Annotated in this window: 51 protein-coding genes and 3 tRNA genes (2 of these 54 cut by a window edge); 25 read left to right on the top strand and 29 right to left on the bottom strand. The window is 71.0% G+C overall.

Translation table 11 applies throughout. The annotated features are described in order from the left end of the window. Window positions 1-1,154 carry the 5' portion of a glutamine synthetase family protein gene (locus R8Z57_RS12825; RefSeq protein WP_318354179.1) on the bottom strand. It extends 202 nt beyond the left edge of the window, so only the first 1,154 of its 1,356 coding nucleotides appear in the window; the start codon lies at window positions 1,152-1,154; its stop codon lies off the left edge, out of view. Between the two features lie 186 nt (window positions 1,155-1,340). Here R8Z57_RS12825 and R8Z57_RS12820 point away from each other — a divergent pair, with 186 nt between their 5' ends. Beyond that, complete coding sequence (locus R8Z57_RS12820) at window positions 1,341-2,909, top strand: amino acid permease (protein ID WP_318354178.1); 1,569 nt, start codon at window positions 1,341-1,343, stop codon at window positions 2,907-2,909. Between the two features lie 86 nt (window positions 2,910-2,995). Here R8Z57_RS12820 and R8Z57_RS12815 read toward each other — a convergent pair whose 3' ends face one another. The 3 genes from R8Z57_RS12815 to R8Z57_RS12805 form a co-directional block, all read right to left on the bottom strand. After that, the gene (locus tag R8Z57_RS12815; protein WP_318354177.1) at window positions 2,996-3,694 is read right to left on the bottom strand and encodes a hypothetical protein; all 699 of its coding nucleotides are present in this window, start codon (window positions 3,692-3,694) and stop codon (window positions 2,996-2,998) included. Between the two features lie 70 nt (window positions 3,695-3,764). Next, window positions 3,765-4,268 carry an amino-acid N-acetyltransferase gene (locus R8Z57_RS12810; protein WP_318354176.1) on the bottom strand — a complete coding sequence of 168 codons (504 nt, stop codon included), beginning with the start codon at window positions 4,266-4,268 and terminating at the stop codon, window positions 3,765-3,767. A 165-nt stretch (window positions 4,269-4,433) separates the two neighbouring features. Then, on the bottom strand, window positions 4,434-6,959 hold the full coding sequence (locus R8Z57_RS12805) for an ATP-dependent Clp protease ATP-binding subunit (protein ID WP_318354175.1): 2,526 nt from the start codon (window positions 6,957-6,959) through the stop codon (window positions 4,434-4,436). Window positions 6,960-7,173: 214 nt separating this feature from the next. Here R8Z57_RS12805 and R8Z57_RS12800 point away from each other — a divergent pair, with 214 nt between their 5' ends. Genes R8Z57_RS12800 through R8Z57_RS12790 form a run of 3 tightly spaced genes read left to right on the top strand, consistent with a single transcriptional unit; the run spans window position 7,174 to window position 8,635 of the window. Beyond that, window positions 7,174-7,797: a hypothetical protein gene (locus R8Z57_RS12800; protein ID WP_318354174.1), complete on the top strand. Its 624-nt coding sequence runs from the start codon at window positions 7,174-7,176 to the stop codon at window positions 7,795-7,797. Beyond that, entirely contained in the window at window positions 7,797-8,405 is a 609-nt protein-coding gene (locus R8Z57_RS12795) for a hypothetical protein (RefSeq protein ID WP_318354173.1), read from the top strand. Before R8Z57_RS12800 ends, R8Z57_RS12795 begins: the two co-directional genes overlap by 1 nt. Continuing rightward, a complete protein-coding gene (locus R8Z57_RS12790) occupies window positions 8,402-8,635 on the top strand; it encodes a helix-turn-helix domain-containing protein (protein ID WP_318354172.1) in 234 nt (77 codons plus the stop codon). The genes R8Z57_RS12795 and R8Z57_RS12790 overlap by 4 nt, the downstream gene beginning before the upstream one ends. Window positions 8,636-8,769: 134 nt before the next feature. On the opposite strand, the gene R8Z57_RS12785 is transcribed toward R8Z57_RS12790, so the two are convergent. After that, a complete protein-coding gene (locus tag R8Z57_RS12785) occupies window positions 8,770-9,495 on the bottom strand; it encodes a hypothetical protein (RefSeq protein ID WP_318354171.1) in 726 nt (241 codons plus the stop codon). On the opposite strand from R8Z57_RS12785, the gene R8Z57_RS12780 reads away from it, so the two are divergent. Next, window positions 9,494-9,625, top strand: a complete 132-nt coding sequence (locus R8Z57_RS12780) for a hypothetical protein (protein ID WP_318354170.1) — start codon at window positions 9,494-9,496, stop codon at window positions 9,623-9,625. The genes R8Z57_RS12785 and R8Z57_RS12780 overlap by 2 nt on opposite strands. A gap of 25 nt (window positions 9,626-9,650) precedes the next feature. Here R8Z57_RS12780 and cls read toward each other — a convergent pair whose 3' ends face one another. Continuing rightward, on the bottom strand, window positions 9,651-11,117 hold the full coding sequence (gene cls, locus R8Z57_RS12775; protein WP_318354169.1) for a cardiolipin synthase: 1,467 nt from the start codon (window positions 11,115-11,117) through the stop codon (window positions 9,651-9,653). Window positions 11,118-11,282: 165 nt separating this feature from the next. Further along, window positions 11,283-11,477: a hypothetical protein gene (locus R8Z57_RS12770; protein WP_318354168.1), complete on the bottom strand. Its 195-nt coding sequence runs from the start codon at window positions 11,475-11,477 to the stop codon at window positions 11,283-11,285. A 169-nt stretch (window positions 11,478-11,646) separates the two neighbouring features. On the opposite strand from R8Z57_RS12770, the gene R8Z57_RS12765 reads away from it, so the two are divergent. Then, window positions 11,647-12,957, top strand: a complete 1,311-nt coding sequence (locus R8Z57_RS12765; protein ID WP_318354167.1) for a DUF4192 family protein — start codon at window positions 11,647-11,649, stop codon at window positions 12,955-12,957. An 18-nt stretch (window positions 12,958-12,975) separates the two neighbouring features. Here R8Z57_RS12765 and lysS read toward each other — a convergent pair whose 3' ends face one another. Then, a complete protein-coding gene (gene lysS, locus R8Z57_RS12760; protein ID WP_318354166.1) occupies window positions 12,976-14,499 on the bottom strand; it encodes a lysine--tRNA ligase in 1,524 nt (507 codons plus the stop codon). 221 nt (window positions 14,500-14,720) lie between these two features. On the opposite strand from lysS, the gene R8Z57_RS12755 reads away from it, so the two are divergent. Beyond that, on the top strand, window positions 14,721-15,980 hold the full coding sequence (locus tag R8Z57_RS12755) for an MFS transporter (protein ID WP_318354165.1): 1,260 nt from the start codon (window positions 14,721-14,723) through the stop codon (window positions 15,978-15,980). On the opposite strand, the gene panC is transcribed toward R8Z57_RS12755, so the two are convergent. From panC to ftsH, 10 genes are read right to left on the bottom strand one after another with little or no spacing between them, the layout of a single operon-like run. Next, window positions 15,968-16,813, bottom strand: coding sequence for a pantoate--beta-alanine ligase (gene panC / locus R8Z57_RS12750; protein WP_318354164.1), 846 nt, complete (start codon window positions 16,811-16,813; stop codon window positions 15,968-15,970). The two genes, R8Z57_RS12755 and panC, sit on opposite strands and share 13 nt — an antisense overlap. Further along, the gene (locus tag R8Z57_RS12745) at window positions 16,810-17,523 is read right to left on the bottom strand and encodes a Rossmann-like and DUF2520 domain-containing protein (RefSeq protein WP_318354163.1); all 714 of its coding nucleotides are present in this window, start codon (window positions 17,521-17,523) and stop codon (window positions 16,810-16,812) included. Before R8Z57_RS12745 ends, panC begins: the two co-directional genes overlap by 4 nt. Next, window positions 17,520-19,379, bottom strand: coding sequence for a PH domain-containing protein (locus tag R8Z57_RS12740; protein ID WP_318354162.1), 1,860 nt, complete (start codon window positions 19,377-19,379; stop codon window positions 17,520-17,522). Before R8Z57_RS12740 ends, R8Z57_RS12745 begins: the two co-directional genes overlap by 4 nt. Next, complete coding sequence (locus R8Z57_RS12735; protein WP_318354161.1) at window positions 19,376-20,017, bottom strand: PH domain-containing protein; 642 nt, start codon at window positions 20,015-20,017, stop codon at window positions 19,376-19,378. Before R8Z57_RS12735 ends, R8Z57_RS12740 begins: the two co-directional genes overlap by 4 nt. Continuing rightward, on the bottom strand, window positions 19,965-20,456 hold the full coding sequence (locus tag R8Z57_RS12730) for a DUF3180 domain-containing protein (protein WP_318354160.1): 492 nt from the start codon (window positions 20,454-20,456) through the stop codon (window positions 19,965-19,967). The genes R8Z57_RS12735 and R8Z57_RS12730 overlap by 53 nt, the downstream gene beginning before the upstream one ends. Beyond that, complete coding sequence (gene folK / locus R8Z57_RS12725; protein WP_318354159.1) at window positions 20,453-21,010, bottom strand: 2-amino-4-hydroxy-6-hydroxymethyldihydropteridine diphosphokinase; 558 nt, start codon at window positions 21,008-21,010, stop codon at window positions 20,453-20,455. The genes R8Z57_RS12730 and folK overlap by 4 nt, the downstream gene beginning before the upstream one ends. After that, a complete protein-coding gene (folB, locus tag R8Z57_RS12720) occupies window positions 21,007-21,402 on the bottom strand; it encodes a dihydroneopterin aldolase (RefSeq protein ID WP_318354158.1) in 396 nt (131 codons plus the stop codon). The genes folK and folB overlap by 4 nt, the downstream gene beginning before the upstream one ends. Beyond that, window positions 21,375-22,208 carry a dihydropteroate synthase gene (folP, locus tag R8Z57_RS12715; protein ID WP_318354157.1) on the bottom strand — a complete coding sequence of 278 codons (834 nt, stop codon included), beginning with the start codon at window positions 22,206-22,208 and terminating at the stop codon, window positions 21,375-21,377. The genes folB and folP overlap by 28 nt, the downstream gene beginning before the upstream one ends. Window positions 22,209-22,266: 58 nt before the next feature. Continuing rightward, on the bottom strand, window positions 22,267-22,854 hold the full coding sequence (gene folE / locus R8Z57_RS12710; RefSeq protein ID WP_318354156.1) for a GTP cyclohydrolase I: 588 nt from the start codon (window positions 22,852-22,854) through the stop codon (window positions 22,267-22,269). Window positions 22,855-22,863: 9 nt separating this feature from the next. Continuing rightward, window positions 22,864-24,870: an ATP-dependent zinc metalloprotease FtsH gene (ftsH, locus tag R8Z57_RS12705; RefSeq protein WP_318354155.1), complete on the bottom strand. Its 2,007-nt coding sequence runs from the start codon at window positions 24,868-24,870 to the stop codon at window positions 22,864-22,866. Window positions 24,871-25,065: 195 nt separating this feature from the next. Here ftsH and R8Z57_RS12700 point away from each other — a divergent pair, with 195 nt between their 5' ends. Further along, a complete protein-coding gene (locus R8Z57_RS12700; RefSeq protein ID WP_318354154.1) occupies window positions 25,066-26,115 on the top strand; it encodes a hypothetical protein in 1,050 nt (349 codons plus the stop codon). Between the two features lie 96 nt (window positions 26,116-26,211). On the opposite strand, the gene hpt is transcribed toward R8Z57_RS12700, so the two are convergent. Both hpt and tilS read right to left on the bottom strand, forming a co-directional pair. Then, window positions 26,212-26,763, bottom strand: a complete 552-nt coding sequence (gene hpt / locus R8Z57_RS12695) for a hypoxanthine phosphoribosyltransferase (protein ID WP_318354153.1) — start codon at window positions 26,761-26,763, stop codon at window positions 26,212-26,214. Window positions 26,764-26,776: 13 nt separating this feature from the next. Continuing rightward, on the bottom strand, window positions 26,777-27,775 hold the full coding sequence (tilS, locus tag R8Z57_RS12690) for a tRNA lysidine(34) synthetase TilS (protein ID WP_318354152.1): 999 nt from the start codon (window positions 27,773-27,775) through the stop codon (window positions 26,777-26,779). Window positions 27,776-28,071: 296 nt separating this feature from the next. Here tilS and ppa point away from each other — a divergent pair, with 296 nt between their 5' ends. Next, window positions 28,072-28,608 (top strand): inorganic diphosphatase, encoded by a 537-nt coding sequence (gene ppa / locus R8Z57_RS12685; protein ID WP_318354151.1) that lies wholly within the window; start codon window positions 28,072-28,074, stop codon window positions 28,606-28,608. A 76-nt stretch (window positions 28,609-28,684) separates the two neighbouring features. Here the strand turns inward: ppa and R8Z57_RS12680 are convergent, their stop codons facing one another. Then, entirely contained in the window at window positions 28,685-30,004 is a 1,320-nt protein-coding gene (locus R8Z57_RS12680) for a M23 family metallopeptidase (RefSeq protein WP_318354150.1), read from the bottom strand. 318 nt (window positions 30,005-30,322) lie between these two features. On the opposite strand from R8Z57_RS12680, the gene R8Z57_RS12675 reads away from it, so the two are divergent. The 3 genes from R8Z57_RS12675 to R8Z57_RS12665 all read left to right on the top strand — a co-directional run bounded on the left by R8Z57_RS12675 (window position 30,323) and on the right by R8Z57_RS12665 (window position 30,642). After that, a tRNA-Glu gene (locus R8Z57_RS12675) sits at window positions 30,323-30,395 on the top strand. Window positions 30,396-30,416: 21 nt separating this feature from the next. After that, window positions 30,417-30,490 (top strand) — tRNA-Asp (locus R8Z57_RS12670). A 79-nt stretch (window positions 30,491-30,569) separates the two neighbouring features. Then, window positions 30,570-30,642: transfer RNA gene (locus R8Z57_RS12665), tRNA-Phe, on the top strand. A 96-nt stretch (window positions 30,643-30,738) separates the two neighbouring features. Here the strand turns inward: R8Z57_RS12665 and R8Z57_RS12660 are convergent. From R8Z57_RS12660 to R8Z57_RS12645, 4 genes are read right to left on the bottom strand one after another with little or no spacing between them, the layout of a single operon-like run. Next, window positions 30,739-31,053, bottom strand: coding sequence for a metal-sensitive transcriptional regulator (locus R8Z57_RS12660; protein WP_318354149.1), 315 nt, complete (start codon window positions 31,051-31,053; stop codon window positions 30,739-30,741). Between the two features lie 27 nt (window positions 31,054-31,080). Continuing rightward, window positions 31,081-33,357 carry a heavy metal translocating P-type ATPase gene (locus tag R8Z57_RS12655; RefSeq protein ID WP_318354148.1) on the bottom strand — a complete coding sequence of 759 codons (2,277 nt, stop codon included), beginning with the start codon at window positions 33,355-33,357 and terminating at the stop codon, window positions 31,081-31,083. 39 nt (window positions 33,358-33,396) lie between these two features. Beyond that, window positions 33,397-34,299 (bottom strand): hypothetical protein, encoded by a 903-nt coding sequence (locus R8Z57_RS12650; RefSeq protein ID WP_318354147.1) that lies wholly within the window; start codon window positions 34,297-34,299, stop codon window positions 33,397-33,399. Between the two features lie 44 nt (window positions 34,300-34,343). Then, window positions 34,344-34,553 (bottom strand): heavy metal-associated domain-containing protein, encoded by a 210-nt coding sequence (locus R8Z57_RS12645; RefSeq protein WP_318354146.1) that lies wholly within the window; start codon window positions 34,551-34,553, stop codon window positions 34,344-34,346. Window positions 34,554-34,764: 211 nt separating this feature from the next. On the opposite strand from R8Z57_RS12645, the gene R8Z57_RS12640 reads away from it, so the two are divergent. From R8Z57_RS12640 to R8Z57_RS12625, 4 genes are all read left to right on the top strand, one after another. After that, window positions 34,765-37,821, top strand: a complete 3,057-nt coding sequence (locus R8Z57_RS12640) for an alpha-mannosidase (protein WP_318354145.1) — start codon at window positions 34,765-34,767, stop codon at window positions 37,819-37,821. 266 nt (window positions 37,822-38,087) lie between these two features. Next, entirely contained in the window at window positions 38,088-38,564 is a 477-nt protein-coding gene (locus R8Z57_RS12635) for a DUF2975 domain-containing protein (RefSeq protein ID WP_318354144.1), read from the top strand. Further along, entirely contained in the window at window positions 38,564-38,809 is a 246-nt protein-coding gene (locus R8Z57_RS12630; protein ID WP_318354143.1) for a helix-turn-helix transcriptional regulator, read from the top strand. The genes R8Z57_RS12635 and R8Z57_RS12630 overlap by 1 nt, the downstream gene beginning before the upstream one ends. Further along, window positions 38,806-42,756 (top strand): SCO7613 C-terminal domain-containing membrane protein, encoded by a 3,951-nt coding sequence (locus R8Z57_RS12625; RefSeq protein ID WP_318354142.1) that lies wholly within the window; start codon window positions 38,806-38,808, stop codon window positions 42,754-42,756. Before R8Z57_RS12630 ends, R8Z57_RS12625 begins: the two co-directional genes overlap by 4 nt. Window positions 42,757-42,790: 34 nt before the next feature. Here the strand turns inward: R8Z57_RS12625 and R8Z57_RS12620 are convergent, their stop codons facing one another. Both R8Z57_RS12620 and R8Z57_RS12615 read right to left on the bottom strand, forming a co-directional pair. Then, window positions 42,791-43,306, bottom strand: a complete 516-nt coding sequence (locus R8Z57_RS12620) for a glycine cleavage system protein R (protein ID WP_318354141.1) — start codon at window positions 43,304-43,306, stop codon at window positions 42,791-42,793. Window positions 43,307-43,348: 42 nt separating this feature from the next. Further along, complete coding sequence (locus tag R8Z57_RS12615; protein WP_318354140.1) at window positions 43,349-43,714, bottom strand: hypothetical protein; 366 nt, start codon at window positions 43,712-43,714, stop codon at window positions 43,349-43,351. 150 nt (window positions 43,715-43,864) lie between these two features. Here R8Z57_RS12615 and R8Z57_RS12610 point away from each other — a divergent pair, with 150 nt between their 5' ends. The 5 genes from R8Z57_RS12610 (at window position 43,865) to R8Z57_RS12590 (ending at window position 50,834) form a co-directional block, all read left to right on the top strand. Next, a complete protein-coding gene (locus R8Z57_RS12610) occupies window positions 43,865-45,034 on the top strand; it encodes a polysaccharide deacetylase family protein (RefSeq protein ID WP_318354139.1) in 1,170 nt (389 codons plus the stop codon). A gap of 366 nt (window positions 45,035-45,400) precedes the next feature. After that, window positions 45,401-46,855, top strand: coding sequence for a sugar transferase (locus R8Z57_RS12605; RefSeq protein ID WP_318354138.1), 1,455 nt, complete (start codon window positions 45,401-45,403; stop codon window positions 46,853-46,855). Window positions 46,856-47,039: 184 nt separating this feature from the next. Beyond that, window positions 47,040-48,206 carry a Gfo/Idh/MocA family oxidoreductase gene (locus R8Z57_RS12600; RefSeq protein ID WP_318354137.1) on the top strand — a complete coding sequence of 389 codons (1,167 nt, stop codon included), beginning with the start codon at window positions 47,040-47,042 and terminating at the stop codon, window positions 48,204-48,206. Then, window positions 48,203-49,132, top strand: coding sequence for a hypothetical protein (locus R8Z57_RS12595; protein ID WP_318354136.1), 930 nt, complete (start codon window positions 48,203-48,205; stop codon window positions 49,130-49,132). The genes R8Z57_RS12600 and R8Z57_RS12595 overlap by 4 nt, the downstream gene beginning before the upstream one ends. A gap of 175 nt (window positions 49,133-49,307) precedes the next feature. Next, window positions 49,308-50,834, top strand: a complete 1,527-nt coding sequence (locus tag R8Z57_RS12590; protein ID WP_318354135.1) for a glycoside hydrolase family 16 protein — start codon at window positions 49,308-49,310, stop codon at window positions 50,832-50,834. Between the two features lie 3 nt (window positions 50,835-50,837). Here R8Z57_RS12590 and R8Z57_RS12585 read toward each other — a convergent pair whose 3' ends face one another. Together R8Z57_RS12585 and R8Z57_RS12580 are read right to left on the bottom strand one after the other, a co-directional pair. Continuing rightward, window positions 50,838-51,791: a Wzz/FepE/Etk N-terminal domain-containing protein gene (locus tag R8Z57_RS12585; RefSeq protein WP_318354134.1), complete on the bottom strand. Its 954-nt coding sequence runs from the start codon at window positions 51,789-51,791 to the stop codon at window positions 50,838-50,840. 104 nt (window positions 51,792-51,895) lie between these two features. Continuing rightward, on the bottom strand, window positions 51,896-53,221 hold the full coding sequence (locus R8Z57_RS12580) for a hypothetical protein (RefSeq protein WP_318354133.1): 1,326 nt from the start codon (window positions 53,219-53,221) through the stop codon (window positions 51,896-51,898). Between the two features lie 148 nt (window positions 53,222-53,369). Here R8Z57_RS12580 and R8Z57_RS12575 point away from each other — a divergent pair, with 148 nt between their 5' ends. The 4 genes in view from R8Z57_RS12575 to R8Z57_RS12560 are tightly spaced (at most 3 nt apart) and all read left to right on the top strand, a layout consistent with a single transcriptional unit that may run on beyond the window. Further along, complete coding sequence (locus tag R8Z57_RS12575) at window positions 53,370-53,810, top strand: adenylyltransferase/cytidyltransferase family protein (RefSeq protein WP_318354132.1); 441 nt, start codon at window positions 53,370-53,372, stop codon at window positions 53,808-53,810. Then, window positions 53,807-54,763 (top strand): glycosyltransferase family 2 protein, encoded by a 957-nt coding sequence (locus R8Z57_RS12570; protein WP_318354131.1) that lies wholly within the window; start codon window positions 53,807-53,809, stop codon window positions 54,761-54,763. Before R8Z57_RS12575 ends, R8Z57_RS12570 begins: the two co-directional genes overlap by 4 nt. 3 nt (window positions 54,764-54,766) lie before the next feature. After that, a complete protein-coding gene (locus R8Z57_RS12565) occupies window positions 54,767-55,216 on the top strand; it encodes a UDP-N-acetylglucosamine--LPS N-acetylglucosamine transferase (RefSeq protein WP_318354130.1) in 450 nt (149 codons plus the stop codon). After that, a protein-coding gene (locus tag R8Z57_RS12560) for an alpha-1,2-fucosyltransferase (protein ID WP_318354129.1) crosses the window boundary here: on the top strand, window positions 55,213-55,841 show its 5' portion. 295 nt of this gene lie beyond the right edge of the window; 629 of the gene's 924 nt are visible here — the first part of the coding sequence; the start codon lies at window positions 55,213-55,215; its stop codon lies off the right edge, out of view. The genes R8Z57_RS12565 and R8Z57_RS12560 overlap by 4 nt, the downstream gene beginning before the upstream one ends.

Below are 55,841 nucleotides of genomic sequence, written 5' to 3'. Positions count from 1 at the left end.
CCCTCGAGCCGGTCGGGCAGCGGCAGCTCGTGCTCGATGCCGTGCAGGCCGCCCGCGATGATCGCGGCGATGCCGAGGTACGGGTTGACGTCGCCGCCGGGCACCCGGTTCTCCACGCGAAGGGATGAGCCATGGCCCACCACGCGCAGTGCGCAGGTGCGGTTGTCGACGCCCCACGCGATGCCCGTCGGCGCGAACGAGCCCTTCGCGAACCGCTTGTACGAGTTGATGTTCGGCGCGTACAGCAGGGTGAACTCGCGGAGGGTGGCGAGGATGCCGGCGATCCAGTGCTCCATGAGCGGGCTGAAGCCGTGGGCGCCGTCGCCGGCCATGGCCGCCTCACCGTCGTCGGAGCGGACCGACAGATGGATGTGGCAGCTGTTGCCCTCGCGCTCGTTGAACTTCGCCATGAAGGTCAGCGCCTTGCCGTGCTGCTCGGCGATCGCCTTGGCGCCGTTCTTGTAGATCGTGTGCTGGTCGGCGGTCTCGAGCACCTCGGCGTAGCGGAACGCGATCTCCTGCTGGCCGAGGTTGCATTCGCCCTTCACGCCCTCGGTGTAGAGCCCCGCGCCGTCCATCTTCAGCCGGATGTCGCGCAGGAGCGGCTCGAGACGGCCCGAGGCCAGCAGGTCGTAGTCGACGTTGTAGTCGGTCGACGGCGTGAGATCGCGATAGCCCTTGGCCCAGGCATCCCGATACGTGTCGTCGAAGACGATGAACTCGAGCTCGGTGCCCGAGTACGCGACGAGCCCGCGGTCGGCGAGGCGGTGCCGCTGGCGGTTCAGGATGTCGCGGGGCGACTGCACGACCGGATCGCCGGCCTCCCAAGTGAGGTCGGCCATGACGAGCGCCGACCCGGGAAGCCACGGGACGCGGCGCAGCGTCGCGACATCGGGGCGCAGCATCATGTCGCCGTAGCCGGTCTCCCAGCTCGACATCGCGTAGCCGTCGACGGTGTTCATGTCGACGTCGACCGAGAGGAGGTAGTTGCAGGCCTCTGCCCCGTGCGGCAGCACTTCCTCCTGGAACAGCCGCGCCGAGACGCGCTTGCCGACGAGCCGGCCCTGCGCGTCGGCGAAGGCCACCACGACGGTGTCGATGTCGCCGTCGGCGATGGCCGTGTGCAGCTGCTCGACGGTGAGGTTTCCCGGCATCCGTCCTCCTCGTGTGTCGGCATCCGACGTGTCGTGAGCGCGGTCCCCCCGAACCGCGCTCACCCGCACACTCTAACGAAAATCCACTCCAAAGGTAGACACAGCCGACCAATAGGCACCACAATCGGCGAAAAGCGCATCCGCGCGACCCGAGCGCACCTCCCTTCGCCCATCTTTGGAGGACCGATGTCCCAAGCGAGCAGTGCACCACAGCGGAAGTCTTCACCCTCGTCCGGCGCCGGTTCCGCCAAGGTCGCCGGGGCGACCTATACGCGAGCCGGCCAGGATTACTTCGAGAAGCGCGGGCTCAAGCGCAGCGCCGGCGTGTGGGGCCTGTGGGGCCTCGCCGTCGCCGCCGTCATCTCGGGCGACTTCTCGGGGTGGAACTTCGGCATCGACTTCGCCGGGTTCGGCGGCATGCTGATCGCCTTCGCGATCCTCGTGGCGATGTACTACGGCATGATCTTCTCGATCGGCGAGATGGCCGCCGCCATGCCGCACACCGGCGGCGCCTACTCCTTCGCCCGCTCGGCGATGGGTCCCTGGGGCGGCCTCATCACCGGCGCCGCCGAGACGATCGAATACGTCGCGACCACCGCCGTCATCGTGTTCTTCTCGGCGTCGTATGCCGACGCCATCACGTCGGAGCTCCTGGGCCTGTCGCTGCCCGGGTGGGTGTGGTGGATCATCCTGTACGCGGTGTTCATCGCGCTGAACGCCGCGGGCGCGAGCATCTCGTTCAAGTTCGCGATCGTGGTGTCGGTCATCTCGATCGGCATCATCCTGGTGTTCTCGGCCATGGCGATCTTCTCGGGCGCCTTCCAGTGGGACAGCCTGTGGGACATCGCCCCCGACCCGGGCCAGACCGAGTTCCTGCCGCACGGCGTGCTGCCGATCCTCTTCGCCCTTCCGTTCGCGATGTGGTTCTTCCTCGGCATCGAGGAGCTCCCGCTGGCGGCCGAGGAGTCGCACGACCCGGTGCGCGACATCCCTCGCGCCGGCTTCTGGGCACGCGGCACGCTCATCGTGACGGGTCTGCTGGTGCTGTTCCTCAACACCGGCGTGCTCGGCGCGGAGGCCACCGGCGTCGCCGCCGAGCCGCTGCTCGACGGCTTCCGCGCCATCGTCGGCGACCAGCTCGCGGCCCTGCTCGCGCTCTTCGCCCTCGTGGGGCTCCTCGCCTCGCTGCAGGGCATCATGTTCGCCTACGGCCGCAACATGTACTCGCTGTCGCGCGCGGGCTACTACCCGCAGTTCCTCTCACTGACGGGCAAGCGCAAGACCCCGTGGGTCGCGCTGGTGGTGGGCGCCGTCATCGGCTTCGTCGCGCTGCTCATCATCGAGTTCGCCGGCGGCTCGGGCAGTGTGGCTGGGGCCATCGTCCTCAACATCGCGGTGTGGGGAGCGGTGCTCGCGTACTTCCTGCAGATGGTCTCGTTCATCATCCTGCGCAAGAGGCTGCCGAACGTCGAGCGCCCGTACCGCAGCCCGTGGGGCATCACCGGAGCCGTCATCGCGGCCGCGATCGCGCTCCTGATCTTCGTCGGATTCCTGCTCAACCCGACCTTCCTGCCGGCGATCATCGCCATCGCGGTGGTCTACGTCGTGCTGCTGCTGGGTTTCGGCCTCTTCTTCCGGCACCGCCTGGTGCTCTCCCCCGAGGAGGAGTACGCACTGTCGGGCGGCGTCCACGGCGACCCGCAGGCGGAGGGATACGACGCGATGGAGACCCAGGTCTTCGACGACAAGCCCTAGGTGTTCGGCAACACCCTGGTGCGGGGAAAGGGAGCGGGGCGGTCGTGGGGGCCGCCCCGCTCCACCTTTCTGTCACGCGGTGGGCGTCAGTACAGCAGGAACTGCCGCGGCTCGGTCGATGAGATGCCGCCGATCTCGACCGAGAGGTGGTACGACGCCCCGCCGCCCGGGGCACGTGGACGGGAGCCGTCGGCGCACGTGCCCACGGCGGACCGGGTGCGATCCCACGTGAGCGGTGTCGCGCTCGAGACCGTCTGACCCGCGCCGATCAGCACGATCATGTCGCTCGGCTCGCTCTGGCAGTCGGTCGAGCGCCACCACACGTCGTCGCCGCTCATCACGGTGAACGACTGCGCGCTCGTGCCGACGTTGAGGGTGCAGTCGGGGCCGTTGTTGGTGAGCGTGATGGAGAACTGCGGGCTCTCCTCGCTCGCGTAGGTGTCGGCCGAAGTGACCGGCTCGACCGTGAGCTCGCTCGCGACGCACGGCTGCGCCGTCGGCGTCGCACCCGGAGTGGGCGTGCCCTCGACCACCGCACCCTCGACCGCGCCGGTGCTGGACGGGTCGGGGCTGACCGGCGCCGACGGCACCGGCAGCGACTCCGCGGTGTTCTGCGAGCGCGACTCGTCGGACTTGTCGGTCGACTCGGTCGCCGCACCCGCCCACGGCTGGGCGATCAGCAGCCAGACGATGCCGGCGATCGCGAGCACCGCGATGAGCAGCACGATCCTCCGGCGGCGGTACACCGCCGGAGAGTGGCGACGTCGCGGAGTGGTGCCGGTCATGCTGACAGGCTAACCGCGGAGCCGCCGTTAGCCGGTCGGCGCGCGCCGGATGCCGCCACCCGGCCCCGGATCAGAGGCGCTTGATCATGCGCGTGTTGCCCAGCGTGTTGGGCTTCACGTGCGCGAGGTCGAGGAACTCCGCGACGCCCTCGTCGGGCGACCGGATCAGCTGCGAGTACACGTCGGGATCGACGACCTGCTCACCGATCGGCTCGAACCCTCGGCGCGTGAAGAAGTCGACCTCGAACGTGAGGCAGAACAGGCGCGACAGGCCGAGGGTGCGGGCGTTCGCCTCGAGCCGCTCGACGATCGCGCGGCCCACGCCGTGATGCAGCCAGCCGTCGGCCACGATGAGGGTGCGGATCTCGCCGAGGTCCTCCCACATGACGTGGAGGGCGCCGCAGCCGATGAGCTCGCCGTCGGCGTCCTCGGCCACGAGGAACTGCTGCGTCGCCTCGTACAGCACGACGAGGTCCTTGCCGAGCAGGATGCGCCGCTGCACGAACGGCTCGAGCAGCGCCTGGATGCGCCGCACATCGCGCGTGCGCGCCGGCCGCACCGTGTACTCGCTCATCCCTCCAGCGTAGAGCCCGTCCAGCCCCGGGCTTTCGAATCGCGCACTTTGCAGTTTCCAGGCTCGCCGAACTGCAAAGTGCGCGATTCGAAAGCCCGGGGAAGGGACGCCGCAGAAACGAAGAAGACCGGATGCCGCAGCATCCGGTCTTCGTCGATACGGGAGTTACGCGTTCGCCGCGAGGTCGGGCGTCGCGGTGATCTCGCCGTTGTGCACCACGCCGACCGCGACCTTCTCGCCGCGCGGGCCGTGCTCGAAGACGAACTCGCCGTTCTGGGCGTCGACCTTCACGTGGTCGCCGGCGTCGAGCTCGCCGTGGAGGATCTTCTCCGACAGACGGTCCTCGATCTCGCGCTGCATGGCGCGGCGCAGCGGCCGGGCGCCGAGCGCGGGGTCGAAGCCGATCTCGATGAGCTTGTCCTTCGCGGCATCCGTCAGCTCCACCGTCATGTCGCGGTCGAGGAGACGCTCGCCGAGGCGCTTGGTGAACAGGCCCACGATCTGGCGCAGCTCGTCCTTGTCGAGCTGCGGGAAGACGATGATGTCGTCGACGCGGTTCAGGAACTCGGGCTTGAAGTTGCGCTTCAGCTCCTCGTTGACCTTGCCCTTCATGCGCTCGTAGGTCGTGCCGCTGTTGCCCTCGACCTGGAAGCCCACGGGACCGCCGGCGATCGCCGACGAACCGAGGTTCGTCGTCATGATGATCACCGTGTTCTTGAAGTCGATGACGCGACCCTGACCGTCGGTCAGGCGACCCTCTTCGAGGATCTGCAGCAGCGAGTTGAAGATGTCGGGGTGGGCCTTCTCGATCTCGTCGAAGAGCACGACCGAGAACGGCTTGCGACGCACCTTCTCGGTGAGCTGGCCGCCCTCTTCGAACCCGACGAACCCGGGAGGGGCACCGAACAGGCGCGAGACGGTGTGCTTCTCACCGAACTCCGACATGTCGAGCGAGATCAGCGCGGCCTCGTCGTCGAAGAGGAACTCGGCGAGCGCCTTGGCGAGCTCGGTCTTTCCGACGCCCGTGGGCCCGGCGAAGATGAACGAGCCCGACGGGCGCTTGGGGTCCTTGAGGCCCGCACGCTGACGGCGGATCGTCTTCGAGAGGGCGGCGATCGCCTCCTCCTGGCCGATGACGCGCTGGTGCAGCGCCTTCTCCATGAAGACGAGCCGGCTCGACTCCTCCTCGGTCAGCTTGAAGACCGGGATGCCGGTGGCCTGGGCGAGCACCTCGGCGATCAGGCCCTCGTCGACCACCGCGTGCGAGGCGACGTCGCCCGAACGCCACTGCTTCTCGAGGCGCAGGCGCTCGGCGAGGAGGGACTTCTCCTCGTCGCGCAGCGATGCGGCCTTCTCGAAGTCCTGGTCCTCGGAGGCGCGCTCCTTGTCCTCACGGACCTTGGCGATCTTGTCGTCGAACTCGCGCAGCTCGGGCGGGCTCGACAGGATCGACAGGCGCAGGCGGGCGCCGGCCTCGTCGATCAGGTCGATCGCCTTGTCGGGGAGGAACCGGTCGGAGATGTACCGGTCGGCGAGGTTCGCCGCCGCGACGATCGCGCCGTCGGTGATCTGCACCTTGTGGTGCGCCTCGTAGCGGTCGCGCAGCCCCTTCAGGATGTTGATCGCGTGGGGCAGGCTCGGCTCGGCGACCTGGATCGGCTGGAAGCGGCGCTCGAGCGCGGCATCCTTCTCGAAGTGCTTGCGGTACTCGTCGAGCGTCGTCGCACCGATCGTCTGCAGCTCGCCGCGGGCGAGGAGGGGCTTCAGGATCGACGCCGCGTCGATCGCACCCTCGGCGGCACCGGCACCCACGAGCGTGTGGATCTCATCGATGAAGACGATGATGTCGCCGCGCGTGCGGATCTCCTTCGTGACCTTCTTCAGGCGCTCCTCGAAGTCGCCGCGGTAGCGGGAACCGGCGATGAGCGAGCCGAGGTCGAGCGAGTAGAGCTGCTTGTCCTTGAGCGTCTCGGGCACGTCGCCCTTGACGATGGCCTGCGCGAGGCCCTCGACGACCGCCGTCTTTCCGACACCGGGCTCGCCGATGAGGACGGGGTTGTTCTTCGAGCGACGCGAGAGGATCTGCATCACGCGCTCGATCTCCTTCTCGCGCCCGATGACGGGGTCGAGCTTGTTGTCGCGCGCGGCCTGCGTGAGGTTGCGGCCGAACTGGTCGAGCACCTGCGAGCCGCCCTGGGTCGAGCCCTGGGTCTGCTCGCCCGCGCCGCTCGCGACGCCGGCGGGCTCCTTGCCCTGGTAGCCCGACAGCAGCTGGATGACCTGCTGGCGCACCTTGTTGAGGTCGGCGCCGAGCTTCACGAGCACCTGGGCGGCGACGCCCTCGCCCTCGCGGATCAGGCCGAGGAGGATGTGCTCCGTGCCGATGTAGTTGTGACCGAGCTGCAGCGCCTCGCGCAGTGAGAGCTCGAGGACCTTCTTGGCGCGCGGTGTGAAGGGGATGTGCCCGGTCGGCTGCTGCTGACCCTGGCCGATGATGTCCTGCACCTGCTCGCGCACGGCATCGAGCGAGATGCCGAGGCTCTCGAGGGCCTTGGCGGCGACGCCCTCGCCCTCGTGGATGAGACCGAGCAGGATGTGCTCGGTGCCGATGTAGTTGTGGTTGAGCATCTTCGCCTCTTCCTGGGCGAGGACGACCACACGACGGGCACGGTCGGTGAATCTCTCGAACATCGTTCACTCCTCCGGGGCGCCGGGGTGCGGTGATGCACTCGTGGCGCCTTACAACGAGGGTAGCCAGCGGTCGAGGAGCGGATGGCCGTGTTCGCCATGGGCATAGCGCGCCGCTTCCGACATACAGGAATGACGGATGCCTTGCGTCGAGGCATCCGCCTACAATAACGTTTGTCGATAACAACGTTTATCGATATGTCATGGAGGTCTCGACATGACCGACACCGCGGTGGGGGCACTCCCCGGACGCGCCGATCGCGTCACGATGCGCGTGATCGCCGGACTCGCAGGGGCGATGGCGCTCGCGCTGGCGGCGGGGCAGGCGACGATCGCCGCGACGTGCGCGTGGGCGGACTCGGTCACGCTGTCGCTGCTGGCGGAGGAGAGCCTCGAGGTCGTACCCGGCGCCGGCGTGACGTCCGCGTCGATCGACTCCGTGCGGCTCACGACCGATGCGCTCGCGCCGGGCACGCGGGCTCTGTTCGCCGTGGCTGCGGTCCTTCTCGGCGTCACGGCCCTCGCGGTCGGCGTCGCGCTGGCATGGCTGCTGGTCGCGACGGCGTCCGGCCGTCCGTTCCGGCCGGCGCTGTACCGCTTCAGCCTCGTCGCGGGGTTGGCGCTGGTGCTCGGGCCGCTCCTGGCCACGGCGCTTTCAGGGCTGGCGTCGATGCAGGCGGCCTTCGACCTCGACGACGCCGTGGGCGGCATCCTCCTTCCCGGATTCGGGGTGACCTCATGGGGCCTGACGATCCCGATCGTCGGCCTGGCCGTGATCGCTCTCGCCTATCTGCTGCGGCGCATGGAGGGTCTGCAGCGCGACACGGAAGGACTGGTGTGATGACGACGGATGCCGCACCCCCGCGCCCGACCGGAACCCTGGACCTCGTCTTCTTCGCGGTGGCCGCCGCGGCCGCCGTCGCGCTCTGGGCTGTCGTGCGCATCGTGGGCGTGTTCGACCCCACCGGGGTGCCCTTCACGTTGCCGGTCAGCGACGACCCGGTCGCGCTGACGCTGGAGGGTCAGTCGGCCCCGGCGACGCAGACGCTGACCGAGGCGACCGTCCGCGTGCCCGATCTCGACGCGGCCGGCAAGGCGTTCCTGGTCGCATCCGCCGTGATCGTGCTGCTCGGAACCGTCGTGGCCGTCACCGCCATCGTGCGTCTCGCGCTCGAGTTCCGCGCGGGACGATTCTTCTCGCGCCGCGTCACGCGGGCATTCACGATCGTGGGTGCGACCATCCTCGGCACGGCTCTGCTCGTGATGCTGAGCGACGCGATGGCACGCCGCAGCGCGATGGAGGCACTCGGCCTGGCATACGAGCCACTGCATCTGCTCGACCTCGTCGCGTACGCGCCGGCCTGGGTCGCCTCGCTCGTGGCAGGGGTGCTCGCGGGGGCCTTCGCCTACGGCGAGCGCCTGCAGCGCGACGTGCGGGGCCTGGTGTGAGCCCCGCCGACGACGAGGGACCGTCCGGTGTCCACTGCCGCCTCGACGAGCTGCTCGACGAGCGCGGCATGACGCTGACTCGGCTCTCGGAGCTGGTGGGAGTGTCGGTCGTGAACCTGTCGATCCTCAAGAACGACCGCGCCCGCGCGATCCGCTATTCGACGCTCTCGGCGATCTGCCGCGCGCTCGACTGCGAGATCGGCGACCTCCTGGTCCGCGCCGACGCCTGACGCTGACGTTCGGCCTCCGTGCACTGCGAACGCGACGCGCTCGTCTCCGGTCGCCGGCGCGCGCTCGCTCGCTCAACCACCGGAGACCAGGACCCGGTCGTTGAGCGAGCGGAGCGAGACGAAACGCCTGGAGGTCAGTCGGTGCCGGCGATCGGGACCTTGACGTCGGCGAACTCGGCGCCGGTGAGGATCGCCACGGCACCGGAGTCCTCTTCGAGGCCCTCGACGACCGCGACCGTGCCGCGGGGCGCCATGTCCATCGTGCAGACCTGGTTGGCCGGCGGCGTCGCGAAGGTGACGGTGACCTCGGAGGCGCCGGTCGCCTCCACGTTCTCGACCACGGGCGGGCAGCCCGACGAGCCCCACGTGAGGATCACCAGCTGGCCGTCCTCGCCGGTCCAGCCGGCACTCGGCGCGTACTCCTCGGTGGCGGGCAGATCGGCGACGCCGTCGAGGTCGGTGTCACCCGTCACGCCGGCACCGCTGACCGTGATCTCCAGCTCGTCGGCCGGGTCGACGCCTTCGGGCACCCCCACGAGCGTGACGCGGGGCACGAAGTCCTTCGTGCAGGCGGCGTCCTCGTCGGGCTCGACCAGCTCGACTGTCAGCACGCCCTTGTCGTACGAGACGTCACCCGCCACCGGCACGCAGGTCGACGAGCCGAGGGTGACGAGGCCGATGGTGCTGCCGTTGTCGAGCCAGGCCGCCGAGATCTCGCTGTCGTCTCCGCCGGTGCTCGAGCTGGACGAGGGGGCCGGAGTCGAGCCGGATCCGGCAGGGGTCGCGCAGGCGGTCAGCACGCCGGCGGCGAGCAGGGCCAAGCCGAACCCGGCGACGAGGGAGCGAGTGCGGACGGTCATGACGAGCCTCCTGGAGATCCGCGGATTCAGCGCCTCGGCTCCTCTGCTGGGCGAGCAGGCGTGGGCCGCGGCATCCGTCACCCCATGGTGTCGCAGATCAGGCGAAAAGCTCATCACCCCGATCACGTGATCATCACGATCCGCCGTGAGAACGCCTACTGCAGCGCGGACGTCAGCCGGGCGAGGTTGTCGAGCACGGTGGACCGCAGCGGCTGCTTCTCCCATTCCTCGAGCGTGAGCTCGCGCGAGAGCGACCGGTACTCATCCTCGACGGCGCGCATCTCGCGGACGAACTCCTCACCGCGCACGAGCATGGAGATCTCCATGTTGAGACCGAAAGATCGCATGTCCATGTTGCTCGAGCCGACGATCGCGACCTCATCGTCGATGGTGAGGCTCTTGGTGTGCAGGATGTACGGCTTCTTGTACATCCAGATCCTCACGCCCGCGCGCAGCAGTGCCTCGTAGTAGCTGCGCTGCGCGTGGTAGACGAGGGCCTGGTCGCCCTCCTCCGACACGAACAGCTCGACGTGGATGCCGCGCTGGCAGGCCGTGGTGATCGCGAGCAGCAGCGCCTCATCCGGCACGAAATACGGGCTGACCACGACGATCTTGCGCTGCGACGCGTAGAGCAGGGCGGCGAAGAGCTTGAGGTTGTTCTCGAACTCGAAGCCGGGGCCGGACGGCACGATCTGGCAGTCCAGGTCGCCCGGTCCGCTCACCACGTCGAACAGGTCGATGTCGTCGGTGAGCACCTCGTCGGTCTCGCTGTACCAGTCGCTGAGGAAGACCGCATTGACGGATGCCACGACCGGGCCTTCGATGCGCGCCATCAGGTCGACCCAGTGGAGGCCGCGGCGGATGTTCTTGCGGAGGTTGTAGGTCGAGTCGGTGATGTTCTGCGAGCCCGTGAAGGCGACGCGGCCGTCGATCACGAGGAGCTTGCGGTGGTTGCGCAGGTCGGGCCGCTGGTACTTGCCGCGGAAGGGCTGCACCGGCAGCATCAGGTGCCACTGGGCGCCCATCGCATCGAGGCGCTTGAGCGTCTTGCGGTAGAACGGCTTGCCCCGGTTCGCCCAGTGGTCCAGCAGCACACGCACGGGCACGCCCCGGGCCGCGACCTCTTCGAGCGCGCGGAAGAAGTTGTCGGTCGCGGCATCCGACTGGAAGATGTAGAACTCGACGTGCACGTAGCGCTCGGCCTTGCGGATCTCGTCGGCCATCGCGTCGAGGCTGTCCTGGTAGCCGGGGATGAGGTGCGCCGCGTTGTCGCCGGCGAGAGGCATCGCCCCGAGGGTGCGGTTCATGGTGACCAGCGAGGTGAACCAGCCCGGCGCATGAGGTCGCAGCGTGCCGAAGTCGAGCGACGCGCTGGTGTCGTGGATGTAGTCGTTGATGCGCTCCTGCTTGCGACGGCGCTTGCGCGGCAGGCGCGGATTGCCGATCAGCAGGAAGAGGAAGACGCCGATGATCGGGATGAAGTAGATCGCCAGCAGCCAGGCCATCGCGGCGGTGGGCCGGCGGTTGCGTGGCACGACGATGATCGCGGTGATGCGGATGACCAGGTCGACGATGAAGACGAGCACGACCCACCACGTCGCATCGAACGTGACGGTGATCATCGAGCGAGGGCCTCTCGACATGCGCGGCGGGGGACCGCGCAGGTCGCACGGTGAGCCCAGCGTATCGGGGGCGGCCGACGCTGGCCGGTATCTGCGGGACGAGGCGGCGCTTGGCGCGCCCCTCGCGGCGGGTTCTCGGCGCCGACGCCCAGGTGCCGCGGTGGGTCAGCGGTCGGCGGAGGCGGGGCTGCTCGCTGCGGGCGGGAGGCCGCGCTTGGCGCGCTCCTCGGCATCGATGCGGGCGTACTCGCGACGCTCGTTGCGGTCGGCGCGGATCACACTGCGCAGCACGAAGAAGAAGATCGCCGAGACCACGAGGGTCGGCAGGATCGTCCAGAACGCCGCGACCCAGTAATCCATGCCTCCAGGATACGCCGTGCCGGGCGGCGTGCTCCTCCCCAGGGTGTGCGGAGCCCGAGCCGAACGCCGGCTCCTCCCCAAGCCGGGGTTCGGGCGCCCGAAATGACGAGTTTGCGGTATGCCCGGCGTCTTCTCCTACGGGCGTCGCCGGCGCACGAGAGTCGTCGTCATGAATCCCACCGTCGTGAAAGCCGCGGACGCCGCGCAGTTCCTCTCGTTCCTCCCCCGCATGCTCGGCTACCGGCCCCGCCGCAGTCTCGTGGTGGTCCCGTTCGACGGCAACCGCAGCCTGGGCGTCATGCGGTTCGACCTCCCCGACGACGATCCCGACGTGGTCGATCCCATCGCGGCAACGGTCGTCGGCATGGTGTGCCGCCTTCCCGCTGCCGACGCGGTGGCGGCGGTCGCCTACGCCGATGCCGCCTTTCACGACGAGGGACGGATGCCGCATCGCGCGCTGCTGGAGGCGCTCGACCGCCGGGCCCACGCGTGCGGCCTGCGCGTCACGGATCTGCTCACCGTCGGATCTGACGCGTGGGGCTCCGCGCTCGATCCGGACTGTCCACCCGAGGGCCGGCCGCTGGCAGAGCTCGAAACGGACACCGCGATGCCCCCGGACGTGCCGGAGCCCGACGGCGACCAGGCGACGGGCGCCGATCTGCCGCACTGCGGTGCGGACGAGCGGGAGCGGGTGGCGCGGGCGTTGGACGCCCTCGACCGTGCGGTCGGGGTGCTGTGCGGGCCGGAGGCCGCGGGCGGCGGGACCGCCACCCGCACCGGGAGCTCCGCCCGGGCCGCGTGCGCGGTGCGCGGACAGTCGTCGTCCGGGCCCACGACGGTCGGGGCGGAGCCGGCGCCACGAGCAGGAGCCTCCGACCTCGGACCGGTGCCGGCCGCGCTGCCCGGCCCAGAGGAGGACGAGGCATCCGATTCCGCGTCGGAGCGGCTCGATCCGCGCGCCCTGGTCGCCGTGTGCCGCCTCGACGACCTCCCCCGCTTCTATGAGGACCTGCTCACCGGAGATCCCGCGCTGCCCGACCCCTACGCCGCCGCGGCTCTCGTCTGGTGCCTCTCACGACCGTCCCTGCGCGACGTGGCGCTGGTGCAGTGGAGCGGCGACGCGGGGCAGGGCGATGAGGCCCTCGACGCCCAGCTGCGCTGGGAGGAGGGCGAGGAGTACCCGGCGCACCTGGCGATGCGCATGTGGGGCGACGGCGAACGCCCCTCGGTGACCCGGATGGAGACGGCGCTCGATCTCGCGCGGCGCGCAGCCGCGGTCGCCCCGCGCGACTCGCAGCCGGGGCCGCTCGCGATGTGCGCATGGCTTTCGTGGGCGCTCGGGCGGTCGACGCACGCCGCGCTGTACGCGGAGCGCGCCTGCGAGGTCGATTCCGAGCACGGGCTGTCGCAGATCGTGCTGTCGTTCGTGCAGGCCGGGCACCTGCCCGATTGGGCGTTCCGGTCCGCAGGCGCGCGCTGACGAGCGGCGCGGGTGGGCCTACTTGACGAGCGGGAAGAGGATGGTCTCGCGGATGCCGAGCCCGGTGATCGCCATGAGCAGCCGGTCGATGCCCATGCCCATGCCGCCGGTGGGCGGCATGCCGTGCTCGAGCGCCCGGAGGAACTCGTCGTCGATCCGCATCGCCTCCAGATCACCGCGTGCGGCGAGCTTCGCCTGCTCCACGAAGCGCTCGCGCTGGATCACCGGATCGACGAGCTCGGAGTAGCCGGTGGCCAGCTCGAAGCCGCGCACGTAGAGGTCCCACTTCTCGACGACGCCGGGGATCGTGCGGTGCTCGCGGACGAGCGGGCTCGTGTCGAGGGGGAAGTCCATGACGAAGGTCGGACGCACGAGCTGCGACTTGACGAAGTGCTCCCACAGCTCCTCGACGAGCTTGCCGTGGATGACGTGCGGCGGCTCCTCGACGCCCTCCGCGGCGGCGAGTGCGCGCAGCTCGTCGAGAGGCGTCTCGGGGGTGATGCGACGACCGGCGGCCTCCGACAGCGACTCGTACATCGACAGCCGGTCCCACTGACCGCCGAGGTCGTACTCCGTGCCGTCGGCCCACGTGACCGTGGTGGAGCCCGACACCGCGACGGCGGCGTTCTGGATGAGCTCCTGCGTGAGATCGGCGATGCCGTTGTAGTCGCTGTACGCCTGGTATGCCTCGAGCATCGCGAACTCGGGGCTGTGGGTCGAGTCGGCGCCCTCGTTGCGGAAGTTGCGGTTGATCTCGAACACCCGGTCGATGCCGCCGACGACCGCGCGCTTGAGGAACAGCTCGGGGGCGATGCGCAGGTAGAGGTCGGCGTCGAAGGCGTTCGAGCGCGTGATGAACGGACGCGCCGATGCCCCGCCGTGCTGCACCTGCAGCATCGGCGTCTCGACCTCGACGAAGTCGTGCGAGGCGAACGTCTCGCGCAGGCTGGCGTTGACCTTGGCGCGTGCGAGGACGGTCTCGCGGGCGCGGTCGCGCACGATGAGGTCGAGGAAGCGGCTGCGCACGCGGCTCTCCTCACTCAGCTCGGTGTGGAGGTTCGGCAGCGGCAGCACCGCCTTCGAGGCGATCCGCCACTCCGACACCATGATCGACAGCTCGCCACGGCGGCTCGAGATGATCTCGCCCGCTACGAAGACGTGGTCGCCCAGGTCGACGAGCTCTTTCCAGGCCTGCAGCGATTCGTCGCCGACCGCGGCCAGCGACACCATCGCCTGGATGCGGCTGCCGTCACCGGCCTGCAGCGTCGCGAAGCACAGCTTGCCGGTGTTCCGGCTGAACACGACACGGCCCGCGACGCCGGCGGTGACACCGGTCTCGGCACCGGCCTCGAGGTCGCCGTACTGCGCGCGCAGCGCAGGGATGGTGTCGGTGATCGGGAGGCTCACCGGGTACGCGCCGCCCGCGGCATCCGTCCGCTCCGTCATCAGGCGCTCGCGCTTGGCCAGCCGCACGGCCTTCTGCTCGAAGATCTCGTCCTCGGTGGGCTCAGCGGTCTCGGCGGGCGAGGTCGTGTCGGTCACGGGTTCGGCTCCTCGGTGGGGTCTCGTCCGCAGAACGCGGACCCCCAAGTCTATCGGCGGGCTCCTCCGGCCTTTCTGAGCGAGCGGGCGCCGGACCGCCCGATCACGAGGCCGCCGGGTGCGAGGGAGGGAGCGCACGGCCCCTTGGCCGCGCGTGCACGCCGGAGTAGGTTCGGATCGGCCCATCGGATGCCTCACTTCGACCCCGATCGGACGACGCCATGTCGCGAGCTCGCCGCACGATGTCGGATGCCGCCGGCTTCTGGGTGGTCGCGGCCGCCTTCACCACCGTCACCGCGTACGCCACGGTGCCGACACCGCTCTACCCGCTGTACCAGGCGGCCGACGACTTCCCGGTGGCCGTCGTCACGTTCGTCTTCGCCGCCTTCGCCGTCGGCGTCGTCGTCAGCCTGTTCCTCATCGGCCACATCAGCGACTGGGCCGGCCGGCGGCGCATGTCGCTGATCGCCGTGCTCGTCTCCGCGGCCGCCGCCGTCGTGTTCATCCTGTGGAACGCCGTACCGGGCCTACTCGTCGCCCGGTTCGTCGACGGGGTGAGCGTCGGCGCGCTCAGCGCCGCGGCGACCGCACATCTCGCCGAGCTGCGCGGGCGAGCGCGGCCCACCGAGACGGCGGTGGTCGCGGCCTCGGTCGCCGGAGCCGCCAACCTCGGCGGCCTCGCGCTCGGGCCCCTCATCGGCGGCCTGTTCGCCGAGTTCGCCCCCGACCCCCTCGAGCTGCCGCATGTCGTCTTCCTGGTGCTCTTCGTGGTCGCAGCCCTGGCGCTCCGTCACGTTCCCGAGACGGTCGCGGCCGCGGAGCGCGCGCCCTATCGACCGCAGCGACTGGCGTTCCCTCCCGCATCCCGGGCGGCGTTCGCGGCGGCGGGCACCGGGGCGGCCGCGTCCTTCGCGCTCTTCGCACTCTTCACGTCGCTCGCGCCGACGTTCCTGCACGACACCTTCCACGTGTCGGACCACCTCGTGGAAGGGGCGACCGTCTTCGCGGTGTTCGGGGCGGCGGCCGCCGCGCAACTCCTCCTCGTGCGCGTGGCCCAGCGGACGCAGCTCGTCGTGGCGATGGCGTGCTTCGCCGCCGGGCTGCCGTCGATCGCCGCGGGGGCCGTCATCCCGAGCCTCGCGCTCTTCTTGGCGGGCGGCATCGTCGCCGGCGCCGGGGCGGGCATCATGTTCCGCTCGGCGATCGCCGCAGCCGGGGCGCTGGCGGCGCCGGAACGCCGCGGCGAGACGCTCGCGCTCCTCTTCCTCATCGCCTATGGCGGGCTCGTGGCTCCCGTGCTCCTCGTCGGAGTGACCCTGAGCGTCGTCGGCGAGGTGACCGTGCTCCTGGTCTTCTCGGGGATCGTCCTGGCGGCGACGCTCGGGGCGGGCGTCGCCATGCGGCGCCACCTGCGCCAGGCGGTCCCGCGGGAGACCGGGCGACCGGGCGGCCGAAGCGATGCGAGGGATCAGCCGAGGTAGATCTCGGCGTTGTCGATGAAGCGGTGCCCGGCGACGGTCGCGGCGATGAGCGCGAGCGCGGGACCGCCGCTGCCCTCGTCGACCGGCAGGAACGTCGCCGGGTCGACGACGCTGAGGTACTCGAGCCGGATGCGCGGCTCACCCATGAGTGACGACTGCGCCGCGGCGATGCACGCGTCGACGCCGCGATCGGCGTTGGCTGCCGCCGCGTCGAGAGCTGCCGGAAGCAGTGCGGCCGCGGCGAGGTCGCGTTCGTCCAGCATCCCGACCCGCGTCGAGACCGGAAGGCCGTCGTCCCGACGCACCGATTCGATCGTCGCCACCTCGATGTCGAAGAACAGATCGCGAATCATGCGCCGGACGAGGAACACGCGCTGCCGATCGCGCTGGCCGTAGACCGCCACGTCGGGGCGCACGAGGTGGAAGAGCTTCGCCTCGACGGTGAGCAGCCCGTCGAAGTAGAACGGGCGGGCGCGACCCTCGTAGCGGAGGCCCAGGTCGCCGGCGCTGATCTTCGTCGTGGCGGAGCCGTCGGGAAGGAGCTCCGCGGTGCCGGGGGCGAAGACCACGTCGACGCCCAGCGACTCGAGCAGCGCGGCATCCTCTTCCGGAGTGCGCGGGTACCGATCGAACTCGGCCGACGTCGCGAACCGCAGCGGGTTCACGAAGATCGACACGACGACCACGTCCGCGACCTCTCGCGCGCGGTGCACGAGGTCGATGTGACCGTCGTGGAGCGAGCCGATCGTGGAGATGAGGGCGACCCGCGCGGCGGGTAAGGCGGAGCGGACCTCGGCGAGCCGAGCGTGCAGCTCGTCGACGGTGCTGATCATCCTTGGATCGTAGCGGGCGGCTCGGCGGCCGGACCGGAGCCCGCCTCGGTGAGCGCGTGGTCGATCGTCGTGTGCACGAGCGACGACAGATACGGACCCGGATGCGGCACGCCGGCCTCGGCGAGGAGCGACGTCGCCTGCCGCACGATCGACCGGGAGAAGTCCCGCGCCGTCGCGATCGCCTCGGCGTACGCCGGACGCGCCGACTCGTCGATCACGACGGGTTCGCACCCGAGCTCGACGGCGAGGGCCTGCGCGATGGGCAGCACCGGCCCCGGGGCGGTCACGGCCGCGTACGAGCTCGTGAGCGCACGGAGATCCATCGACGTGCCGCTGAACTCGATCGCCGGATGCACGGCCAGGGGGATCGCGCCCTTGGCGACGGCAGGAGAGAGGATGCCGGCGCCCCAGGCGGGGTCGGTGTGCAGCACGAGCTGGCCCGGCTGCCAGGCCCCCACCTCGGCGAGGCCCGCTACCAGCCCTTCGAGCTGATCGTGGGGCACGGCGACGATCACGAGCTCGCTGCGCCGGATCACCTCGGTCGCGTCGAGCACCGGCACGCCCGGGAGCATCGCCTCGACCCGCTCCGGATCGGATCCCGGCGTGATGCCGACCAGCGCGTGGCCCGCACCGCCCAGGGCGGCGCCGAGGACCGGACCCACCCGCCCGGCGCCGATGATCCCGACGCCGAGCCGCCCCTCACGCGTCATGCCTGTCCCCGTCCCTGCTCGGGCGCCGCCGCCTGCGCCGCCAGGTCGCCGGCCGAAGCCGCAGCATCCGCGGCAGCGGCCGGCGTCGCCGCGGGAGCAGGCACGACCGGCGCAGGAGCTCCCGCGAGGGGAGCAGGCACGACCGGCGCAGGAGCTCCCGCAACCGGAGCCGGCGACACGGCCGGGGGTGCGGCATCCGTCTCGTCCTGGGCCCAGCGGTGCGTGCGATCGGCGAGCGCGGCGCGCACCGAGCCGTGGGCGACGTCATCGAACAGCTGCAGGGCGCGGTCGCGGTCGACCGCCGCCAGGAAGGGCGAGACCGGCCCGGTCACGACGTGCGCGCGAACGTTGGTCACGCGCGTCGCCCGGTCGAGCGGGCCCTGGTACAGCCCGAAGCTCTGCAGGCGGGCGAGCGGCAGGATCACGAGCTTGCGCCACACGACGCCCCGGCGCATGAGCAGCACGTCGGCGGTCAGGCGGAAGCCGTTGCGGCGGAAGGAGAGGGGCCGGATCCACCACGCCCGCTTCGGGGTGTTGGTGAAGGTGTCGCCCTCGCCGGGTCCGAACATGCCTTCCTGCACCACGAGCGCGCGCTCGTGGTCGGGGAGCGACGGCTGCAGCAGCCGCAGCACGCGGTCGACGTCGGCGGCGGTGCCGACCGGGAGCACCGTGGTGAACTGATCGGTGGTGGAGTCGGTCACGCTGCGGCCGGTCAGGCGGTTGATGCGGATCGTCCACCAGCCGGCGGGCCGCCACAGGATCGGCTGGGTCACCTCGACGGCGTGCACCCGGCCGGGCGGCACGATCTCGGTGATCGTCGTGAAGAGGCCGAAGGTGATGCGGACGCCGTCGGGCGTCGGGGCGATCGAGTAGCGCAGCGATCGGACGATCGAGCGCACCCAGTAGGCACCGAAACCGATGATCGCGGGAACGAAGCCGATCAGCAGCCACGTCACGCCCTGGCTCACGCCGACCACGATCGCGACGATCGCGAAGAGCAGTCCGAGCGTCGACATGCTGACGATATGCGAGGCCACGAGCCGGCCGACGGGGATGTTCACGACCGACTCGATCTCGGCGACGGGGGCCTCGGGCCCCTCGATCATGCCGGTGATCTCGCGCCCCACGGTGTGTCCGAGGGTGGCCACGCGACCCGCCGGCCGGGCGGCGCCGGGTGCCGCGGGGCCCGCCGTCGCGAGCCGCCGACCCGAGGCGAGGCGCAGGATGTCGGCGCGGACGGCCTCGGCGTTGGCCGTCGACAGGTACTCGAGCTTGACGTTGGCGTCTGTGCCGGCGCCGACGACCTCGAGCTTCGCCATGCCCAGCAGGCGCGCGATCATCGGGCGGGTGAGGTTGACGCCCTGCACGCGGTCGAGCGGCGCCCGGCGCTGCGTGCGGAACAGGATGCCGCTTCTCACCTCGACGTCGTCCTCGGTGATGCGGAAGGTGTGGAAGCGCCATGACGTGTAGAACACGGCGACCAGCACGATGAGCGCCCCGAGCACCGCGAGGGCCGCGAGCAGGTAGAGGTTGTTCGCGACGATGAAGTCGATGGGGTCGCCGCCCGACACCTCCCACGCGCGGACCTCGTCCTCGACGTCGGAGTTGAGCCAGGGCAGGAAGAGGTACAACAGCCGGTCGCGCAGGTTCGCGACGATGATGCCGATCACCACGAGGAGGAACAGCCCGCCGCGCAGCAGCGGCGTGAGCGGGTGCAGACGGTGCCACTCGCCGTCGCTGAGCGGCGAGCGCACCAGCTGCGGCGGCGGCGCGCCGGGGACAGCGGATGCCGGCGGCACCGGTCCCGCGGCAGGCTCCGGGACCGGCGAGGCCGAGGAGGGGTCGGGGAGGCTCATAGACCCGTGCGCCGGCTCTCGGCGACCCGGACGAGGTGGTCGCGCAGCGTCTCGGCGGTCGACTGTGCGAGACCGGGGATCACGACGCCGGTCGCCGCGGCGGCCGTGACGAACTTCAGCTGCGCGATGCCGAATCCGCGGTCGAGCGGACCGTGGGTGATGTCGATGAGCTGCATGCGTCCGTACGGCACGGCCACGAAGCGCTGCCAGAGGATGCCGCGCCGGAAGACGAGGTCGTCATCGCGCAGCTGGTACCCGATCGCGCGCGCCTGGCGGGGCAGGATCGCGAGCGTCCAGGCGAGGATCACGGTGAGGATGCCGCCGGGGATCCACGCCCAGAGCTGGTGCATCAGCAGCGTCAGCACCAGGGTCGCCGCGATCACCACGAGCAGGAACGACCCGGTCGAGATCAGCTGCACGGTCACGTACTTCGGCGAGATCTGGTGCCACACCCCGCTCTCAAGGGCGAGGCGGTTCTCCGACCGGGGCTCGACGAGACGTGCGTAGCTCTCCGGCTGCTCGGCGGGGAGGGCGGACGTGGCTGCCTCCGGCACCGCCGCTGCGCCGGCCGGCACCGCCTCGCCCTCAGTGGTCGTGGATGCGCGGCTCGAGTCCGGAATCTCCGGGCTGTTCGTCATCGTCGTCCTTCCGGATCGTGCACAGGTGCTCCGCGACCAGACCCGCGGCCACGAGGAGCGCACCGCACACGGTCGTCGCGATGACCGTCGCCAACGAGCCTAGCGAGGGCGCGACCGGCCGGGTCGCGACGAAGATCCACAGACCCGCACCGAGCCCCCCGACCGCCGCCCCGACGATGCTCGAGGCCTTCGCGAGCATCGCGATGCGCAGCGCGCGGAACGGGTTGATCCTCGCCGGCGACGACCCGTGGGTGGCGCGCCGGATGGGGATGGCGAACCCGATCACGACCGCGCCGAGCACCACCAGCAGGATCGGGAGCGTCACCGCCGGGGTGAACGTGGGTCGCCCCGACGAGGTGAGCAGCTGGTCGACGGCGAAGCCGGCCGCGACGCCGAGCACCGCGGCGACCACGAGGACGCCCGCACCGGTGCGCTTCATCGATCCCCTCGCAGCTGTCGCAGCAGGTCGTCGACGCGCCCGGCGCCGGGCAGCACCGCGTCGGGGTCTACCGCCAGCCACGGTCCCAGCACGAAGTCGCGCTCGGCGGCGCGCGGGTGCGGCAGCAGGAGGCGCGGATCGTCGCTCACGAGCTCGCCGTAGGCGATGAGATCGAGGTCGAGCGTGCGGTCCTCCCACCCGGGCTCGCGCGCCGAGCGGTCCGCCGCCCGCGTGCGTCCGTGCCGCCGCTCGATGGTGTGGAGGTAGCCGAGCAGCACCGACGGCGCGAGCCGGGTGGTGAGGATCGCCACGGCGTTCAAATAGGCGGGGGCCGAGGCATCCGGCCCCTCCGGCTTCAGGGCGACGGACTCGATCGGCTCCGACACGCGCACCGCCTCGACGAGAGGCACGCGCGCGAGGTCCTTGATCGCGGCGGCCATCGTCTCGGCGCGATCACCGAGGTTGGCGCCCAGCGCGACGACGGCGTGGACGGCCTCGCGGGGGCGGCTTCCGCCCTCGTCGCCCTCGAATCCCTGCGCGAGCCGGCGGTTCACAGCGCCACCGCCTCGCCGGCACGGTCATGGCGCGACCGGTGGACCGTGACCGCCACGTCGGAGAACGGGACGGTGATCGGCGCCTGCGGCTTGTGGATCGTGACCGCGAGCGACTCGATCAGGTCGTAGGTCAGCAGGTCGTCGGCGATCCGGGCGGCGACGCTCTCGATGAGATTGCGCGGCTCGCCGGCCACGACCGCCACGATGCGCTCGGCCACCTCGCCGTAGTGCACGGTGTCGGCCACGTCATCGGATGCCGCGGCCCGCGCCGTCGAGAGCCGCAGGGTCACATCGACCACGAACTCCTGCCCCTCGCGGCGCTCCTCGGGGAACACGCCGTGGTATCCGAAGGCGCGCACCCCCGTCAGGGTGATCTCGTCGAGGACGTCCATCGGATCCCTTCCTGCCAGCTGCGTGCCACGGTGAGGGCGTCGCGGGTCGCGGCGACGTCGTGCACGCGCACCGCCCACGCGCCGGCTCCGGCGGCGAGCGCGCTGGTCACGGCCGTCGCGAGGTCGCGCCGGGTCTCGTCGACCTCAGCCGGATCGGGGGCGAGCGCCTCGGCCAGGAACCGCTTGCGGCTCGTGCCCACGAGCAGACGCGGACCGAGTGCCGCCAGGCGGCCGAGCCCGTGGAGCACCGCCCAGTTCTGGGCGCCCTGCTTGCCGAACCCGATGCCCGGGTCGAGGATCACGCGCGACGGCGCGATGCCGGCGGATGCCGCGGCCTCCACGCGTGCGCGGAGCTCGACCACGACCTCGTCGACGACGTCCTCGTACTGGGCGCGCGCATACATGTCGGTCGAGTGGCCGCGCCAGTGCCCCAGCGCGACGTCGGCGCCGGTCGGCGCGATCGCGGCGAGCAGGCCGGGGTCGGCGAGACCCCCGGAGACGTCGTTCACGAGCCGCGCACCGGCCTCGACGGCGGCCACGGCCGTCGAGGCATTCATGGTGTCGATGCTCACGAACGCCCCGGCCTCGGCGAGCGCCCGCACCACCGGAAGCACGCGCGCCTGCTCGACGACCGGGTCGACCCGCTCGGCACCCGGTCGCGTGGATTCGCCGCCGACGTCGAGGAGGTGGGCGCCGTCCGCCCGCAGCCGGAGCCCATGGGCGACGGCGGCTTCGGCATCCGCGTATCGTCCGCCGTCGCTGAACGAGTCGGGCGTCACATTGACGATGCCCATGATGAGCGTCATCGTCGCTCTTCGCCCTTCGCGTGGCGCGCGGACCGGTCCCGCGGCGACCGGCGCCGGGTCACCGGCCCGCCCCGATCAGCGCGACCAGCTCCGCACGGGCGGCGGGCTCCGCGAGCTCGCCGCGCGCCGCGATGGTCACCGTCGACGCGTCGGGCTGGCGTCCGCCGCGCATCGTCACGCACTCGTGCGTCGCGTCGAGCACGACCAGCACGCCGCGGGCGTCGATCGAGCCCGCGATCACGTCGGCGATCTGCTCGCCGAGGCGCTCCTGCACCTGCGGCCGCGACGAGAGGATGTCGACCACCCGCGGCAGCGCGCCGAGGCCGACCACCTGCTCGCCCGGGAGGTAGGCCAGGTGCGCATGCCCGCGGAACGGGAGCAGGTGGTGCTCGCACACCGACCGGAAGATGATGTCGCGCAGGATCACCGCGCCCGACGGCAGCGTGTCGGGTGCCGGGCCCCGAGAGATCGAGATGGTGTGGGCGAGCGGGGCCGCGGCATCCGTTCCCACTCCCGCGAAGAACTCGGCGTACGCGTCGGCGACGCGCGTCGGCGTCTGCTTCAGTCCGGGACGCTCGGGGTCTTCACCGATCGCCTCGAGCAGTTCTCGCACGAGCGCGGCGACGCGCTCACGGTCGACGGCCACGGGCCGAGCCTACGCTGTCGCCGGCCGGGCCTGCCCGCTCGGGCGGCGCTTGGCCGCCTTCTCGGCAGCCGGCTGCTCGGCCTCGACGCTGGCGGCGAGACCGGCCTCGTCGCGGCGCTGCGGCACCTCGACGGGGGGCAGCTCCGACACCGGACGCTGCTCGCTCGAGAGCCACTGCGGACGCGGGGGCAGGCGCTTGACGTCTGTGAAGATCTCGGCGAGCTCGAGGTGGTCGAGCGTCTCCTTCTCGAGGAGCGCCAGCGCGAGCCGGTCGAGCACCGCGCGGTTGGCGTTGATGACCTGGTACGCCTCGTTGTGCGCCTGCTCGATGAGGTCGCGCACCTGCGAGTCGACGCGCTCGGCCAGGCGGTCCGAGAAGTCCCGGCCGTGACCCATGTCGCGGCCCATGAACACCTCGCCCGAGGACTGCCCGAGCTTGACCGGGCCGATGTCGCCGGTCATGCCGTACTCGGTGACCATCTTGCGGGCGATGTTCGTGGCCTTCTCGATGTCGTTGGAGGCACCCGTCGTGGGGTCGTGGAAGACGATCTCCTCGGCGACGCGCCCGCCCATCGCGTACGTGAGCTGGTCCTGCAGCTCGTTGCGCGTGACCGAGTACTTGTCGTCGAGCGGCAGCACCATCGTGTAGCCGAGCGCCTTGCCGCGCGGGAGGATCGTGACCTTCGTCACCGGGTCGGTGTGGTTCATCGCCGCCGCCGCGAGAGCGTGACCGCCCTCGTGGTACGCGGTGATGAGCTTCTCCTTGTCCTTCATCACGCGGGTGCGCCGCTGCGGGCCGGCGATCACGCGGTCGATGGCCTCGTCGAGCGCGCGGTTGTCGATCAGCTGCGCGTCGGAACGGGCGGTGAGGAGTGCGGCCTCGTTGAGCACGTTGGCGAGGTCGGCACCGGTGAAGCCGGGCGTCTTGCGCGCCACGACCTCGAGGTCGACGCCGTCGGCGAGCGGCTTTCCGCGGCCGTGCACCTCGAGGATCTTGGTGCGGCCCTTGAGGTCGGGGGCGTCGACGCCGATCTGACGGTCGAAGCGGCCGGGGCGCAGCAGCGCGGGGTCGAGGATGTCGGGGCGGTTGGTCGCGGCGATCACGATGACGTTCGCCTTGGGGTCGAAGCCGTCCATCTCGACGAGCATCTGGTTGAGCGTCTGCTCGCGCTCGTCGTGACCGCCGCCCATGCCGGCGCCGCGATGGCGGCCGACGGCGTCGATCTCGTCGATGAAGATGATCGCCGGCGCGTTGTCTTTGGCGTTGTTGAAGAGGTCGCGCACGCGGCTCGCGCCGACGCCGACGAACATCTCGACGAAGTCCGAACCCGAGATCGAGTAGAAGGGCACCCCGGCCTCACCCGCGACGGCGCGGGCGAGGAGCGTCTTGCCGGTTCCGGGAGGCCCGTACAGCAGCACGCCCTTCGGGATGCGGGCGCCGACGGCCTGGAACTTCGACGGGTCCTTGAGGAAGTCCTTGATCTCTTCGAGCTCCTCGATGGCCTCGTCGGAGCCGGCGACGTCCTGGAACGTGACCTGCGGCATCTCCTTCGTCACGAGCTTCGCGCGCGACTTGCCGAACTGCATGACCTTGCTGCCGCCGCCCTGGGCGCTGGAGAGCAGGAACCAGAACAGCAGGCCGAGCAGCAGGATCGGCAGCAGCAGCGAGATGAACCCGTCGAACCAGGTCGCGCGCGGCACGGCGTCGTTGAACCCGTCCTTCGGGTTCGCGGAGTTGATGGCGTCGACCACCTCGTCGGCGCGCGCCGTGACGTAGTAGAACTGCACGTCGGTGGCGCCGTCGTACTCCTTGGAGAGCTTCATGTCGACGCGCTGGTCGCCGTCGGTGTTGACCACCTCGGTGACGGTGTCGCCGCCCAGCAGCTCCAGACCCTCCTGCGTGGAGATCTGCTTCGCACCGTTCAGGCTCGAGATGAGCGAGAAACCCACGATGAGGAAGATCCCGATCAGCAGGACGTAGAAGAGCGGGTTGCGGGTGATCTTCTTGAAGTCCATGGCGCGGGCGCGAGCCCGACCCCTTTCGTCGACGTGCCGCCGCGGACAGGCAGACGCCCGCCGACGGTCGATCCAGGGTATCGCGGGGTTCCTAGGCGCCGACTGTGCATTCGCCGACGGCGTAAGCCCGCGGCGAACGCGGCGTGCCGATAGCGTGGGGCGCAGCGCTGCACGAGCCCAGTCGAGGAGGACCCCGTGCCCCGGATCCGCGCCCTCGCCGTCGCCCTCACCGCCGCTGCACTGCTGCTGGCCGGCTGCGCGACCGCCCCGCGACCGGCCCCGCCGTCGGACACCGCGCCCGGTGACATCGTGTCCGAGATCTCCTGCGCGGGCATGGACCCCCTGGGCGGCGACGCCGGCGCGGCTGGAGTGCTGCCCGACGGCTTCGAGCCGGTCGCGGTCGTGCGGTGCCTGCCGTTCCAGCAGACCGAGGATAACCAGGGCATCTGGTCCGTCGTCGCGCGCGAGACGCTCGAGGGCGATCTCACCGAGGTGCTGGCGCTACAGGCCCAGGCCGACGACCCGCCCACCTCGGGGCCCTGCTCCGCCGTCCTGATGCTCCCGCCCCTCGTGTGGCTGACGGATGCCGAGGGCCGCGGCATCCGTCTTCGCATTCCGGTCGACGGGTGCAGCCAGCCGAAGGTCGCCCTGCTCGAGGAGGCCCTAGCGGCGCTCACCGTCACGCGGAGCGACGAGGAGCAGCGCACGCTCACCCAGCCTCGCGCCGCGATCGACGCGGGATGCGCGCCGGTGTGGGCGGCGCAGCCGCTGCAGCTCGCGTCACCCGAGGAGCTGCAGAAGTGGGAGGGGACCGAGGTGGCGCCGCGGCCCGCCCCCACGCTCGACGAGGAGCACCTGGTGCCGTGGACGCCCCCGCGGGTGCCGGCGCCCGGCGAGGTCGACCGGCTGACGCTCTGTGCCTACTCCACCGACCCGTCCGCGAACCCGGCGTCGACGCCCGCGCCCGGCGCGACGACGTGGGTGAGCGTGCAGGTGGACGGCCAAGCCTGGTTCACCGGCGCCCGCGAGCTCGACGCCGCCGAGACCGGCGCGGTGCTCGAGGCCGCGGCATCCGCTCAGCCGCTCGCCGAGCCGTGCGACGAGATCCTCGGTTCGCTCGTCGTACTGTCAGCCGGCGGGACGACGGCGCCGATGACGGTGGAGCTCGACGGATGCCGGCGGCTCATCGTCGATTTCCTGACGACGTACGCGGCACCCGCGGAGCTGCTCGACCTGCTCGGCTGAGCCGATGACGGATCTCGATACGGCTCGTTCCTCGCCTCCTCGATCTTGACTCGCTTCGCATCAACGCGGGCTTCGCTCGCAGAGATCCGAAGCGCGTCAACTGTAGACGTGGGGCGCGAGCACGGCGACGTCGCGGAGGTTGCGGTACTTCTCGGCGTAGTCGAGGCCGTAGCCGACCACGAATTCGGTGGGGATGTCGAAGCCGACGTACTTGCAGTGCACCTCGACCTTGGCGGCCTCGGGCTTGCGCAGCAGGGCGAAGACCTCGACGGATGCCGCACCCCGGGCCGCGAAGTTCTCCAGCAGCCAGCTGAGGGTCAGGCCCGAGTCGATGATGTCTTCGACGATCAGCACGTGCTTGCCGAGGATGTCGGTGTCGAGGTCCTTGCGGATCTGCACCACGCCGCTGGACTTCGTGCCGGCGCCGTACGACGAGACGGCCATCCAGTCCATCGTCACGTGCTTCTGCAGCGAGCGCGAGAAGTCTGCCATGACCATGACGGCGCCCTTGAGCACACCGACGAGCAGGAGGTCCTCGCCGTCGTAGTCGGCGTCGACCTGCGCCGCGATCTCGTCGAGCTTGGCTCGGATCTGCTCCTCGGTGACGAGGACTTCGGTGAGGTCGCTGGAGACGTCGGCCGCGCGCATGGGACGAGTCTATTCAGCCCGAGGCTGTGAACTCGATGCGGCCGCCGACGCGGCGGGCGCGGCATCCGGGCAGGTCGAGGGGTCCCTGGCCCGACCAGTCCGTCACCAGGCGCGCCACCTCGAGCGTCTGCGAGCGCGTGAGGCTCTGGTGGAACTCGCTCGCGACCACGTGCCGGATGATGCGGTGCCGCAGCGCCGCAGGATTGGCCGCGAGCGCCGCCGCCGAGACCGAGATGCCGGCCTCGGCGTGCTCCACGATGTCTTCGATCGTCTCGTCGATCATCTCGTCGAAGGCCTCGGCGTCCTCCCGCAGCTGCGCCGCCGTACGAGCGAGGGCTTCGGCGATCCCCGGCCCGAGCTCGGTCTCGAGCACCGGCAGCACCGTCTGACGCACGCGCACGCGCGCGAAGCGCGGGTCGAGGTTGTGCGGGTCGTCCCACGGCTCGAGGCCCTCGGCGGCGCACGCCGCGCGCGTGGTGGCGCGGCGCACGCCCAGCAGCGGCCGCAGCAGCGCGACGCCGTCGAGGTCGGAGGCGTCGGCCATGCCCTGCAAGCTCGTCGCCCCCGCGCCCCGCGCGAGCCCGAGCAACACCGTCTCGGCCTGGTCGTCGAGGGTGTGGCCGGTGAGGATGGCAGCGGCGCCCGCGTCGCGGGCGGCGTGCGTCAGCGCGGCGTACCGTGCCTCGCGTGCCGCGGCCTCCGGCCCACCGGCGCCGTCGACCGCGACGCGCACCACGTGGGCGTCGAGCCCGAGAGCCCGGGCCTTCGCGGCGGCGGCGGCCGCGGCATCCGTCGATCCGTTCTGCAGCCCGTGGTCGACGGTGACGGCCGACACGCGCAGGCCGAGCTTCGGCGCCTCGAACGCCGTGGCCGCGGCGAGGGCGAGGGAGTCGGCGCCGCCGGAGAGGGCGACGATCACGGTTGCGCCGGGTTCGAGGCCCGCCAGCGCCCGCCGCACGGCCAGGCGCACCTCCGCGACGGCGGGGTCGAGTCCGGGGCGGCGGTCAGTCATCCGCCCACCGTACCCGGCGTCCCCGTTCGCAACTCAGGATGGATGCCCGCGCAACGCCCGAAAAGCCACCCGCACGCGCAACCGTCCTGAATTGCGAACCACGGGCGGCGACTCCCGTACCCCGCGTCCGGGTTCGCAACTCAGGATGGATGCCCGCGGGACGCCCGAAAACGCACCCGCACGCGCAACCGTCCTGAATCGCGAACCGTGGGGATGGTGGCAGCGTCCCGGAAATCGCGCAGGTCGCCGCGACTAGGCTGGTCGCGGCATTCCACAGTCTTCGAAGGAGCACCAACATGGGCGCGTACGACGCCGTCATCGAGATCCCGCGCAACAGCAAGATCAAGTACGAGGTCGACCACGGCACGGGCCGCGTCTTCCTCGACCGCATCCTGTACACGCCGATGGGCTATCCGACGAACTACGGGTTTTTCGAGAACACGCTCGGTGAGGACGGCGACCCGCTCGACGTGCTGGTGCTGCTCGACCACGACCTGGCGCCCGGCATCCTGGCGAAGGTGCGCCCGGTCGGCGTGCTGAAGATGAGCGACGAGGCCGGCGGCGACGACAAGGTCGTCGCGGTGCTCGCGAAGGACCCGCGCTGGGCGCACATCCAGGACGTCGCCGACATCCCCGAGTACACGCAGAAGGAGATCACCCACTTCTTCGAGCACTACAAGGACCTCGAGCCGAACAAGTGGGTCAAGGTCGACGAGTGGGCGAATGCCGCCGAGGCCGAGCGCCTCGTCGACGAGGCGTTCGCGCGCTTCGCCGAGCACGACGCGCAGACGAAGACCCAGGGTGAGGGCGTCGCCCCGAACACGCTCGACTGAGCCGGACGAACCCGGTACGAACGAGAGAAGCGGATGCCGCGGCATCCGCTTCTCTTTTCGTTTCAGGCCGTCGGGCTCAGACCGAGACGCCGCGGTCGGCCATGAAGTAGATCGGGTTGACCGGCGAGCCCCAGACGTACGTCTCGAAGTGCAGGTGGCAGCCGAAGGAGTTGCCGGTGTTGCCCTCGCTCGCGATGAGCTGGCCGGCGTTGACCCACTGCCCCACGCCGACGAAGATGCCGCCCGAGCGGATGTGGCCGTAGCCGGTGCCGATGCCGCCGCCGTGGTCGATCTTGATGTAGTTGCCGTAGCCGCCGTTCCAGCCGGCGTAGACGACGCGACCGGCGGACGCCGCGTAGATGCCCGAGCTGCAGCCGGCCGCGAGGTCGACGCCGTAGTGGTAGCCGCTGGAGCAGTAGCTGTTGCCGCACTGCACGGTGCGGGGGCCGTAGCCGGAGCTGCGCCATCCCGAGGACGGGCGAGCCCAGCCGGTTCCGACGACCGCGCCACCGCCGCCGCCGCCGCCGCCACCTCCACCGCCGCCACCACCGCCGCCGCCGCCCTGGTTCTGCTGGGCGAGGCGGTCGGCTTCGGCCTTGGCAGCTGCCGCCGCTGCCGCCGCAGCGGCCGCCGCTGCCGCCGCGCGGACGCGCTCGCCCTCCTGGTAATCGGCGACGGTCTTGGCGGTCGTGTCCTGCAGGGCGGCCAACTGCGCCTCGAGCTCACCGCGCTTGGCGTTCTGGGCGTCCAGCGCCGCCTGCGCCTCATCGGCCGCCTTCTGCGCCGCCAGCATCTTCTCCTCGGCGATCTGCTGCAGGCGGTCGCGCTCGGCGCGCTGCACCTCGGCCTGGTCGCTGAGGCTCTGCGCCGAGTCGCGCGCGGTCACCGCCTGCGCGTAGACGGCCTGGTTGCGCTGGACGAGCTTGTCCATCGTGCCGAGGCGGGCGAGCAGGTCGTCGGCCGAGCTCGCGGAGCCTGCGAAGAAGAGCTCGAGCGACGTGTCGTCGCCGCCGTTGCGGTAGAGCTGCGCGGCGACGCGGCCGGCCTTGTTGGCCGCGTCCACCGCGGCGGCGGCCTGCTCGTCGGCCTGCTGCTGCAGCTGGTCGGCGCGCAGCGCGGCGTCGAAGTACTCCTGCTGCACGACGTAGAACTCGTCGGCGGTCTGCTGGGCCACCAGCTGCTTCGCGGCGACGTCGGCCTCGAGGCCGGCGATGAGGCTCTTGATGTTCGCGACCTCGGCGGCCTTGGCCGCCTCGTTGGCCTTGGCGGCCTCGACCTCGGGCCAGGTCGGGTAGTCGGCGGCGAACGCCGGGCTGGCGAACGGTCCGGCAGCGGCTCCCGCACTCAGTGCGGCGACGCTCAGGATGCCGAGACCCAGCGCGGTGCGCCGGTTCATCGCGGGCCAGAGGCGGCGCTGTTCGCGAGGCGACGGAGCGCACCCGCACTCGTCTGCGGCATCGTCCGACGGGATGATGACGGTGGCTTTTTCGGGCTGCACCGGGTCCTCCCCTCGCGGCGTAACTCGATTCACACTAGCAACATCAGTCACATGCGCAACCCCCAGTGGCGCATGGGGACCGCCGCCTCGGGCAGCGGTCACCCGGTCAGTGTGCGCCCCGGTCGGGCTTTCCACAAGGGCGCCACGCGCTCGATTCGCGTTTTGCCCCACGATTACGTATGCTTGGTCCTCGGCAGTGAGCCCCCGGGTTCACCCGGCCCCATCGTTTAGCGGCCTAGGACGCCGCCCTTTCACGGCGGTAGCACGGGTTCGAATCCCGTTGGGGTCACCCCCACAATTCAATAAGCATGGCCCTGTAGCGCAGTTGGTTAGCGTGCCGCCCTGTCACGGCGGAGGTCGCGGGTTCAAGTCCCGTCAGGGTCGCTCCGAGCGACGGGCCCTTTTCTCGAAGAGGGCCTTTCGTCTAGGACGCGGCAGGTCTTGTATTGAGATACCACCGTGCGGCTCTGTAGCTCAGTTGGTAGAGCGTTCGACTGAAAATCGAAAGGTCACCGGATCGATGCCGGTCGGAGCCACAAGGGTGATCGTTACAGTCACCCCAGGAACCCTCGCGTAGCTTCTACATCGCGGGGGTTTCGTCTTTCCCGCGGCGAGCGCGGCGGCTCGCCGCGCTACGAGCGGACGAGCCGGGCGATCGCGTCGCTGGCTTCCTTGATCTTCTCGTCGGCCTCATCGCCGCCGGCACGGGCGGCGTCGACGACGCAGTGCTTGAGGTGGTCGTCGAGAAGGCCGACAGCGACGGCCTCGAGCGCGCTCTTCAGCGCGCTGATCTGCGTCAGGATGTCGATGCAGTACTTCTCCTCGTCAACCATGCGCGAGATGCCGCGCGCCTGGCCCTCGATGCGCTTGAGCCGGTTGAGGTAGCGCTCCTTGTCGGTGATGTAGCCGTGGTGCGAGTGCTCGGTGTGGGTGTCGACGGTGGTCATGGCGTGGGCTCCTTCGGGCGATTCGCGTCAGGCGGTGGGGCGGGCGGTGCTGGTGAAGCCGCGCAGGCGGAGGCTGTTGCCGACCACGAACACACTCGATAGTGCCATCGCGGCCCCCGCGAGCATGGGGTTCAGCAGTCCGAGCGCGGCGATGGGGATCGCGGCGACGTTGTAGGCGAAGGCCCAGAACAGGTTGGACTTGATCGTGCCGAGGGTGCGGCGCGACAGGCGGATCGCGTCGACGGCGCTGCGCAGGTCGCCGCGGACGAGCGTGATGTCGGATGCCTCGATCGCGACGTCCGTTCCCGTGCCCATGGCCAGGCCGAGATCGGCCTGCGCCAGGGCGGGCGCGTCGTTGACGCCGTCGCCGACCATCGCGACGACCTTGCCGTCGTGCTGGAGTCGCGCGACCACGTCGACCTTGTCGGCGGGCAGCACCTCGGCGATCACCTGGTCGATGCCGACCTCGGCGGCGATCCGCCGGGCCACCGCCTCGTTGTCGCCGGTGAGCAGCACGGGCGTGAGCCCGAGCGCCTTCAGCTGCGTGACCGCCTCGGCGCTGGTGGGCTTGACGGTGTCGGCCACGACGAGCACGCCGCGCGCGACGCCGTCCCAGCCGACGGCGACGACGGTCTTGCCCTCCTCCTCGGCCTGCGCCTTGGCGGCGGCGGTCGCCGGGCTGAGCCGCTGCGCCCAGTCGGCCAGCAGCGCGTCGCGCCCGACGAGCACGGCGTGGCCGTCGACGACTCCCTGCACGCCCTTGCCTTCAAGGTTCGCGAACCCTTCGACGTCGGGCAGGACGCCCACTTCGGCGGCCGCTCCCTTGGCGATCGCCTGGGCGATCGGGTGCTCCGAGGCGTGCTCGAGCGCTCCGGCGAGCCGCAGCAGCTCGTCGCGCTCGGTTCCCGGCTCGAGGACGACGTCGACGAGCGTCATGCGGCCGCTCGTGACGGTCCCCGTCTTGTCGAGCACGATGGTGTCGACCTTGCGGGTGGACTCGAGCACCTCGGGTCCCTTGATCAGGATCCCGAGCTGCGCGCCACGGCCGGTGCCGACCAGCAGCGCGGTCGGCGTCGCGAGGCCGAGCGCACACGGGCATGCGATGACGAGGACGGCGACCGCCGCGGTGAAGGCGACGGATGCCGGGGCCCCGGCGCCGAGCCAGGCCCCCAGCGTCGCAGCGGCGATGAGGATGACGATCGGGACGAAGATCCCCGAGACCCGGTCGGCGAGACGCTGCACCTGGGCCTTGCCGGTCTGCGCGTCTTCGACGAGCTTCGCCATCTGGGCGAGCTGAGTATCGGAGCCGATGCGGGTCGCGCGCACCACCAGGCGGCCGCCGGCGTTGACCGTGGCGCCGGTCACCGCGTCGCCGGGGGCGACCTCGACGGGCACCGACTCACCGGTGAGCATCGAGGCGTCGACGGCCGAGGTGCCCGAGACGACCACGCCGTCGGTCGCGATCTTCTCGCCGGGCCGGACGATGAACTCGTCCCCCACGCGGAGGTCGTCGATCGGGATCTGGCCCTCGACACCGTCGCGGAGCACCGAGACGTCCTTCGCACCGAGTTCGAGCAGCGCCCGCAGTGCTGCCCCCGCCTGCCGCTTCGACCGCTTCTCGAAGTAGCGGCCGGCGAGGATGAACACCGTCACCCCGGCACCCACCTCGAGATAGATGTTCGCGGAGCCGTCGGTCGGCGCGAGCCCGAACTCGAAGCCGTGGGTCATCCCCGGCACGCCGGCGGTTCCGAAGAACAGGGCGTACAGCGACCAGAGGAACGCGGCGAGCGTGCCCATCGAGATGAGCGTGTCCATCGTGGCGGTGCCGTGCCGCAGGTTCGCCCACGCCGCCTTGTGGAACGGGAACGCTCCCCACACGATGACGGGCGCGGCGAGCGTCAGCGACGCCCACTGCCAGTACGTGAACTGCAGAGCGGGGATCATCGCCATCGCGATGACCGGCACCGTGAGCAGCGCCGACACGATGAGCCGCGTGCGCAGCGAGGTCAGCTCGGGATCGGCGTCGCCGTCCGCACCGGCCGGGGTCGCGGCATCCGTCCGCTTCGGAGCGGGGAGCACCGCGGTGTAGCCGGTCTTCTCGACCTCGGCGATGAGCTGCGCGGGGTCGTACCCCTGCGGCACCGTCACCTTGGCCTTCTCGGTGGCGTAGTTGACCGTGGCCGCGACGCCCTCGAGCTTGTTCAGCTTCTTCTCGATGCGCATCGCGCAGGACGCGCACGTCATGCCGCCGATCTCGAGCTCCACGCTCGAGCCGGCCGGCGTCGTCGCTTCCGTCGTGCTCATCGTGCCTTCCTCCGTCGTGATGCTGCGTCAGTTGTTGCGTCAGTGGCCGTGCGGCTCTTCGCCGTGCGCTCCGTCGTCGGTGCCCGCCTCGCCCGCAGCGCGATCCGCGGCGGCGTCGAGCACGAACTCGGCGGTGCGCACCTGCCCGTCGACCTGGAAGTCGAGGTAAAGGAAGTACCGGCCGGGGGTCGGCGCCTCCGCCATGAACCCGATGTCGGGTCCGGACGTGTCACCCGGCTCCGGTTCGTCGCCCTCGGCGTGCACGTGCAGGTAGGCGAGGTCGCCGTCGCGGAGCGCGACGAGGTGCCCGAACGCTCCCAGGTACGGCTCGAGGGTCGTGACGGGTTCGCCGTCGCGGCTCACCGAGACGGTGAGGTCGCTCATGGCACCCGCGACCAGCTCGCCCGCGATCGTCACGGTGTAGCCGTCGACCCCGGCCGTCTGCGTGGGCTCGGCGGTCACCGGCTGATAGTCGCCGGCGACCTGCACCGTACGGGTGAGGGTCACGCCTTCTTGCGACCCCGCGGGGGTGAAGTCCGTGTACACACGGTAGGTGCCGGCCGCATCCCACTCCCAGGGCAGCGACCATGTGCCGGTGTGCTCATCGAGCACGGGGTGCACGTGGCGGAAGCCGGCTCCGTCGCTGCGCACCACGATGAGGTGCAGATCCTTCTCGTGGGCGACCGCGTAGTCGGTGAGCGGCTCGCCCGCGTCCGTGAGGATCTGGAAGCTGAGCTCGCCGGGGTCGCCGACCGCGGTCGGCGCCGTCATGGGCGAGAGGACGTACCCGCCCGCGGCCAGCGAGACTCCGGCCGGGGCCGTGGTCACCGCACCCGGCGCCATGTCGCCGTGATCTTCCATCGTCTCTCCTTCACTCGGGCCGGCCGCGACGCTGTCGGGGACGACCGCGGCGGCGACGCCGAACGCGGCGGCGAATGCCACCACAGCTCCGGCGGCGAACAGGCCGAGTCGCCCCGCGGCGTTCATCAGACGCGCACCGCGGAGTAGCCGGCCTCGTCGACAGCGGCCAGGATGTCGGCGTCGTCGATCGACTGATCGGCGGTGATCACGAGCTTGCCGGTCTGGGCGCTCACCTGGATGTCCTGGACGCCGGCCACCTGGCGCACCTCGTCGCGGACGGACTTCTCGCAGTGTCCGCACGTCATGCCGGTCACCTGGTATTCGTTCGTGGTCATTCCTGCTCCTTCGTCGGTACCCCTCCTGGGTATGTCCATCATAGTGAACGCATACCCGGTTGGGGTATTCCCGACGGGATTGATCGCACGGCCGCCGTTCGCGAGACGTCTGCGCGGAGACGCCGCGGAGCGTCGGTTGCCTGCCGCTGCGGGCCCCGGTTAGCGTCCATTCCAGGCCGGTTCGACGCCGACCGCAGTGAGGAGCGCAGCGATGCACGACGACCGCACCCGAGTCGAGGCGCGACTGCGCCGGTTCACCCGCGAGCGGCTCGAGCCGGCGGTCTTCACTGCCTACCAGCCCCTGACCGTCGAGCACTGGCAGGTGCCCGATGAACCGGTGCCCTTCGCCGAGGCGGTCGGCCAGGAGTACGTGCCGACCGAGGCGGGCTGGACCTGGGGCCGCGCGTGGAGCTCGACGTGGTTCCGGTTGTCGGGCACGCTTCCCGACGGATGGGATGCCGAGAGCACCGAGATCGTCTGCGACCTCGGCTTCACCTCGGAACTGCCGGGATTCCAGGCGGAGGGGCTCGCCTATCGGCCCGACGGCGCGGTCATCAAGGCCGTCTCGCCGCGGAGCCACCACCTTCCATGCACACCCGACGTCAGCGGTGCCGTCGTCGTCTACGTCGAGGCGGCCGCGAACCCTGACGTCTCCGACCACTTCCGCTTCGCTCCCACCCCCCTCGGCGACAAGGCCACGGCGGGCGCGGCGCCCCTGTACGCACTGGGAACGATCGCGCTCGCGCGGCGCGATGCCACCGTGTGGGAGCTGCTGCAGGATGTGCGGGTGCTCGACGGGCTGGCCCGCGAACTGCCGTCGGACTCACCGCGCCGCAGTCGGGTGCTGCACGGCCTGGGTCGCATGCTCGACGTCATCGACCCCGACGACATCCCGGGCACCGCGGCCGCGGCCCGCGCGGTGCTGGCGCCGCTCCTCGCCGCCCCGGCGCACGCGTCGAGCCACCGGATCGTGGCGGTCGGCCACGCGCACATCGATTCGGCGTGGCTGTGGCCGGTGCGCGAGACGGTCCGCAAGGTCGCCCGCACCTTCGCCAACGTCCTCGACCTCATGGACCGGCATCCTGAATTCGTGTTCGCCGCGTCGTCGGCGCAGCAGTACGCCTGGCTGAAAGAACACCACCCCGCCCTGTTCGCCCGGGTGCGGGAGCGGGTGCGGGAGGGGCGCTTCGTGCCGGTGGGCGGCATGTGGGTGGAGTCCGACACCAACATGCCGGGCGGCGAGTCGATGATCCGGCAGTTCTCGCACGGCAAACGGTTCTTCCGCGATGAGCTCGGCGTCGAGACCGAAGAGGTGTGGCTGCCCGACTCGTTCGGGTACTCCGCCGCGCTGCCGCAGATCGTCGCCGGCACCGGCAACCGCTGGTTCCTCACCCAGAAGATGTCGTGGAACCAGGTCAACCGGCTGCCGCACCACACGTTCTGGTGGGAGGGCATCGACGGCACCCGGCTGTTCACCCACCTCCCCCCGGCCGACACCTACAGCTCCCAGCTCACCCCCGACGAATTGCTGCACACCGAACGCAACTTCCAGGACGCCGCCGCAGCCACGATGTCGCTCGTGCCGTTCGGGTGGGGCGACGGCGGCGGCGGGCCGACCCGCGAGATGCTCGCCGCGGCCCAGCGCTCCCGCGACCTCGAAGGACTCCCCCGAGTGGAGGTCGGCTCGCCGCGCCGATTCTTCGCAGAGGCCGAGGCGGAGTATCCGAACGCGCCGGCGTGGTCGGGCGAGATGTACCTCGAGCTGCATCGCGGCACCTACACCTCCCAAGCCCGCACCAAACGCGGCAACCGCCGCAGCGAGCAGCTCCTCCACGAGGCCGAGCTCTGGGCGACCACCGCCAGCGTGCGGGCCGGCACCCCCTACCCCGAGGGCGAGCTCCGCCGCGCGTGGGAGAAGGTGCTGCTGCTGCAATTCCACGACATCCTCCCCGGCAGCTCCATCGCCTGGGTGCACCGCGAAGCCGAGCGCGACCATGCCGCCCTCGCCGGAGAGCTGACCGCGATCATCGACCGCAGCCTCGCCGCGCTCGTGGGCGACGGCGAGACCGAGCTGCTCGCGAACGCGGCGCCGGTGCCGGCGAACGGCGCCGTCGCGTTCGGTGCGGCGCCGCCGCGCGCGGAAGGCGCCGCGGTGTCGTGGGAAGCCGGCGCGACAGGCGGCGTCACGCTCGACAACGGCCGCGTCCGCGCGGTCATCGACGAGCGCGGACGCATCGTGTCACTGACGGATGCCGCGTCCGGCCGCGACGCGGCCGCCCCCGGCGGTGCGGCCAACCGGCTGGTCCTCCATCGCGACACCCCGACGGAGTGGGACGCGTGGGACATCGACGACCACTACCGCCGGCTCGCGACCCCGCTGGACGCCGACGCGCCGGAAGCGCTCGAGGTCGCGGCATCCGCCGACGGCACCGTCGTGGTGACGGTCGCCCGGGCGTTCGCGCGATCACGGCTCACGCAGCGCATCTCGCTCGCGCCCGGAGCCGACGCCGTCGACCTCGCGTTCGACATCGACTGGCACGAGAGCCAGAAGCTGCTGAAGCTGTTCGTCGACCTCGACGTGCACGCCGACGAGGTGCTCGCGGAGACGCAGTTCGGCTACGTGCGGCGGGCTACTCACGAGAACACGTCATGGGATGCCGCGCGGTTCGAGTTCTGCGCCCACCGCTGGACGTTCGTGGGTGAGCCCGGGTACGGCGTCGCGGTGGCGAACGACTCGACGTACGGCCATGACGCGAGCCGAATCGCCCGGGCGGGCGGGGGCCGCGCCACCACGCTCGGACTCTCGCTGCTGCGCGCGCCCCGCTACCCCGACCCCGAGGCCGATCGCGGCGCGCACACGATGCGGGTGTCGGTCCGGCCGGGCGCGGGCATCCGCGAGGCGGTCGCGGAGGGGTACCGCCTGAACGTGCCGCCGCGCGCCGTGCGGGGTGCGCGGCCTGTCGACCCGCTGTTCGACCTCGACGGCGACGGGATCCTCGCCGAGACCGTCAAGCTCGCCGACGACGGTTCGGGAGACGTGGTGCTGCGACTGTACGAATCCACCGGCGGGCGGGGACGCATCACGGTCACCCCGCGGTTCGACGTGGGCGAGTGGGTGCGCACCGACCTGCTCGAGCGCCCCGATGGCGACGCCTCCCGCTCCGGCACGGTGCCGCTGACCCTCCGTCCCTTCGAGATCGCGACACTGCGGTTCCGCCGCGCCGGCGGAGCGGGAGGAAACGGACCGGAGGTCTCACCCGGTCGTTGAGCGAGCGAAGCGAGACGAAACGCCCGGGGCCGAGGCCCGGCGTGCGCTGTTCGACAGGTGAACCGGGCTTGCGCAGGAGGTCTTCGGGCCCTGCGCTCCTGAAGAACGCCCGTCGGCCTGCGCACGTGGCCGAGCCGCCTCGCGGGTGGGACCCGCGCCCTGGTCCTGCCGGCGGCCGCGGTCCTCGGCTGCACTTGTGCGGGAGCCGGGTGAGGGGGCTATTGTTTTTCGATAGCTTCATACCGTTTTTCGATAGGTGAAGGTTCATGCATCGCACCACGATCGTCGTTCTGAAGGTTCTCATCGCGGCCCTGCTCGTGCTGCTGCTGTTCTGCCAGGTGTTCGTGGTCCCGGCCGTCGCGGCGCAGTCGGCGGTGCGATACGCCGAGATCGCGTACTTCGAGATCCCGGGCACGATCGTCGGCATCCTGTTCCTGCTGTGCGTGCAGGTGGTTCTCGTGTGCGTGTGGCGTCTGCTCTCGCTCGTGCGCGAAGACAGCATCTTCAGCGACAGCGCCTTCCCCGGCGTCGACGTGAGCCTCGGCGCCGTCGTGTTCGCCACCGCCCTCGTGCTCGTCGCGCTGGTCGCCCTCAGCCTCACCGGCTTCATGACCCCGTCGATCACGCTGCTGCTCCTGCTCGGCGTGGTGGTCGGCGCGGGCCTGTCGCTGCTGATCGTGGTGCTGCGCGGGCTGCTGCGCAAGGCGTCGCAGCTCGAGCACGACCTGTCGGAGGTGGTGTGATGCCCATCATCATCAACCTCGACGTGCAGCTGGCGAAGAAGAAGATGTCGGTGGGCGACTTCGCCGCCGCCATCGACATCACGCCGGCGAACGTCTCGGTGCTCAAGAACGGCCGCGCGAAGGCGGTGCGCTTCACGACGCTCGACGCGATCTGCCGTGTGCTGGAGTGCCAGCCCGGCGACATCCTCGAGTGGGTTCCCGAGGACCACCCCGCCGCGCTCGCCGCGACCGAGGCCGAGACATGAGCGCCCCGGCGGCACCCGGGGCGCAGGCGCCGGCGTGGAGCGACACCGCGATCGGGGAGCTGCTCGACGTCGCGCGATGCCCGGTGTGCGCCGCCGGCATCATCGCCGACCAGCGCTGCCCACGGTGCGGTGCGGACTTCGAGGGCCGCGTCGGGCAGGACCTCTGGCTCGCGTCGCGCGCCGCGGTCGAGGCGCTCCGTGCGCGCCAGGCGGTGCTCGACCGGGTGCCCCGCCGGCAGTCCGCCGGGGCGCCGGGCGCGAGCGCCGGGGCGCAGGCGATGGGCGGCGCGGCGCGTGCGGGGGCGCCCGGTGCGGCATCCGCACCGACGCCGAGTGCGCCGGGGGCAGGACCGGATGCGGCCGCCGCGCCGCCGGCATCCGCGCCTCCTGCCGTTGCGTCGCCCGCCGCAGCCGGCACGAGTGGAGCCTCGGCCACCGTGCAGTCGGTGCTCGCGGTGGCCGGCGCGGGCCTCGTCGCCGTGGCGGCGGTGGTGTTCACGTTCTTCAACCCCGACCTCACCGCACCGCTCCCCCGCGCACTGATCGTGGGCGGGATCGCGGCCGCGTTCCTCGCGGGGGCTGCGCTGCTCGCGCGGCGGCGCCTGCGGTTCTCGGCCGAGGCGATCGGCGCGCTCGGCGTCGTGTTCCTCGCGCTCACGACGACCGCGGTGCTTGCGCTGCTGCCTGCCGGCGCGAACGGCTGGGTGTTCACCGGCCTCACGATGCTCGTCTGCGGTGGCCTGCTCGCGTTGCGCGGCCCCCGCGCGGGCATCCGCGCGTGGTTGTGGAGCGGCCTGATCGCGCTCGCGTTCGCGCCCGCGGTGCTCGGATCCGGCGCGTCCGCAGCACTCGCGACCACGGCGGGCTGGCTGGCGTCGGCTGCCGCTGCGAGCGCGCTCATCGCCCTGACGGGCCGCGGCGCGCCGTCGGCGTTCGTCGCGGAACGCGCGACGCTCACCGCCGCGCAGTTCGTGATGGTGCTCGCCGCGCTCGTATCGGTGTGGGGGACGGATGCCGCAGCCGGCGTCCCGACCGCGTGGCTCGCCGCGGCGACCCTGGCCGCGGTGGCGGCCGTCGCGCTCTGCTCCGCCCGCCACCCGGCGGGGGCCGCGTGGACGGTCGTCGCGGGCGGTGCGATCGTCGCCGCCGTCGTGGCGGTGCCCCTCGGATCGGCGCTCTCCCTCGGCGCGTGGTTCGCCGTCTTCCCCGTCGCCGCCGGCCTCGGCCTGCTGATCGTCGGCGCCGCCGAGCCCCTGCATCGCGCCGCCCGTCGCGGCGCGCTCTTCACCGGCGCCGTCACGGTGGTCGGCGCCGTCGCGGCGATCCCGACGCTCACAGCGTTCCTGTCGGTCGCCGACACGCTCACGCTGGGCACGGGCCGGCTGTTCCTCCTCCCCGGCACGGCGCTCAGCCTCACCGTCGGGCTCGCGGCGACGGGACTGTCGCTCGCGGCGTTCGCCGCGCTCACCGACCGCACCCTCACCGCCCGCACCTCCGCCGGCCGCGTCACGGGTGACGGCGGCCGGGGCGCGGCATCCGCTGTCCCTGCCCTCCTCGCGACCGCGCCGACGAGCACGGCACCGGCGACCACCGCCGCTGCTCCTGCGACGGCGGCGGAGGCACCGACGGGGGCGGGCGTGCCGGCCGCTGCGCCGCCGATCGGCACGCGGTGGCTCGGGTTCCTGGGAGCCTGGTACGGGGTGCTCGCATTCCTGACCGTGCTGTGCCTGCCGGCGCTCGAGGTCTGGGCGCGCATCTCCCTCGCCCTCGTCGCCGCCATCATCGCCGGGGCGGTGGCGGCCGGGCTTCCCCGGGCGTCGGCCGCCGTCCGCATGCCGCTCGTGGCCGGCGGACATGCGGCCGTCGTCTTCGCCGCCGTGCTGTCGTGGCGCGACGACGACCTCACCGTGTGGGCGGGGGCCGCGGTCGTGGCCGCGCTCGCCGTGCTGGCCCTCACGGTGCCGCGCTCCGGCCGGTTCGTCCACGTCGGCGTCGGCTTCGCCTACGCCCTGGTGGTGTTCGCCACGGCTCTCGCACGCGCCGGCGCCGACCCGCTCGTGGTGGTGTGCCTCACGACCTGTGCGGCCGGGGCCGTCGCCATCGCGGTGACGTTCGCCCGGCGGGTGCCCACGCGGGAGTGGTACGCGGTGCTCGCCGTCACGGCCGTGCCGTTCGCGATCGGCGTGGCGCAGGTGGTGTTCGAGCGCAGCGGCTGGACGGCACTGTCGACCGCTGTGATCTTCTGCCTCGCACTGACCCTCGTCACGACCAGGCGGCGAGGGCTCGGCATCGTCGTGCGGGCGCTCGCCGCCGCGACGCTCGTCCCCGCCGTCGCCGTGGTGGCCGTCTGCCTGGGTGCGCAGCTGCTCCCCACCAGCGGGTCGCCGGTCGTGCTCCCGGTCATCGCGGCCATCGTCGGGGTGGTGCTGCCGGCCACCGACACCGCAGGCGTGTGGCTGGCCGGCCGGCTTCCCGGGTCGCACGTGCGGGCGGCACGCGCCGCGGTCGAGGCATCCGCTCTCCTCACCGCGGCCATCACCCTCGCGCTGTCGCTCACGCGGACGGCGGCGGGACTGTCGACGGCCCTCCTCGTGCTCCTGATCCTCGGCGCGGGATTCGCGGCGACGGCGGTCCTCTCGCCCCGCCGGTACGCGTGGCCGCTCGCCGGCGCGGCCGTCACCGGCGCCCTCTGGTGCGCGTGGGGCCTCGCCGGCGTCACCGGCCTCGAGCCGTACCTGCTGCCTCCCGCGCTCGGGGCGGCGCTCGTCGCCGCCGTGCTGACCGCCCGGGGCCGCCGGACGGTCGGGCTCTACGCCGCCGGGCTGGCCGTGGCCGTGGTGCCGGTGCTCGTCGCGCTGGCGGTCGACGGCACCGCCGCGTCCGCGTTCTGGCGGCCGGGGGGCGACGACGCGGCGGCATCCGGCGCGCCCGTGCGGGCGTACGCCCTGGTGGCAGCGGCATGGGCGCTGGTGGCGGCATCCGCCCTCGTGAAGCGCGGGACCGCGCCGCGCCTGCGCCGGCTGCGGGCGCTGCGGCTGCCGACGCTCGCCATCGCCATCGTGGCGGCGACCGCGGCCGCCGTGCAGGGGGTCAGGTGGGGCACCGGCCTGGATGCGGCACCCGCCGCTCCGACGATCGTCGCCGCGCTGGCGTTCGGGCTCGTCGGCGCGGGGGCCGCGGCGAGCGCCGCGCGGGCGATGCACCGGGAGGCGCCCGCGGGCTCACCGCTCGGCCGCACGCGCTGGCTGGGTGCGCCGGCCGTGCTGATCGTCGCCGTGGCCGCCTGGCCGGCGATCGAGCGCGACTGGCTCGTCATCTGGACGATGTGGGGGCTGCTGCTCGCGATGCTCACGCTCATGCTCGCCGTCACCGCGCGCGGGCTGCGTGGGCCGACCGCCCTTCCGCCGGTGTGGTTCCTGTTCGGCGTCTCGTTCGTCACGGCCGTTGTGGCGTGGAGTCCTCGCGACCTGCGCGTCGAGTGGTTCTCGCTGCCGCTCGGCCTGTTCCTGCTGGCGGCGGGAGCGCTCGCGCTGCATCGCCCTCCGGTGCGGCCCGGCCGGGCGACGCTGGAGTCGTGGCCCGCGGGCTGGACCGGATCGTGGGCGCTCCTCGCACCCGGGCTCATCACGATGCTGAGCGCGTCGGTCGCCGCGACCTACACCGACCCCCGCACGTGGCGCGCGATCCTGGTGATGGTGATCGCGCTCGTGGCGATCCTCGTCGGGGCGACGCGCCGCCTCGCGGCGCCGTTCCTCATCGGCATCGTGGTGCTGCCGGTCGAGAACCTGCTGGCGTTCATGGTGCAGATCGGACGCGGCATCGAGGCCATGCCCTGGTGGATCACGCTGTCGGTGGTGGGAGCGGTGCTGCTCATCATCGCGGTCGGCTACGAACGCCAGGCCGGCGACGGCACCGGCATCGCCGCGCGACTGCGCGACCTCGCCTGATCACGCCCCGGCCGGGCCCCGGTCGGGGCGGGGGTCAGGAGCCGAGCGTCACGTCGACCTGGATCTCGGCGGCCAGCCGCTCGAGCTCGGCGGTCAGGGTCTCGAGATCGACGGATGCCGGGACCCGGGCGACGACCGTGGCCTCGAAGAGGCGGCCGCCGTACATCGCGGCCTCCGTCGTGCGCGTCGTGAGGTGGTCGATCGACACGCCGTGGGTGCGGAGCGCCGCCGACACGTCGGCCACGATGCCGGGGTGGTCGTTGCCGATCACGTCGATCGTCAGCGGCCGCGCCTCCTCACCGGATGCGGCCTCTTCCGCGCCAGCGTGCACGGTGACCTTGAGCAGCCCCTCGAGCGCGGCCAGCGCCCCGCGGAGGTCGTCGGCGCGCTCCGGCGCGATCGTGACCTCGATGATGCCGGCGAACGCCCCCGAAAGCTCCGCGAGCTGGCTGCGCTCCCAGTTGCCGCCGTGGCGCTCGACCACCCCGGCGACCGCCGCGACCAGCCCGGAGCGATCGTCGCCGACCACGGTGAGAACAAGCGTCGTCATGCGCTCACTGTACCCACGCCCGGTCCGGGCCGGGGGTCGGGCTCAGCGAGGGCCGAGCTCGTCCCCCACCGGGAACGGCAGGTGGAATCGCTCGGGGACGGCCCCGACCGCCGATGCGGCACCGTACTCGTCGGCGAGGACGGTGACCCCGCGCGGCGTCGCCTCGGCGATCCGCACCGGCCGCTCGGTGCCGTCGGCCAGGCGCAGGCTCCAGCCGTCGGCGAGGTAGCCGATGCCGATGCCCTCGAGGAGCTCTTCGGCCTCGAGCCAGTCGACGGGAGCCTCGCCGGGGGCGGTGCGTTCGCGCCCGAGCAGGTCGAAGGCGCGGAAACCGTCGCCATCGGGCAGCATCCAGCCCACGATCTCGCCGTCGGGGCGCCGGTGTTCGATCCAGTCCAGGGGCAGCACGGCATCCGAGCGTAGCGACCCGGCGATCCCGCAGCCACGCCGGTTGTCCACAGACCGGCGCTTCGCTGCCGCGGCGGGACGCGGCATCCGGCTACCATCTCCTCAGCGATCGGGCGCGGGGACGCACGATCCGGACTCTTGGGGAGTCGCATGGCCCAGCCCGGCAAGCACCAGACGCGTCCGAGGGCGCGGCGGCGACGCGTGCTCGCCGTCGTCGCGGGGGCCGTCGCGGTCGCCGCCGTCATCGGCGGCACCGTCGCGGCGATCTCGTTCGCGCGCGCCGGCGCAGACGACACGGATCGGGATGCCGCACCCGCCGCCTCGGCGTCACCGTCGGCCACCCCGGCTCCCACTCCCTTGACGCCCGAGGAGGAGCTGCTGGCCACCGCGTCCGACCCGGCCGCGTGCGTGGTGAGCTTCACGGGCGACGGCGTGGCGGACGCGCCGATGCTGCAGACGCAGGGCGCCCTGTACGCCGGGCTGCCGATCCCCGCACGCGACGGGCTCGTCTTCGGCGGGTGGTATGCGACGCCGGAGGATGCCGCGGGCCTGGCGATCCCGGGGCGCGTCAACGGCTCGGAGGCCGTGGCCTGCACCGACCAGCGGGTGACGCTGCACGCCGCGTGGGTGAGCCCCGAGCAGAACGCCGCCGAGGACGCACGGATCCCGATACTCATGTACCACCAGTTCACCGACCGCCCCGAGGGCCTCGCGCCCGACCACCCCGAGCACTGGCTGAAGGGCAACTACGCGTACATCGGCGACTTCGACGCCCACATGAACCACATCGCGACGACCGGCTTCTACCTGCCCACGTGGGACGAGCTGTCGGCGTTCATCGACGGCCGGCTGTTCCTGCCGAACCACTCCGTCATCGTGACCGACGACGACGCCGACCAGACCTGGTTCGACCTCGCCGTCCCCGTCGTCGACAAGTACAAGGTGCTCACGACGTCGTTCATGATCACGGCCTACCGGCAGGATCCCGCGCCCAGCACGTACGTGCTGCGCCGCTCGCACACGCACGACATGCACAAGGCCGGCGCCAACGGCGACGGGATGATCACGAACCTCGGCGTGCCCGAGATCGTCGCCGACATGGAGGCCTCGGCCGGCGTGCTCGGCGTGAAAGAGGTCATGGCCTACCCCTTCGGGCACTACAACGACACCGCCAAAGAAGGGCTGCGACAGGCCGGATTCGAGATGGCCCGCACCATCGAGCCCGGCTACGTCACGATCGGCACCGACAAGCTGGCACTGCCCACCGTGCGCATCAATTACGGCATGGGACTGGACGCGCTGGTCAACCTCATCGGCTGAGCACGAACAGGAGACCTCGAGTCTCTATCGGATCCGGTAAACGCTTGTCAAGTCTTTTTGCAGGAACCTCTTTCGGCATGCGCGCCTCGGGCGTACAGTGACTTCCCACAGGGGGACGAAGTACCCGAAACGGAGTTCCCCTGCGACCCGACAACCCGGCCGGGTCCAAGCGTTGGGGCTGGTCGGCGTGACGCTTCGTCGCGCCGATTTTCTGGGGAAGTACATGTCTACTAGGGACGCGTCATCGTGCGCGCGGTGGACCGCGGTCTGAAGCCGACCGCGGTGAGCGCGGCGCCGACGGGCGTCGGGGGAGTGACCCGAACACTCCTCCGACGTCCAGCCGTCGCGCGTGCCAGCCTCGAGACGGTGCCCGCAGCACTAGCCCCGCGCGTGCAGCCGTCGCTGGAGCGCCGCCACCTGTGGGAGCGGCGCTACCGGCGGCGGCTGGTCGCCACTGACGCGGTCTGCGTCACGGCGGCCGCGCTGGCGGCCATGATGTTCGAGGCCGGCGGCTTCACGGCCGTCACGGAGCTGACCGAGCCTGCGCGCATCGGCGCCTTCGTGGTGTGGGCGTGGATGACGCTGCTGTGGCTCGCCCGTACGCGCGAAGCCACAGTGCTCGGCGCCGGAGCGGCCGAGTACATGCGCATCGGGCACGCGACGGGCTTCGCTTTCGGCATCCTCTCGACCGCGTTCATCGTCGCCCAGCTGCCGGGTCTGCGTGCACAGCTGATCGTCGCCCTGCCGGTCGGGCTCGTCGCCTTGATCCTCAGCCGGCGGCTGTGGCGCAAGTGGCTCGTCCACGAACGTCAGCGCGGCGAATGCGTCTCGCGCGTCCTGGTGGCGGGCACGCGCGACGACGTCGAGTACGTCATCGACAAGCTCGTGCACGACCCCCATCATGCTTACCTCGTCATCGGCGCGACGACGACGGAAGGCGTGCTCGAGCCGATCATCATCGACGACCGCCATTATCCCGTCATCGGTTCCATCCGCTTCACCGCCGCCTATGGGCGCGAGGCCGGCGCCGACACCATCGTGGTGGCGAGCACGCCGGACGACGACCGCGACTTCGTGCGACGTCTGGGGTGGGAGCTCGAAGGAAGCGCCGCCGAGCTCGTACTGTGCAATCGACTCACCGATGTGGCGGGTCCGCGTCTGTCGCTGCGGCCCCTCGACGGGCTGCCACTGGTCCAGGTGAAGATCCCCGAGTTCGAGGGGGGCGTTCACGCGATCAAACGCGGCATGGATGTGGTGCTGGCTCTGCTCGCGCTGCTGCCGATCGCTCTCGTCGCGCCCTTCGTCGCGCTCGCGATCAAGATCGACTCGCGCGGCCCCGTGCTGTTCCACCAGCTGCGGGTGGGTCGTGACGGTCGTCAGTTCTGGATGCTGAAGTTCCGCACGATGGTGGTCGACGCGGAGGAGAAGCGCGCCGAGCTGCTCGCAGCGAACGACGGAGCCGGACCGCTCTTCAAGCTGAAGCGTGACCCGCGGGTGACCCGCGTGGGTGCGATCCTGCGCAGATTCTCCATCGATGAGCTGCCCCAGTTCGTCAACGTGCTGCGTGGAGACATGAGCATCGTGGGACCACGCCCACCCCTGCCCACCGAGGTGGGCTCGTACGACGGCACCGTGTACCGCCGGCTCTACATCAAGCCCGGAATCACCGGGCTGTGGCAGATCAGCGGCCGAAGCGATCTCTCATGGGACGACAGCGTGCGACTCGACCTTCGCTACGTCGAGAACTGGTCGATCGCCACAGATCTCATGATCATGTGGCGGACGGCCAAGGTCATGATCAGACCGAGGGGGGCCTACTGATGCCCCGCGCCCAGACCAGGCCGGCGACAACGGCGTCGCCGGCCGCCGACAGCCGGATCCGCGGTCATTGGCCGCCGCAGCCCGCCAAGTGCACATTGGCGATCGCATTCGCGGCAGGTGCCCGTCCCCCAACCGGGCATGGCCGCGGGTCCCTGGGGCATGTCGTTCCCGAGGAAGGCAACCGATGACGATCCACCATCCCACCGAATCGCCCGCCGAGGTCGCGAGCAGTACCGAACCGGAATCGGCCGTGCGGTTAGGGGTGGTGGGCGCCGGCAAGATGGGCTTGTCGCACCTGTCCATCGCACGCGCCCTCGAGCACGTCGAAGTGGTCGGCGTCTGCGACGCCACCGACTACCTCCTCGACATCCTGGGCAAGTACACCGGCGTGCGGACGTTCGGGTCGGCGGAGCGAATGATGGGCGAGGCGCAGCCGGACGCGATCCTCATCGCCACGCCGACCGGTTCACACGCGGCGCTGGTCGGCTCGGCGCTCGACAACGGCCTGCACGTGTTCTGCGAGAAGCCGCTCACGCTCCGGGCGGACGAGTCCCGCGAGCTCGCCCAGCGCGCCGCCGCCCGGGGTCTCGTGGCGCAGGTCGGATATCACAACCGCTTCATCGCCACGTTCCAGGAGGTGAAGCGACTGCTGGCGATGAATGCGATCGGTCGTCCGGGACACATCCTCGCGGAGGCATACGGGCCCGTGGTCTTGAAGCAGAAGGGCTCTACCTGGAGGAGCAGGCGCGCCACCGGAGGAGGCTGCCTGTACGACTACGCGGCCCATCCGATCGATCTCGTCAACTGGTATGCGGGGACACCGGGGAGCGTGCGGGGATCCGTCCTGCACAGCATCTTCTCCTCCGAGACCGACGACGAGGTGTACTCGACCTTCCTTTACGACGACGGACTGACCGCCCACATCTCCGTCAACTGGTCGGACGACTCCTACCGGAAGATGTCGACCTCGGTCACCGTGAGCGGGTCGGCGGGGCGCATCTTCGCCGATCGGCAGGAGATCCGCGTCTACCTGCGCGACGGCGTGGAACCGCCCCCCGGCTACCGCCCCGGGTGGAACGTGCGCTACACCACGGAGCTGACGCCGCCGGTGTCGTTCTATCTCCGAGGTGAGGAGTACACCGCCCAGCTGGAGAGCTTCTTCGACGACATCCACGCCCAGGAGCGACACGCGCGTCAGAACTCCTTCGACAGTGCGGCCGCCACCGACGCGATCCTCGATGCGATCGTGCAGGACGCCGAGCGTCCGGACCCGGCGATGGGGCCACTGGCAGGCAGCGCGGCCGCGGACGAGCGCCGGAGAATGCGGCGGAGATGGGGGCTGAAGCGATGACCATCCCCGCGACCCGGCCGGTGCACACGATGGATCGGCTCCTGCTCGGAGACAACCAGTTCTTCGGGATCAATCACATGTCGGAGGAACGCGCGCGCGCCCAGGCTCTGCGATTCCGCGACACGGAGTCCATCGTCGACGTCATCGAAGTCGCGTTGCAAGAAGGCGTGCGCACCCTGATGTGCACGACGCACGAACGCATCGCCGAGGTGTGCGACCGCATCCGGGACGATCCTGCGCGCTACCCCGGGTTCCGCGCCTACCCGTGCATGCCGTACGCGCACAAGTACGCCAACGCCGTGACGGAGAACGGCATGCTCGGCGCGATGCGGTCCTTCCTGCCCGACGACGGCGCACTCGATGCCCTCCTGAAAGGAGGGCGTTCGCTGCTGCGCAAGGATGTCGAAGGTCTGATCCCCCCGCTCATCGACGCCGAGATGAAGATCTTCCACGGCCTGCGGACGCCTGTGATCTTTCTGCAGAACGTCGTCGTGGATCTGCTTCTGGGCCTGGGGTTCGACGAAGCGTTCGCGGCTTTCGATCGCCACGTGCGGGAGCGGTACGGGGCCGAGCCCGGTTTCATCACCATGAACCTGCCCATGCTCCTCGACAGACTGGACACCGTCGGCCTCGAGAACCCCGTCGTGTGCGCGAACATCAATGCGATGGGCTTCCGCATGTCGGGTGGCGTGGAAGCGTACGAACGGGTGCTCGCGGAGCGGCCGTTCCGTCCCGTCGCGATGTCGGTCTTCGCTTCCGGCGCCATCGCGCCCGTTCCCGCGCTGGAGTGGATTCATGAGCATGCTCGAGTGGAGTCGATCGTCTTCGGCGCCTCGTCGCGATCATCGATAGCCAGCACAGTCGCCATCGCGCGAGACCTCTGGGGTTCGATCGCCGCTCCTGACGTCGTCCAGCAGCCACAGTGAGGGGATTCTCATCCAGACCCGATGAGAAAGCGTTCATTTATAACGACTTTGTCACGGAGCGCGTGTCCGCGCCTGTAAGAATCGATGCCGAGGTTCGAAGTCGCGTTTCGGCTTCCGACCACCCGTGCCCCCTACCCCGAGCGCCGGTTCGCCGGCGCTTCCCTTTTGCATGCATATGAAGAAGTCCCATCGTCACCTGATCGCCTCCCTCACCACCCTCGCCCTCGCGGCCACCTCGATCGTCGCAGCCGCCCCAGCGCTGGCCGCCAGCGAGACCACCGTGGTCAGCACCGAAGCAACCCGCACCACCGACCTCGTTCCGGCGTCGAGCGCCGGATGGAGCTACTGGCGCTCGTCCACCGCCCCGGCCCCGACGTGGCGCACCGACTCCGCCGCCTGGCAGACCGGCACGGCGCCGTTCGGCTGGGGTCGCGACACCGGCGCCGTCGGCACGGTGCTTCCGACCGTGTCCGGATCGCAGCCGCTGTCGACGTACTTCAAGAAGACGTTCAGCCTCGATTCCCAGCTGCCCGAATCCGTCCGCCTCACCACGTGGGCAGACGACGGCGTCGTCCTGTACCTCAACGGCCGCGAGATCGCGCGTGCGAACGTCGCGAGCTCCACCGAGATCTCCCACAACAGCTACGCGACCGCGGCCCCGAACTCCCTCAACGCGCGGCAGCGACCCGTCGTCGTCGACGTGCCGGTGAGCGCGCTGCGGGCCGGAACCAACGTCCTGGCCGCGCAGGTCGTCTCGAACTGGCGCGCCACGCCCAACATCAGCTTCGACGCGAACCTGGTCGCCACGTACGGTCAGGACGACGGCGCTGCTGCCCCCGGCACGGGTGCCGGTACGCCCGGCGACGGCTCCGTCGCCGGCTGGGGCGCACCGGACTGGCGGGATGAGTTCTCCTATGTCGATCCGACGACCGGCAAGCCCGCCGTGGATCCGGGCAAATGGAACGTCCGCGACCGCAGCACGCTCGGCCTGCTCCCCGACGCGGCTGTCGTCGACAAGAACCAGGTGACCGTCGACAGCAACGGCATCATGCACATCCGCGCCGACTGGCTGGACCAGCCGGTCATCCGCACTTCCGGCGCGGGCCCCGCGCAGATCTGGCACAGGACCGGGTACCTCGACCAGCGCTCGCTCCGCAGCGGAGACGTGTCGCGGAGCCAGCAGTACGGACGCTGGGAGATCCGCGCCAAGGTGCCGACCGGACCGAACACGCTGGGAGCACTCGCGGCGTTCTGGCTGCGCAACAGCCAGTCCGGCGAGATCGACATCATGGAGGCCTGGGGCTACGACGACGGCCCGCTGCGCGATCAGAAGATCGACTCGGCCACGACGACGGTGCACACCCAGACGTCCGGCGCCGGCAACGAGAAGTTCTTCTGGACTCACAGCGAGCACGGGGGCCCGGTCCCCGTCTGGGCGGACTTCCACACCTTCGCGTTCGAGCTGACGCCCACGTACGCGGCGATCATCGTGGACGGCAAGGAACTGGCACGCACCACTCCGGCCAAGAACCCGACACTGTGGAACAAGGACTACTTCGGCAGCCCGCTCCACATGCGCCTGAACCTCCATGTCGGGCCGTCAGCGCTCTACTGGGGCCTTCCCGACCCGAACAACCGCGCGGCCACGCAGAACCTGGACTTCCAGGTCGACTACGTCCGGACGTGGTCGTACGACGGCTGAACGTCAGACGCGGGCATCTTTCGCCACGACGGGCGGATGATGCGCGTCGACATGACCGGCCTCCGGTAGCGCGTCGTTGACGGGCCGCGTCCGCTTCGGCCGCTGGTCCACGGGCCGCCTCCGCTCCGGCCGCTGGTCGACGGGGGTCTCGCCTTCGGGCGAGACCCCCGTTCCGTCGTGCGCCGCCTCAGCGGTCTCCCGGTCGCGACGGGAAGCGGCAGCGGGCGCCCTGCGGCCACGGGTGACAAGCAGCGCCGCGATCCCCCCGAGCATCAACCCGAGGAAGAGTCCCCCGGCGACGAAGACGAGCACGCCGGGGCGGTTCGAGTCCGACGGCGGGCTCGCCGGCGTCACGAGGGTGCCCGGGAAGAACGGCGTCGCCTCCAGCCGAGCCCGCTCCTCGAGGAGCGCGTCCAACTGCAGCTGCGTGGCGGCCCGGGCATCGCTGCCCTCCGGCTGCGAGTCGTAGAGGGCCTGCAGCCCTTCAATCGACGCCGACAGTTCGGTGGTGGTCTGTTCGACCACGTCCTGTGCGTTCTCGGACCGCATCTCGCCATACGCGGATGCCACGGCGTTCGCCCACTCCGCCGAGCGCTCGGGTGACCTCGTGGTCACCTCGAACGTCAGGACCTGCGACCCGCGCGGCACCTGCACGACGGTCGCCTCCCGCAGCTGTGGCACGGTGACGCCGTTCAGCCCTTCGGCGGCTCGCCCGAGAACGGAGGCGGAAGTGGCGACCAGGCGCTCGGTCTCCATGTTGACCGTGCTGAACGACGAGCCCGACGACAGCACGCTGATCGGCTCCACGGTGTGCTGCGCGGTCGCGGTGTACGTCTGCGGCAGCACCGCCCACGCCCCGGCGGCCACCACCACGAAGACGATGACCGTCCCGGCGAGCACCCACCACGACTTCACGACCCCCGTGTAAAGGTCTTCGAGCGTCCAGTGATCCGACACGAACGTCCCCCAGTTCCCCAACGGCACTGCACGGGCCCCCTCGCCCGTACGCGTATCATACGTCCGCGCGCGCCGCACCGGCAGAGCCGATCTGGAGCCCGTGCTCAGACAGCGAGGTCTGACACGACCAGGCGGGCCTTCCCGTCCACGCTCTCGATCTCCGCGACCGCGGCCGTCGTCACCGAAACCTCGTGTGCAAGGAAACCGGCCACCTTGTCGGCGGCGTGGCGCGCGGCGGCCTCCGACGCTCCGGGATCGCCGAGCGGCACGTAGCGCACGACGATGGAGAAGTCCGCGCGCTGATGGATCTGGAACTGGGCGATCGTGCCGGGATGGTCGACGAACAGCGACCCCAGTCCCCCCGAGAGCATCCGGCCGCCCGGTGTCCGGAGCGCGTCTGCGACACGGCCTTGTATCCCCGCGATGCGCGGCAGCGTGAGCCCGCAGCCGCACGCTCCCGCCATCCAGTGCGTCCGATCTCCGATCGCATAGCGGACGAGGGGGAACACCCGGTTGCCGAGGTCGGTGAGCAGCACGTCGCCGGACTCACCATCGCCGCGCGGTGCACAGTCGGCGTCCACCACTTCCAGCCGACGGTGGTCCGCGAGCACGTGCAGCCCGTTCCGCTCCCGGCACTCGGCGGCGACCCATGGCACCTCCGCCGTGCGGTAGGTGTCGTAGACCGGCGCCCGGAGCACGTCCTCGATGAAGTCCCGTTGTCCCGCGTGGATCATCGAGGCGGTCACCGAGATCGCCCTGATCGGCGGGATGCGCGGCGTCGAGGCCTGCACGCGCCGCGCGAAGGCGTGCACCCCTTCCACGTAGCCGACGAGGAGCGCCGGGCGCACGCGCGCCAATTGAGCGATGAACTCCTCGAGGTCGGCGTCGGTCGTCCCCCGCGCGTCGAGCAGCAGCTGTCGCGTGGGCCACCACTGCGCCTCGTGGACCACACGCCGCAGGCCCGTGCGCGACTGGCGGTAGATGAACGCGCTGTTGTCGCCGGGGTGGACCCCCCACCAGCCGTAGATCCGCCACCAGAGTGCGGCTGTCGGCGCCGCCCGGTCGTTGTACACGGCGAGGGGCCTGCCGGTGCTGCCTCCTGTCCGGGACAGCAGCCGGTCACGCGGCGGACGATCACGGGAGATGAGCTCATCGCCCGCGTCGTGGATGTCCTGCTTCGTGAGGACCGGGAGCGATGGGAAGTTCTCGGGCTGCGCGACATCCGTCTCGGTGAAGCCTGCCTCGAGGAACCTGCGACGGTAGTAAGGGGTGGTCCGGAACGCGTGCAGCGCGATGGCGGCGCTGCGCTCCTCCGTGAGGCGCGCGACCATATCGCTTGGCGAGCGCTCGACGATCCGCATGTCGGCCAGTGCCGTCCGGTCGCGTCGCATGAGCAGAGCGGTCTTGAGCTCGAAGACGGTCCTGCGCACGACGGCACCCCTGGTGGGGGCATCCCTCGTCGCACCGGGTCCCTGTCGCCCCGCGTGCCCGGCGAGTACAATCTCATCCGCAGTCATCGGCGACTGGGACGGCGTCGAGCCTGCGTCTGGGGTTTCACTCATCGAAGTGGGGGAATCGATGACATCGCGTATCGGCTACGCCGCGGGGGCGTTCGACCTCTTCCATGTCGGCCACCTCAATATCCTGCGCCAAGCCAAGGAGAAATGCGACGTCCTCATCGCGGGCGTGGTGAGCGACGAGATGCTGCGCATCGCCAAGGGGATACAACCCTTCGTTCCGACCGCCGAGCGAGCGGCGATCGTCGCGGCCATCTCGTACGTGGATCGGGTGCACGTGGAGGACACCCCGGACAAGATGGATGCGTGGTCACAGCTCCGCTTCACGCACTTCTTCAAGGGCGACGACTGGCGCGGAACTGAGAAGGGCCTCCGCTTGGAGGAGCAGTTCCGCGCGGTGGGCGTGGAAGTCGTGTACTTCCCGTACACCGTGCACACCTCCAGCACGGCACTGCGACTCGCGCTCGACGCAGCAACGGCTGCGCGACAGCTCCCGGCATGACCGCGGACGCGCCGGATCACCCGGCCGATCCCCGGGCGGGCGACCCTCCCGGGGTCTCGGTGGTGATCCCCACGCACAACCGGCCAGAACTCATGAGGCTCGCGGTCGAGAGCGTGCTCAGCCAGGAGGCTGCCGTCACCGGGGAGGTGATCATCGTCTTCGACGCGTGCGCGGTCGAGATCCCCGAGGTGTCTCTCCCGGAGGGCTGGAGCCTTCGCGGCCTGGCCAACTCTCGCACGCGCGGACTAGCCGGGGCGCGCAACAGCGGGATCTCCGATGCCCGCGGCGAGTACGTCGCGTTCCTCGACGACGACGACACGTGGCTGCCCGGAAAGCTCGCGGCACAGATGGATCGTTTCGCAGAGAGCCCGCAGGCGGTCGCCGTGGGCACGGCCATGGTCGTCGACAACGGCGTCGAGGAGATCGTCCGGCTGGCGCCCGGCGAGACCCTGACCCACGAGGATTTCCTGCGCAACCGCAACCCGGGCGTCCACTCGTCCAGCCTCGTCTTCCGCCGCTCAGATCTGCTGGGTGGCCTCGGCCTCATCGACGAGGAGCTGCCTCGCAGCTACGGCGAGGACTACGACATCCTGCTGCGGGCTTCGGCCCTGGGCACGGTGGCGATCGTGAACAGACCGCTCGTGCGCGTCCTCTGGAACGGGCAGTCCTACTACTTCGGGCAGTGGGCGTCGTACGCGGAGGCGCTGCAGTACCTGTTGCGCAAGCACCCGGACTTCGCGACGTCGCCGCGCGCGCTGGGGCGCATCGAGGCGCAGGTGTCGTTCGCGCTGGCGTCGTCGGGACAGGGCCGCGACGCGCGTGCCTGGGCCTGGCGGGCGATCGGCCACGACCCGCGCCAGGTGAAGGCGTATCTGGCGACCGCGATCTCCCTGCGGCTGCTCACGCCGAACGCGGTGACGCGGATCGTCCGTCGAGTCGGCAGGGGCATATGAGCCATGAAGATCCTCATCGCGTGCTCGTCCGGCGGTCACCTCACCCAGGCACTCGCGCTCAGGGAGTGGTGGGGGCGCCATGACCGCTGCTGGGCGACCTTCCCGGTGGAGGATGCCCGCTCGCGCCTGGCGGACGAGCGCGTGTACGAGATCCACTATCCGACGGTGCGCAACATCCCGAATCTGGTTCGCAACTTCGGTCTGGCGCGCCGCGTGCTGGCCATCGAGCGGCCGGACGTCGTCTTCTCCACAGGGGCGGCTATCGCACTGCCGTTCTTCGCACTCGCCCGCTGGTACGGAGCCAGGACCGTCTATCTGGAGCCGGTCGACCGGGTCACGTCACCGGGACTGAGCGGTCGGCTCGCATATCCGTTCAGCGACGAGTTCCTGGTCCAGTGGGAACAGATGCGAGCGTTCTATCCGGGCTCTCGGAACGTAGGGGTGGTGCTGTGAGCGGCCCGCGTCCCGATGTGGCGAACGGCAGGGGCCAGGGCTGGGCGGCGTGGGGCGTGCGGCGTGGCGACATCATCCTCAGCCTCCAGGGCGGACTCGGCAATCAGCTGTTCCAGTGGGCGTTCGCGCAGGCGCTGATCTCGGAAGGTCGCACGGTGTGGTTCGACCGGGTCCGGTGCCGCGGCGATCGGCCATACGCCTTGGCAGGTCTTGTTCCGCGCTCAGCCCTGCTCGATCCGCTGCGTGGGGCCGCCTTGGCCGCGGCCGAACGAGTCGGCCTCATCCACGACGACTCCGCCCTCCGACTCGTCAAGCAGCGCCGGTCCGGATACGACCCGGCTGTCCGACGCGGCCTCGACGGCACGGCGTACCTGCGCGGGTACTTCCAGTCGCCGATGTACTTCCCCGCTGTGGCCGACGACGTGAGGCGCCGCATCCTCGCCCATCTGGACACGCTGCTGCTTCCCGCGGGTTCGCGGTTCGCTGAAGAGCTGCGGCGCGACCCCGGCGTGGTCGCGGTCCACGTGCGCAGGGGCGACTATCTCACAGATCCGGCAGCGGCCGCGCGTCACGGGGTCCTCGACCGTGGGTACTACGATCGCGCGCTTTCGTCGATGGCGGACCT

The sequence above is a fragment of the Microbacterium sp. M3 genome (assembly GCF_033548675.1).
Lineage (GTDB): Bacteria > Actinomycetota > Actinomycetes > Actinomycetales > Microbacteriaceae > Microbacterium > Microbacterium arthrosphaerae.
The sequence above is the reverse complement of the archived record's forward strand: the minus strand, read 5'-3'. Positions and strand labels throughout refer to the sequence as shown.

Excerpts from the sequence above, each read along its gene's own strand:
- R8Z57_RS12820 (WP_318354178.1), top strand. The coding sequence starts at position 1,341 with ATGTCCCAAGCGAGCAGTGCACCACAGCGGAAGTCTTCACCCTCGTCC.
- R8Z57_RS12815 (WP_318354177.1), bottom strand. The coding sequence starts at position 3,694 with ATGACCGGCACCACTCCGCGACGTCGCCACTCTCCGGCGGTGTACCGC.
- R8Z57_RS12810 (WP_318354176.1), bottom strand. The coding sequence starts at position 4,268 with ATGAGCGAGTACACGGTGCGGCCGGCGCGCACGCGCGATGTGCGGCGC.
- R8Z57_RS12805 (WP_318354175.1), bottom strand. The coding sequence starts at position 6,959 with ATGTTCGAGAGATTCACCGACCGTGCCCGTCGTGTGGTCGTCCTCGCC.
- R8Z57_RS12800 (WP_318354174.1), top strand. The coding sequence starts at position 7,174 with ATGACCGACACCGCGGTGGGGGCACTCCCCGGACGCGCCGATCGCGTC.
- R8Z57_RS12795 (WP_318354173.1), top strand. The coding sequence starts at position 7,797 with ATGACGACGGATGCCGCACCCCCGCGCCCGACCGGAACCCTGGACCTC.
- R8Z57_RS12780 (WP_318354170.1), top strand. The coding sequence starts at position 9,494 with ATGACGAGCCTCCTGGAGATCCGCGGATTCAGCGCCTCGGCTCCTCTG.
- R8Z57_RS12785 (WP_318354171.1), bottom strand. The coding sequence starts at position 9,495 with ATGACCGTCCGCACTCGCTCCCTCGTCGCCGGGTTCGGCTTGGCCCTG.
- cls (WP_318354169.1), bottom strand. The coding sequence starts at position 11,117 with ATGATCACCGTCACGTTCGATGCGACGTGGTGGGTCGTGCTCGTCTTC.
- R8Z57_RS12770 (WP_318354168.1), bottom strand. The coding sequence starts at position 11,477 with ATGGATTACTGGGTCGCGGCGTTCTGGACGATCCTGCCGACCCTCGTG.
- R8Z57_RS12765 (WP_318354167.1), top strand. The coding sequence starts at position 11,647 with ATGAATCCCACCGTCGTGAAAGCCGCGGACGCCGCGCAGTTCCTCTCG.
- R8Z57_RS12755 (WP_318354165.1), top strand. The coding sequence starts at position 14,721 with ATGTCGCGAGCTCGCCGCACGATGTCGGATGCCGCCGGCTTCTGGGTG.
- panC (WP_318354164.1), bottom strand. The coding sequence starts at position 16,813 with ATGATCAGCACCGTCGACGAGCTGCACGCTCGGCTCGCCGAGGTCCGC.
- R8Z57_RS12745 (WP_318354163.1), bottom strand. The coding sequence starts at position 17,523 with ATGACGCGTGAGGGGCGGCTCGGCGTCGGGATCATCGGCGCCGGGCGG.
- R8Z57_RS12740 (WP_318354162.1), bottom strand. The coding sequence starts at position 19,379 with ATGAGCCTCCCCGACCCCTCCTCGGCCTCGCCGGTCCCGGAGCCTGCC.
- R8Z57_RS12735 (WP_318354161.1), bottom strand. The coding sequence starts at position 20,017 with ATGACGAACAGCCCGGAGATTCCGGACTCGAGCCGCGCATCCACGACC.
- R8Z57_RS12730 (WP_318354160.1), bottom strand. The coding sequence starts at position 20,456 with ATGAAGCGCACCGGTGCGGGCGTCCTCGTGGTCGCCGCGGTGCTCGGC.
- folB (WP_318354158.1), bottom strand. The coding sequence starts at position 21,402 with ATGGACGTCCTCGACGAGATCACCCTGACGGGGGTGCGCGCCTTCGGA.
- folP (WP_318354157.1), bottom strand. The coding sequence starts at position 22,208 with ATGACGCTCATCATGGGCATCGTCAATGTGACGCCCGACTCGTTCAGC.
- ftsH (WP_318354155.1), bottom strand. The coding sequence starts at position 24,870 with ATGGACTTCAAGAAGATCACCCGCAACCCGCTCTTCTACGTCCTGCTG.
- hpt (WP_318354153.1), bottom strand. The coding sequence starts at position 26,763 with ATGCGCGCGGCCGACGTCTCCAGCGACCTCACCGAAGTCCTCGTCACC.
- tilS (WP_318354152.1), bottom strand. The coding sequence starts at position 27,775 with ATGACTGACCGCCGCCCCGGACTCGACCCCGCCGTCGCGGAGGTGCGC.
- ppa (WP_318354151.1), top strand. The coding sequence starts at position 28,072 with ATGGGCGCGTACGACGCCGTCATCGAGATCCCGCGCAACAGCAAGATC.
- R8Z57_RS12680 (WP_318354150.1), bottom strand. The coding sequence starts at position 30,004 with ATGAACCGGCGCACCGCGCTGGGTCTCGGCATCCTGAGCGTCGCCGCA.
- R8Z57_RS12660 (WP_318354149.1), bottom strand. The coding sequence starts at position 31,053 with ATGACCACCGTCGACACCCACACCGAGCACTCGCACCACGGCTACATC.
- R8Z57_RS12655 (WP_318354148.1), bottom strand. The coding sequence starts at position 33,357 with ATGAGCACGACGGAAGCGACGACGCCGGCCGGCTCGAGCGTGGAGCTC.
- R8Z57_RS12645 (WP_318354146.1), bottom strand. The coding sequence starts at position 34,553 with ATGACCACGAACGAATACCAGGTGACCGGCATGACGTGCGGACACTGC.
- R8Z57_RS12640 (WP_318354145.1), top strand. The coding sequence starts at position 34,765 with ATGCACGACGACCGCACCCGAGTCGAGGCGCGACTGCGCCGGTTCACC.
- R8Z57_RS12635 (WP_318354144.1), top strand. The coding sequence starts at position 38,088 with ATGCATCGCACCACGATCGTCGTTCTGAAGGTTCTCATCGCGGCCCTG.
- R8Z57_RS12630 (WP_318354143.1), top strand. The coding sequence starts at position 38,564 with ATGCCCATCATCATCAACCTCGACGTGCAGCTGGCGAAGAAGAAGATG.
- R8Z57_RS12625 (WP_318354142.1), top strand. The coding sequence starts at position 38,806 with ATGAGCGCCCCGGCGGCACCCGGGGCGCAGGCGCCGGCGTGGAGCGAC.
- R8Z57_RS12620 (WP_318354141.1), bottom strand. The coding sequence starts at position 43,306 with ATGACGACGCTTGTTCTCACCGTGGTCGGCGACGATCGCTCCGGGCTG.
- R8Z57_RS12610 (WP_318354139.1), top strand. The coding sequence starts at position 43,865 with ATGGCCCAGCCCGGCAAGCACCAGACGCGTCCGAGGGCGCGGCGGCGA.
- R8Z57_RS12600 (WP_318354137.1), top strand. The coding sequence starts at position 47,040 with ATGACGATCCACCATCCCACCGAATCGCCCGCCGAGGTCGCGAGCAGT.
- R8Z57_RS12595 (WP_318354136.1), top strand. The coding sequence starts at position 48,203 with ATGACCATCCCCGCGACCCGGCCGGTGCACACGATGGATCGGCTCCTG.
- R8Z57_RS12590 (WP_318354135.1), top strand. The coding sequence starts at position 49,308 with ATGAAGAAGTCCCATCGTCACCTGATCGCCTCCCTCACCACCCTCGCC.
- R8Z57_RS12575 (WP_318354132.1), top strand. The coding sequence starts at position 53,370 with ATGACATCGCGTATCGGCTACGCCGCGGGGGCGTTCGACCTCTTCCAT.
- R8Z57_RS12570 (WP_318354131.1), top strand. The coding sequence starts at position 53,807 with ATGACCGCGGACGCGCCGGATCACCCGGCCGATCCCCGGGCGGGCGAC.
- R8Z57_RS12565 (WP_318354130.1), top strand. The coding sequence starts at position 54,767 with ATGAAGATCCTCATCGCGTGCTCGTCCGGCGGTCACCTCACCCAGGCA.